We start from the raw sequence: 54,461 nt of genomic DNA on the forward strand, positions 1-54,461 counted from the left end.
ACGCCCTGGACGTGGCCCTCGTCGATCTCCACCTCTCCGACGGGCGCCCGGACGACCTGGCGATGGAACTGCTCGCCTCCCGCGAGGTCCCCTTCGCCGACGGCCTGCGCGCGGACATCCTGCGCCTGCTGGCACCGTCGGACGTGCCGCTGTCGCTGGTCAGCAGTGTCGATGCCCGGCTGGGCGAGATGTGCGCCGGGGCCGTCGAGGAGCTGTGCGCGAGCACCGGCCTGACCTGCGACCTCGTCGTCTCCCACGGCCAGACCGTCCGCCACGACGTCGCCGACGGTCGCGTCAGCGCGACGCTCCAGCTCGGCCAGTCCGCCTGGATCGCCGAGCGCATCGGCGCGCCGGTGCTCAGCGACGTGCGCTCCCGGGATGTCGCCGCGGGCGGGCAGGGCGCGCCGCTGGTGAGCATCCTCGACCATCTGCTGCTGGCCGGGACCGAGGAGCCGACGGCCCTGCTGAACCTGGGCGGGATCGCCAACCTCACCGTGGTGGCCGACCGTCGCGAGACGATCGCGTTCGACACCGGCCCCGCCAATGCCCTGATCGATCTCATGGCCTCGCGCCTGAGCGAGGGCCGCCTGGACTGCGACGCCGACGGTGCTCTCGCGGCCCAGGGCACCGTGGACCAGGACCTGCTGAGCCACTTCCTCGCCGACCCCTACTACTCCCGGCCCGCGCCGAAGTCGACCGGCAAGGAGCAGCTGAACGCCGACTACCTCGATGAGCGCCTGCGCGCCCATCCGCACGTGAGCGGGCTCGATGTGATGGCGACACTGACCGCCCTGACCGCCCGCACCGTGGCCGACACCTGCCGCAGCCACGGTGTCACCGCGGTGGTCGCCTCGGGTGGCGGGACCCGCAATCCCGTGCTGATGGACGCCCTGCGCACCGAACTGGGCGAGGGCGTCTCGCTGGCCACCACCGACGAGGCGTTCGGCCTGCCCGAGGGGGCGAAGGAAGCCTGCCTGATGGCGCTGCTGGGCTGGCTGACCTGGCACGGCCTGCCCGGCACCCTCCCCTCGGCCACGGGCGCCTCCCACGCCACCATCGCCGGCCGCCTCAGCCCCGGCGCGAGGCCCCTGCAGCTGCCCGACCCGCTGCCACGGTCGCCCCGGCGCCTGCGCGTCGTCGGCTCCGCTCCCGCACCTGGCACCGGCGCCGGCCGTGACCCCGCTTCCTCCCCCGGTGCCGCCCCGATCCCCTCCCCCACGTCCCCGACCCCTCAGCAGGAGACCTGACATGCAGATCCTCGACCTCCTGGTCATCGTCGCGTACCTGGTCGCGACGGCCTGGCTGGGACTGCGCCTCAGCGGGCGCCAGTCCGGCCTGAAGGACTACTTCCTGGGCGGGCGCAACCTGCCCTGGTGGGCCGTGTGCCTCTCCGTCGTCGCCACGGAGACCAGCGCCCTGACCGTCATCGGGATCCCCGTGATGAGCTACCTGGGGAACATCTCGTATCTCCAGCTCGGCATCGGCTACATCGTCGGCCGCATCGTCGTCGCGTTCGTGATGCTGCCGCGCTACTACGACGGCGAGATGGTCACCGCCTACGCCTACCTGGGCAAACGCTTCGGATCGAGTACCCAGACCACCGCCGGGGTGACGTTCCTGTTCACGCGCCTGCTGGCCGACGGGATCCGCGTGCTGGCCGCCGCGATCCCGCTGAAGGTCATCCTCGACGGGCTCGGCCTGCACACGAACTACTTCGTGATCACCGTCGTCCTCGCCGTCGTCACCATCGCCTACACGTTCATCGGCGGCATCAAGGCCGTGGTGTGGGTCGACGTGGTCCAGATGCTGCTGTACGTCGCCGGCGGCCTACTGACCATCGTGGTGGTCACCTCCACCCTGGGCCTGGGATGGCTCGGGGACGCCGCGGAGGCCGGCAAGACGCAGATGTTCGTGCTGGCCGGCAACCCGCTCAGCGACGACGCCTCCCTGATCCCCTCCCTGCTGGGCGGCGCGATCTTCGCGATGGCCTCCCACGGCTCCGATCAGCTCGTGGTCCAGCGCCTGCTGACCTGCCGCTCCAAGCTCGAGGCCCAGAAGGCCCTGATCTGGTCCGGGGTGATGGTCTTCGTGCAGTTCGCGATCTTCCTCGTCGTCGGCCTCGCCCTGTGGGGCTACTACGACCACGCCACCCCGCAGGAGATGGGCCTGACCCGCGACGACGAGGTGTTCCCGCTGTTCATCGTCGAGGGTCTGCCGACGGGCATCTCCGGGCTGCTGCTGGCCGGGATCCTCGCCGCGGCGATGTCGACCCTGTCCTCGTCGCTGTCGGCGCTGTCCTCCTCCACGGTCACCGACGTCGTGGGGCGGCTGCGTCGCACCCCGCTGACCGACCAGCAGGGGCTGCGGGTGGGCCGCTGGGCCACCATCGGCTGGGGCCTGGCCTTCATCGCCCCGGCGACCTTCTTCCGCTCCGACGAGGGCAACATCGTCGTGCTCGCCCTCGGCGTCGCCGGCATCACCTACGGCGGGCTGCTCGGCGCGTTCGTGTTCGGCATCGTCAACAAGCGGGCCGACAAGCGCGACGCCAATATCGCCTTCGTGCTCGCCGTGGCCGTCAACGCCTTCTTCTTCGTGATGGAGAAGTACGTGACCGGCGAGGTGTGGGTGGCCTGGCAGTGGTACCCGCTGCTCGGCGTCATCGTCACCTGCATCGTCGGCGGGCTGCTCTCGCTCACTCATCCCCCGCGGCCGGCACCGCTCGAGCCGGCGGGCCACGGCCCGACCGGGACCCCCGCGGCCGGTGGGCCACCGCCCGCCGATGCGCCCACCTCCGAGGACAGGACCCGCTGACCATGACCACTCCACGCCCGAGCGCCCCGGGACCCACGCCGCCAGGCGGCGGAGACTCCTCCGCCCTGCCGCCCACGGAGCAGAGGAATCCCCGCAGCAGCACCCTCGACGACCTGCCCACCCAGGAGGTGCTGCGGCTGCTGAACGACGAGAGCCGCCTGGCGGTGGACGCGGTCGACGCCGCCCTGCCGGACCTGGCACGACTGGTCGATGCCACGGCGGAGCGGATGCGTCGCGGCGGCACCGTGCATTACTTCGGCGCCGGCACCTCCGGGCGCCTGGGCGTGCTCGATGCCAGCGAGCTGCTGCCCACCTTCCAGCTCGAACCGGGTCGCATCGTCGGCCACATCGCCGGCGGGCCGGAGGCACTGGTCAGCGCCGTGGAGAACGCCGAGGACTCCCCCGAGGCCGGACGGCGCGACGCCGAAGGGCTGGGCGCCGACGACGTGGTGATCGGGATCGCCGCGAGCGGGTCCACGCCCTACGTGCGCGGCGCCCTCGAAGCGGGCGCGGAGGCCGGGGCACTGACCGCCCTGATCTCCAGCAACCCCCGCGCGCCGCTCGCCGAGCATGCCGAGCTGCATCTGCTGCTGGACACCGGTCCGGAGGTCGTCACCGGCTCGACCCGGCTGAAGGCGGGCACGGCGCAGAAGCTCGCGCTGAACGGCTTCTCGACGGCCACCATGATCGCCCTGGGCCGGACCTGGCAGAACCTCATGGTCTCCGTGGTGGCCACCAACGCGAAGCTGCGCGAGCGCACCGTGCGGATCCTGCGCGAGGCCGTCGGACTGGAGGACGCCGCGGCCCGGGCTCTGCTCGAGAACACCGGCGGGGATCTGAAGACCGCGATCGTCACCGCCCTGGCCGACGTCCCGGTCGATGAGGCCTCACAGCTGCTCGAGCAGCACGACGGCTCGGTGCGCGACGCGATCGCCTCCGCCCAGGCCGGCTGAGCCAGGCGGGCCGGGCCCAGCTGAGCCGGGCCCAGCTGAGCCCCCGGCTGCCCGGCTGGCTGGCTGAGCCGGGCCCGGCTGCCCGGTTGGCTGGCTGGTTGGCTGGCTGGCTGGCTGACTGGCAAAAAGGTGTAGCTGAGCCAGACGACCGGAAACAGGGCCGGGCCGGCCGGGGCCAACGGCCCGGAACCGGTGCTGGCCGGGTCAGGGGCGCGGGAGGCGGATCTCCTGGGCGAGGACGGCGGGTACCAGCGGATCGTCGGCGGCGACGTCGAGCAGGGCCAGCAGGGCGGTGACCCGCTCGGCGTCCTTGTCGAGCTGCGCAGCGGCCGCGATCTCGTCGGCCCGGGGGTCCTTGACCTCCTCGCCGGCGCGGATCCGCTCGGTGACCCAGGCGGTCCAGGCGGCCACGGCCGCGACCTCGCCGGGGGCCTGTTCCGGGCCCCCGCGCTCGGCGATCACGGGCAGGGCGCGCACCGTCAGCTTGGCCGACCCGTCGGCCGCGATACGGATCAGGTTGTCCGCCAGGCGCGGGTTGCGGAAGCGCTCCTCGAGGGCCGCGGTGTAGGCATCGAGGTCGGTCGGCGGCAGCGGCAGCGTGGAGCGGGCCTCGTCCCAGAGCCGCTCGACCAGGGCGCGCACCTCGCGGTGACCGATCGCCTCGTCCACCCGGTCGCAGCCGGCGAGCTGGCCGGCGTAGGCCATCAGGGTGTGGGCGCCGTTGAGCAGGCGCAGCTTGCGCAGCTCGTGCTGGCCGATGTCGTCGGTGAACTGGACGCCGGCCTTCTCCCATTCGGGGCGGCGGCCGCGGAAGCGGTCTTCGAGCACCCACTCGGTGAAGGGCTCGGTGACCACCGGAACCGTGTCCGGCAGGCCCGTGCGCTCCAGCACGAGGTCCCCGGCGGCGTCGTCGGCCGACGGGGTGATCCGGTCGACCATCGAGGAGATGACATCGACGTGGTCCTCGAACCAGGTGCGGGTCTCCTCGTCGGTCGCGGCGAGCACGGCCGCGCGCAGTACCTCGCCGTTGCCGCTGAGGTTGTCGCAGGAGACCAGCGCGATGGGCTCGGTGACGCCGGCCTCGCGGCGGGCCTTCAGGCCCAGGGCGATCCGGGCGGGGACGGACACTGCCGGGTCGGTGCCGGCGGCGTAGCCCTTCTCGGTGATGGTCAGGGTGACCACGGCGGTGAAGGGGTCGGCCAGCAGGCGCACCAGGGCGTCGACGTCGTCGGCGGGGTAGGTCTCGTCGATGACGTCGACGATGCTCACCTCGTCGCCCTCGGCGCCGCGGACGATCAGGCCGTAGCGGCCGCCCTGGGCGTTCAGGGCGTCGGCCATGGCGGCGGAGCGGCCGGTGAAGGCGCTGACCGACCAGTTGCCGGCGCGCTGGGTGGCGACCAGGGTGTGGGCGCGCGCGAAGTTGCCGATGCCGAGGTGGACCAGGCGGCCCTCGTCGGTCGCGGCGGCGGCACCGGTGGCGGGGATGGGCTGAGACATCAGGAGGGGTCCTCTCCAGCGGCCGGTCCGAGACGGAAGACGTCCCGGGGCTGCTGCTCGGGCAGGGTCACGGCGAGCTCGGCGGCGTCCTCGTGGCGCATCCGGTGCTCGGCGACCAGGCCGGCGAGGTGGGTGGCGTCCAGCCGGCGGGCCATGTCGTGCCGGGCCGGGATCGAGCAGAACGCGCGGGTGTCGTCGATGAAACCGCTGGTGCGAGAGTATCCGATGGTCTCGGAGACGGCGCGGCGGTAGCGCAGGATCGCGTCGGGGGCGTCGATGAACCACCACGGGGCGCCGGCGTAGACGGAGGGGTACACGCCGGCCAGCGGGGCGATCTCGCGGGAGAAGACGGTCTCGTCGATCGTGAACAGCACGGTGCGGAAGTTCGGGCTGAGGCCGACGTCGTTGAGCATCGGGGCCAGGGAGTGGACGTAGTCCACCGGCACCGGGATGTCGAAGCCGACGTCGGGCCCAAACCGCTCGAAGGTGGCCTGGTGGTGATTGCGGAGGACGGCGGGGTGGATCGTCAGCACCAGGCCGTCGTCGGCGGCCAGGCGCGCCTGGTCGGCCAGCAGGTGGCGGCGCAGGGCGACGGCGGAGTCCTCGTCGATGCGGCCCTCGCGGGCGGCGGTGTAGAGGCGGCGGGCCTCGTTCTCCTCCAGCCGCGCGGTGCCGGGGTCGATGTGGGCGTGGTCCGAGGAGACGGCGCCGTGGTCGCGGAAGTACTCGCGGCGGATGCGCATCGCCTCGTAGTGGCCGTCGTACGTGCTCGTGTCCACGCCGGCCGCGGCACCGAGGGCGTCGGTGAGCTGGACGAAGTCGGCCCGGGCCGGCTCGAGGTACTTGTCCGGCCGGAAGGTGGGGATCACGCGGCCGGTGAAGGCGTCGTCGGCGGCGAGCGCGTCGTGGGGGGCGAGGTCGTCGACCGGATCGTCGGTGGTGGCCATGACCGTGATCTGGAAGCGGTCGAACAGGGCGCGCGGGCGGAACTCCGGCCGGGTCAGCTTGTCGGCGATCTCGTCGTACATCGCATCGGCCGTGGCCGGGGAGAGCACGGTCTCCAGGCCGAAGACGTCGTGGAACTCGTGCTCCATCCAGTAGCGCGAGGGGGTGCCGGCGAAGGCATGCCAGTGCGTGGCCAGCAGGTGCCAGGCGGCGCGGGAGTCCTTCTCCTCCAGCGGGCCGCGGCCGACGCCGAGGTCCGCGAGGTCGACGCCGCGGGCGTGCAGCAGCCGGTTGACGTAGTGGTCCGGGGTGATGAACAGCGAGGTGGGATCGCGGAACGGCTCGTCCTCGAGCAGCAGGCGCGGATCGACGTGGCCGTGCGGCGAGACGATCGGCTGGTCCTTCATCTGCTCGTAGAGGCCGCGCGCGAGGTCCCGGACGGTGGGATCGGCGGGCAGCAGGCGGTCGGGGTGGGGCACGAAGGCGTCGTTGCTCATGGCGCCATGGTGGCGCGGGGCGGCCTCGGGCGGCCCACGGTTGTCATGGGTTGCCGCTGGTCAGGGCATCGGTCAGCGCGGTCCGGCCAGGCCGGACCGCAGGCGCTCCGGCCAGGCCAGTCCGCAGGAGCTCCGGCCAGGCCTGCCAGCAGTCGGCCCGCTCAGGCCTGCCCGCGCGGCCCGGTGGTGCCGCGCGGGACCAGCCGCACCGGCAGCGATCCTTCGACGGGGGTGCGGTGGGCCGACGGGTTCTCGATGCGTCGGATCAGCCGTTCGATGGCGGCGCCGCCCTGGGCGCGCTTGGGGGTGACGACGGTGGTCAGGCCGCCCCCGAGGTAGCGCGAGAGGGGGATGTCGTCGTGACCCATGATCGAGAGCTCGGCGGGGATCTTCACCCCGGCGCGCAGCGCGGCGACCAGGAAGCCGAAGGCCACCAGGTCGTTGTAGCAGACCACCGCGTGGGGCAGCTTCTCCCGCAGGTCCTCGAAGGCCTGCTCGCCGCCGGCGATGGTGGGGGCGAACGGGCCGTGGCGATGGACGAGCAGGTCATGCGAGCGGGCGGCGGTGCGGGCCGCGCGCCACCGCTCCCCGTCGGACCACGAGTTCACCGGGCCCGCGACGTAGGTGACGGTGCGGATGCCGTTCTCGGCCAGGTGCGCCATCGCCTGGCCCATGCCGTGCTCGTAGTCGGGGGTGACGGAGTCCAGGCCCGCGACCCGGCGGTTCAGCACCACCACGGGGAGGCGCTTGCTGAGGTGGTTGAGGGTGGCGTCGGAGAGCCGGGTGCCGGAGAGGATGATTCCGTCGACGACGTCGAGGGCGCTCTCGAGGCTGGCGCGCTCGCGATCCACGTCCTCGACGGTGTCGAGCAGGAGCAGCAGGAAGTCCTGCTCCTGGGCCGCTTCCTGCATCCCGGAGACCAGCTCGGCGAAGTACGGGTTGGTGAGGTCCGCGATCTCGATGCCCAGACGCTGGTGCCGCACCCCGCGCTCCTGGGTAGCCGGGGCGGTGGTGCGGTAGTCGAGCGCCTTGGCCGAGGCCATCACCTTGGCGTGGGTGGCGGCGCTGACGCGGCCGGGACGGGAGAAGGCCCGCGAGACGGTGGAGGGCGCGACCCCGGCGGCCTTGGCCACGTCGTAGATGGTCACGCGATCGTCCGCCACGTATCCGGCTCCGTTCCTGCCCGCTCGGCACTGCCCGTTCTGAAGAGATCCGCAGGAGACTCTACCGGGGCGGTCGGCAACCAGCGGCAACTGCCCGCGCCGTGGACGCCGACGGGGCCGCCGCCCTCAGTGCAGCTGGAGCCGGCGGTACCGGGCGCTGAGCGAGGAGGGGGCCACCACCGAGCTGGCGGTGCGCGGGGCGACGGAGGATTCGCGCACGTCCAGGCCGGGTTCGAGGATCAGGTCGCGGTCCTCGTTCCGGCCGTCGGCCCGCTCCTGGAGCAGCCGGATCGCCGAGACGCCCATCTGGTGGCGGGGCTGGCGCACCGAGGTCAGCCGCGGCCGGATCATCTCGGTCTGGCGGGTGCTGTCGTAGCCCACCACGCTGATGTCCTCGGGCACGCGCAGGCCGGCATCGACCGCGGCCCCGAGGAAATCGATGGCCACCCCGTCGGTCTCGGCGAACACGGCGGTCGGGGAGTTCTCCTCCTGCAGGATCGAGAACAGCAGGTAGCGGATCGCGGGCTTCAGGGTCTCCACACTGCCGCCCTCGATCTGGAGGTGCCGCTCCAGACCCGCGTCCCGCATCCCCTGGGTGTACCCCTCGGCGCGGAGGCTGCCCTTGGCCAGGTGGGCGATGCGCTCATGGCCCAGGCCCACCAGGTGCTCCACCGCCAGGCGCGCCCCGAGCACGTCGTCGTTGCTGACGACGTCCACCCCGGGAACCGCGCGCTCCGCCTTGCCGACCAGGACGACGGGCGTGCGCTGAGCGGCCTTCTGCAGCATCTCGGCGGGAATGGCAGTTCCGAAGGTGACGATGCCGCGCAGCTTCTCGGCCCTGAGCTCCTCGAACTCGGTGCGCAGGTGCTCGAGGTCGCCGCGCCCGTCGAAGAACATCAGCCGCAGCCCCGCGTCGCCGGCGGCCTCCTCCATCCCGGAGACGACGTCGTGGGAGAAGACGCTGACGATGTCGCGCAGCAGCACGGCGACGGTGCCCGGGGCCGTACGGTTCGGGCCACGGCGCACGGCGCGATATCCGATCTCCTCGGCCGCGGCCAGGATCCGGTCGCGGGTCCCCTCCGAGACGCCCGGGCGGTCCCGCAGGGCCAGGGAGACGGCCGTGCTGGAGACGCCTGCCCGCGCGGCGACGTCCTGGAGGGTGAGCTTGCCGGTCTGCTGGGCCATGACTTCGAAGGGTAGCGCCGGCCACCGGCCGCCTCGACGCCGCGAGACCTCGTGACCAGGGCTCTTCCTCGAGCGTTCACCCTCGCGTCACCCTGCGGGAGCGCTCCTCACTGAATTCAGTACTCGCCGGAGCTGAATAAAGCACATATCACACGCCTTCCTCGCGCCCGTTCACCGTGGCCGTGAATCGTGTTCACCGGCCGGACGAATTCGCACCGTACGGTCATCTTCCGAAGATGCCCCGGAGCTCGACGGGGAACGTCGCATGCCTACTCGGAGGAGAATCAGATGGCCATTCCCAGCCGCACCCGCACCCCCGTCGAAATCCGTCGCCGCACCGCTCTCGGGGCCCTGGGAGGAATGGGGCTGGTCGCATTCGCCGGCTGCGCGAACGACTCCGAGGGTTCTGCCTCCGGGGACGTCGAGGCCATCAACGAGGTCTACGAGATCACCTCGGCCGATTCGCTGACCGAGCCGCCCATGCTCGCCGAGCGCGTCGAGGCCGGCGAGCTCCCGCCCGTCGCCGAGCGCATGCCCGAGCTCGCCGACATCATGGTCGAGCCGGTCCACGAGCAGATCGGTGCCTACGGCGGCACCTGGAACTTCCCGACCAAGTCCGCCCAGGAGGGCCCCTGGGACATCGGCAAGCCCACCGAGGAGGCGCTGTTCCGCTTCACCCCCGAGGGTGACGGCGTCGAGCCCAACGTCGCCAAGGGCTTCGACGTCAACGACGACCTCACCGAGTACACGATCCACCTGCGCAAGGGCATGAAGTGGTCCGACGGCCACGCCTTCACCTCGGCGGACGTGATGATGTGGTGGGAGCACATCATGCGCCCGGAGATCTTCGGCCGCAGCGTCTACGACGCCTTCTGGTCCACCGACCCCGCCACCGGCGAGCGGGCGATGGCCGAGTTCTCCGCGGTCGACGACCACACCGTCCAGGTCGCCTTCCAGCATCCGCGCCCGATGTTCCTCGAGCGCGTCGCGATCGATGCGAAGTGGATGTTCGCCCCGGCGCACTGGATGGAGGAGGTCCTCGACGAGTTCATCGGCGAGGAGGCGGCGCTGGCCATCGCGAAGGAGCGCGGCTACGAGGACCTCGAGGGCTGGTACGAGTCGGCCTGCTACTACTACTGGTTCTGGTCGGATCGCCCGATGCTGCGCGCCTGGATCCCCACCGAGGACGCCGGCCCCGAGCAGGTCACCTGGGAGCGCAACCCCTACTACTGGAAGACCGATCCCGAGGGCAACCAGCTGCCCTACATCGACGAGCTGTCCCTGGAGACCTACCAGGACCCCAGCCACGTCGAGCTGCAGGTGCTCGAGGGCCACTTCGACATCGCCCAGTTCGAGTTCGGCTCCTTCACCCTGCTGCAGGAGAACGCCGAGAAGGGCGACTACACGGTCGCCCAGTGGGAGACGGCCGACTGGTTCTCCAACGGCATCCAGTTCAACATGGAGCCCGAGGACCAGACCCTGCGCGATCTCTTCCACGACGAGCGGTTCCGCGAGGCCCTCTCGGTCGCCGTGGACCGTGAGGCCCTTTCCGAGCAACTGACGCTGGGCCTGGGAGCCCCGCAGCAGTCCTCCATCGCCGAGGGCCGTCCCTTCTACCAGGACGGCTGGGCCGAGAAATGGGCGAGCTACGACGTCGACCGCGCAGGCGAGCTGCTGGACGAGCTGGGGCTGACCCGTGAGGGCGACTGGCGCGTCCGCCCCGACGGCGAGCCGCTCCGTCTGGTCATCACCCAGGAGTCGGAGGCACCGCAGGCCGGCCAGTTCGAGGAGCTGCTCAAGCATCACTTCGAGGAGATCGGCATCCAGATCGACGTGCAGCTGGTCGACCGCGGCCGCTACGGCGATCTGAACGACTCGGGCCAGCTGCAGCTGACCACGCGCGGAGCGATCGGCGGCATCCACCCGATCTTCCGTCCCGACACCGTGGTCCCGCTGCGCGCCGGCACGCCCTGGCACACCCAGTACGGCACCTGGTACGCCTCCGAGGGGGCCGAGGGCGTCGAGCCCACCGGCGACATCATGGAGCTGATCACCATCTATCGGGAGATGTCTGCGCAGACGGACACCGCCCAGATCGACACCTACGCCGAGCAGATCATCCAGCTGCACCAGAAGAACCTCTGGGCGCTCGGCTACACCGGGCCGGTCCCGCGCCTGTTCGCCGTCAGCAACAACATGGCCAACGTGCCCACCGAGACCACCTACGCCGATGAGTTCCGCGACCTCGGCCACGGCCGCCCCGCGCAGTTCACCTTCATCGATCCGGAGGTCGAGACGGCGTGAGGCACGGTGCGCCCGCGCGGGAGGAGCCCAGGTGCTGACGTACATCCTTCGGCGCACCCTGACGATGATTCCGGTGGTGCTGGTCATCTCGGTGATCGTCTTCTGGATCATCCAGCTGCCGCCCGGGGACTATGTCTCCAATCGGGTCCTGGAGCTGCAGCAGGAGGGCGAGCAGCTCAGCCGCGTCGAGCAGCAGGCGCTGCGGGACCGGTACGGCCTGGACGACCCCTGGTACGTGCAGTACCTGGCGTGGATCTGGGGCATCCTCACCCGCGGCGACCTCGGCTACAGCTTCGCCTACTCCCAGCCGGTGCTCGCGGTGATGGAGCGGTACATGGCCACGACCCTGATCGTGGCCGTCGCCTCCATGGCCTTCACCTACCTGGTGGCGATCCCGATCGGCGTGTACTCCGCCGTGAAGCAGTACTCGCTGGGCGACTACGTCTTCACCACGGTCGGGTTCCTGGGCATGGCGACACCGAACTTCCTGCTGGCCATCATCCTCATGTATCTGTCCTACATCTGGTTCGGGGACCCCATGCTGGGCCTGCAGTCCCCGGAGTTCTCGGGCCAGGGCTGGAGCCCGGCGAGGGTGGCGGACATGCTCAGCCACCTGGTGATCCCGGTGGTGGTGATCGGGACTGCCTCGACCTGCGAGCTGATCCGGGTGATGCGCGGGCAGATGCTCGATGAGATGACCAAGCAGCACGTGCTGACCGCTCGCGCCAAGGGCGTCAAGGAGTCCACCAACCTGCGCAAGTACTCGCTGCGGGCCGCGCTGAACCCCATCGTCTCCACCATCGGGTGGTCGCTGACGGCGATCTTCACCGGCTCGACGATCACCGCGATCGTGCTGAACCTGCCCACGCAGGGCCCGGTGATGCTCTCCGCGCTGATGGCCCAGGACATGTACCTCGCGGGCGCCTGGCTGGGGTTCATGGCGATCCTGACGGTGATCGGCACCCTGATCTCCGACATTCTCCTGGCCTGGCTGGACCCCCGCATCCGTGACGAGAGGAGGGCCCTGGCATGAGCGTCATCTCCCCCGCCCTGGGACGGCTCCAAGGCCGTCGTGCACCCTCGCTCGAGGCCGCCGCGGCACGCCGGGAGGACTACTACGCCGCCGGTCAGTGGCGGCTGATGTGGGCCAAGCTCTCCGCGCACCGTCTGGCGCAGATCTCGATGGTGCTGCTGGCGCTGCTGTACCTCGGGGCGATCTTCGCCGGGTTCCTCGCACCGTATTCGCTGGCCAGCTACGACTCCGACTACGTCGACGCCCCGCCGACGATGATCCACCTCGTCCACGAGGGCCGGTTCGTCGGCCCCTTCGTGTACGGCCTGAGCTTCGAGCGGGACCCCGAGACCCTGCGGCCGATCTTCGTGGCCGATCACGAGCAGATCCACCAGCTGCAGTTCTTCACGCAGGGCTCGGAGTGGTCCTTCTTCGGGCTGTTCAACTCGAGCCTGCACCTGTTCGGCGCCGAGGGCAGCGGCCGCGTGTTCCTGTTCGGCACCGACAGCCTGGGCCGGGACATCTTCTCCCGGATCCTGCTGGGCTCGCAGGTCTCGCTGACGATCCCGCTGGTCGGCGTGGCGATCAGCTTCGTGCCCGGCATCGTCATCGGCTCGATCGCCGGGTACTTCGGCGGCACCACCGACTTCCTCATCCAGCGTCTCATCGAGATCCTGCGCTCGTTCCCGACGCTGCCGCTGTGGATGGCGCTGGCCGCGGCGATCCCCTCGCGGGTCCCGGTGATCACGATGTTCCTGTACATCACGGTGATCATGGCGTTCATCGAGTGGACCAGCCTGGCTCGGGTGGTGCGCTCGAAGTTCATCTCGCTGAAGCAGGAGGACTACGTGATGGCCGCCCGGGTGGCGGGCGTGCGCCCGCTGCGGATCATCGGCACGCATCTGATCCCGGGCTTCCTCTCCTACCTGGTGGTGGCCGTGACCCTGGCGGTGCCGGGGATGATCATCGGCGAGACCGCGCTGAGCTTCCTGGGCCTGGGCATGCAGGCCCCGGCCACCTCCTGGGGCGTGCTGCTGCAGGAGGCGCAGGACATCACCAACGTGGCGATCTATCCGTGGAAGCTCATCCCGCTGGGCTTCGTCATCATCACGGTGCTCGCCTTCAACTTCCTGGGCGACGGCCTGCGCGATGCCGCCGACCCCCACAAGTGAGGCACCCGATGACGATCACCGCTGATGACACCGCCACCGGCACCCCGGTGCTGAGCGTCCAGGACCTGGCGGTCCACCTGCCCACCGAGCACGGCCTGCTGCGCGCCGTGGACGGCGTCTCCTTCGAGGTGCGCGCCGGGCAGACCCTCGGCATCGTCGGCGAATCCGGCTCCGGCAAGTCCGTGACCGCCAAGACGCTGCTGCGCCTGAATCCGGCCCGGTTCCATGAATCCGGGACCGTGCGGCTGCACGGGGCCGACGGGTCCGACGCGCTGGACCTCATGGAGCTGCGAGCCGACGGCCCGATGATCCGGGCCGTGCGCGGGCGACGGATCGCCATGATCTTCCAGGAGCCGATGACGGCATTCAGCCCGCTGCACACGATCGGCGACCAGATCATGGAGGCGATCCTGCTGCACCGCACCAGCGACCGGGCCGAGGCCCGCGACATCTGCCTGGAGTGGATGCTGCGGGTCGGCATCGGGGACGCCGAGCGCCGCATCGACCAGTACCCTCACCAGTTCTCCGGCGGCATGCGCCAGCGCGCCATGATCGCGATGGCGCTCTCGTGCGAGCCGGAGGTGCTGATCGCCGACGAGCCCACCACGGCCCTCGATGTGACCATCCAGGCGCAGGTCCTCGAGCTCATGCAGGAGCTGCAGGAGGAGACCGGGATGGCGATCGTGTTCATCACCCACGACCTCGCCGTCGTGGCGGGGATGTGCGACGAGGTGGCGGTGATGTACCTGGGCCGGATCGTCGAGCAGGCCCCGGTGCGCGAGCTGTTCTCCTCCCCCCAGCACCCCTACACCCGCGGCCTGCTGCGCTCGATCCCGCGGCTGGGCATGGGCCGGGACGAACGGCTCCACGCCATCGAGGGCACCGTCCCGCAGGCGATCGACCTGCCGCCGATGTGCTCGTTCCGCGACCGCTGCACCGCGCGGATCGAAGGGGTCTGCGAGACGGCCGAGCCGCGGCTGCTGGAGCTGACCGGCCGCCACCACGTGCGCTGCTTCCTGCACGACCCGGATGCGCCGGAGCCGGATCGGCTCGTCGGCTCCGCGGCGAGCGAGCCGGCCCGTGCCTCCGCCGTTGCCGCCGTCTCAGCTGTCCCCGGCACCCCCGCCCACCCCGAGGAGTCCCCCGCATGAGCGCGCTGCTGCAGATCGAGCACGTGACCAAGGAGTTCAGCGTCTCGCGCACGGAGTCCTTTCCCGCGGTCGACGACGTCTCCCTCACCCTCGAAGCGGGCGAGACGCTCTCCGTCGTCGGCGAATCCGGCTGCGGGAAGTCGACCCTGGGCCGGGTGATCGTGCGCGGCATCGAGGCGACCTCCGGGGCCGTACTCTACGATCCCGAGGGCACCGGCGACAGGGGCGGCCGCAACGCCGAGAGCACCGCCGACGAGGGACCGGCCGGCGAGCGCCCCGCCCGTGAGGGCTCGGCCGGTGAGCGCCCCGGCGGTGACGGCCGGGCCGGGAGCGGCCGCGAGATCGACTTCCTCGCTCTGAGGGGCCGCGCTCTGCGTAAGCACCGGCCGGATATCCAAATGATCTTCCAGGACCCGATGTCCTCCCTGGATCCGCGGATGACCGTCTTCGACATCATCGCCGAGCCGCTGCGGGCGACCCGTCGGCCCCGCAAGCAGGAGCTGCAGCGCCGCGTGCGTGAGATCGCCGAGAAGGTGGGGCTCGACCCGTCGCACCTGCGCCGCTATCCGCACAGCTTCTCCGGCGGCCAGCGTCAGCGGATCGGGATCGCCCGCGCGCTGATCACCGAGCCGAAGGTGATCGTGGCCGACGAGGCCGTCTCCGCGCTGGACGTGTCGATCCGGGCCCAGATCATCAACCTGCTGAAGGATCTGCAGGACGAGCTGGGGCTGTCCTACCTGTTCATCGCCCACGACCTCTCGATCGTCGAGTACATCTCGGACCGCGTGGCGGTGATGTACCTGGGTCGCATCGTCGAGCTCGCGGATACCGAGAGCCTGTTCTCCCGGCCCCGCCACCCCTACACCGAGGCGCTGCTCTCGGCGGTGCCGCAGCCGGACCCGGACGCTCCCCGCCGGCGGATCGTTCCCAAGGGTGAGGTGCCCAGCCCTACGGACCGCCCCGAGGGCTGCCTGTTCTCCTCCCGCTGCCACTACGCGACCGAGCTGTGCCGCACCACGACCCCTCCCCTGCGGGAAGCGGCCGACGGGCATTTCTCGGCGTGCCACTACGCCGAGGACCTGCCGCTGCGCGGCATCGCCGGACAGCCGGGAGTCGCGGCGGCGGAGCCGGCGACCATACCGTCACCGGCTCCGGCATCCTGACGGCCGGCTACTCGGCAGGTCGTTGAACGGCGAACACGTCCTCGGCCGACCAGAGATACTCACTGTCACACCGGTAGCCACGTAGCCACGGGCGCCCATCGACCACGCGCAGGTAGAACCCCTTCGGGTAGTCGTCGTCTTCATGCAACGGCCACGAGGCCACTGTGATCGCACCGGTCGGTGCGCGGCCGGCCAACATCACCGTGTCGGGTGCCGATTCCTGCTCCGTCAGCACCAAGCGGAGGTACGGTCCCGTGTCCGGTGGGCAGAGTGCCAGCCCGCGTTCCTGTGCAGCAGCGTGAATCTGATCGAGCCGCGCTCCGCCGCGGAACCCCAGATCGCTCACAGCAACGGACGTCACGTGCACGGACTGTGCGACAGGTTCGCGGAACACGCCGTGGGCAAGCAGCGTCTGCGCATGCTCATTGAGACCGACATTCCGATGGGCGAGAGCCTCCTTCAAGTCTGTTCGCGAGAGGGTGCCGACGTCCAAGGTCAGATCGAGGTGCGCCATGGACACAGCATGTCGCACCTCCGGCTCGTCGGCGCGTGCGACCGCCGGAGGAAGCTGGGTGCCGCAGATCGACCTTTGCCGAGTACTCAGCGCGTCAGCGTCTCAAGTGCACCGCGGATACGGTCTGCGATCTGCGGGCCATCAAGAAGCGGCCCCCGGGGGTCGACGAGACGTTGGGATCCGATGGGCACATCGGAGTAGCGCGGGATCAGCTGAATGTGGAGATGGTTGACCGGTCCGTCGCACATCGAGACCTGGTAGACGCGCTCGACTCCGGAGAGCGCGGCGCGAAGCGCCTTTGCCACGTCACGGCACACCGTGAAGAGCCTGGTGACGTCCGCGTCCTCCAGCGAGGTGAAGTCCTGCACGTGGGCCTTCCACACCACGATGGTGTGTCCGGGCGCGCGAGGGTCTGCGGCCAGGGCGACTCGCACGTCCGGCTCGTCGAGGACGAGGGACTGCGGGCCGAGCACGAGTCCCGTCGAGAGTTCTTCGCACTGGTAGCAGATGCCCTTCTCGGTCAGCTCCGCTACGCGCGCGCCGACGCGAGCTCGCTGTTCCCTCCATCGGGACAGCTCGTCGTCGGAGGCGTGAGTACGGGGGACGTACCGGCTGTTGGAAGGCGGGTGGTGTGCGGCCATTGCAGCGCGTTCCTCACTCATCACTGGAGTCGGCGATGGCCACGGCGACATTGGTCAGCACGCCGAAGCAGACGCCTTGGCTCAGACCCACGGCGAGTCTCGGATGCCGCACGCCCCGATTCGTGAAGAACCGTTCCGCCCGCCTGTCGACCGCCACCCCGATCGCCGTGACCCCGGCCGACACCGTCCCTGCCACGGCGGCTACGGCCGCTCGGCGGAAGAGCACCGCCCGGTCCTCACGGCCCCGGGGGCGGCCTCCGTCGTCGCCCGTCGCCGCCGGTGCGGCGTGAGGGGTCCACGGCATCCAGCCGTCGGGCGTGGTCGTCCGAGCTCTCGCGAGAGCTCGGAGGGCGAGGTACGTGCCCGCCGCGCTGGCAATTGCGGACGCCGAGACGAGGACCATGACCTGACGACCGTACAGTCGCCCGACGGGGATGGCACCGACCGCCGAGTACATCGCGACGTCGAGAGCCAGCTGGGCCAGGGGACCGAGCTTCACAGAGTTGGACGTCCGCACGATCGACACCGTAGCAATCGGACGGGTTGGCACCACGCGGCTCTGCCCGTCGCGGCGCCGCTCAGATCGCGACGACCTCCTCGGCCCGACCCGACTCGGCGCTCGCGTACGCGGCCAGGATGATGCCGAGGACGTCGATGCCCTCCTGCACGCCGTGCAACGGTCGGCGCCCGTCCTGGACGCAGTCGACGAAGGCGGCGATCTCCGCGGCGAAGGGGTCGCGCAGCTTGGTCGAGTAGACCTGCTCGGCCTCCTGGTCTCGGAGTGAGACGCGCAGTGTCAGGCCGTCGGAGCTCAGCGACCCCTTCTCCCCCATCACGGCGAAGCGCTCGGCGCCCGGCACCCGGGGATACGCCCACGACGTCTGGATCTGGCCCACGGCTCCGCCCTCGAACCGCACCAGCACCTGGGCGGAGTCCTCGCCGTCCATGAACGTCAGCCGGTGCGTGGACATCATCGAGAACACGGAGCTGGGCCGAGCTCCGGCCAGGTGCATCATCAGGTAGGTGGGGTGGTAGCCGGTATCGATGAACTCCCCGCCGCCCGAGGTGGCGGCGTTCGCGCGCCAGCCCATGGTGGAGGGGTCGAAGTCGTTGTAGAACGCATCGGTGGTGCGCACCTCGTACACGGTGCCCAGGGCCCCGGAGTCCACGAGCTCCTTGGCGCGGGCCACGGACGGCAGGAACAGCTTGTTGTGGGCGCACATGAAGGTCACGCCGGCCTCCTGCACGGCCTCGCGCACGGCGATGGCTTCCTCGGCGGTCAGGCACAGCGGCTTCTCGCACAGGATGTGCCGGCCGGCCCGTGCGGCGGCGACGATCGCACTGCGGTGGAGGTGGTGGGGAAGGCAGATGTCGACGGCATCGACGTCGGCCTCGGCGAGCAGGGCGTGGAAGTCCGCGTAGCCCTCGGCGCCGGTCTGGGTGATGCGGCGGGCGAGGGTCCCGGGGTCGGCGTCGGCGATCGCGGTGACCTGGACGCGGTCGGGGTGCGCGGCGTAACCGCGCAGATGGGAGTCGGCGATGTTGCCGCCGCCGATCAGGCCGACGCGCAGGGGAGCGGAGGTGGGGGTCATGTCAGGTCTCCTCGGGGAGCGGGGGTCAGCGGGCGGAGTCGTTCGCGGCGATGACCAGTGCGGTCAGGGCGCGGGCACGGGCGAGGTTGCCGGTGGTGGGTTGGCCCTGTCGGATCGCCTCGGCCCACTCCTGCAGGGGTGCGGGTCCGTTCTCGGGGATCTCGATCCCGGACCATCCGTCAGCGGTGCGCAGGTGCATACGGGGCACGGGGACGCCGCCCGTGGCATCGCCGTCGGGGCCGGCACTGCCGGGATCGCCGCCGCCGGGGTAGGTGCCGTAGAACAACGAGCCCTCGGTGCCATGGACTTCGAAGCTCAAGGGGCCCGACGGGGTGGCGAACCCGGTCTCGATGACGCCGATCGCGCCGCCGGCCGTGGCGACCGTGACGACGGCGCTGTCCTCCACGGCTCGGCCGGTGACGTGGGCGTAGGTGGCCTTCACGGTCTCGAACTCGTCGCCCAGGATCAGCTGGGTGATGCAGGCCGGGTGTGCTCCCAGGTCGGTGAGGGCGCCGCCGAGCGCCTCGTCGGGGTCGTAGAACCACTCGGGCAGCTGGCCGGTGAGGGCGCCGCCGTGGGCCAGGCGCACACGGGAGGTGACCACCGTGCCGAGCGCTCCCTCCTCCAGGACCTGCCGGAGGGCCGTCACGCAGCCCAGAGCCAGGCGCGGCAGGGAGACGGTCAGCACGCGTTCGTGCTGGTCGGCCAGCCGCATCAGCGTCTCGCAGCCCGCCACCGTGGGCGAGAGCAGCTTCTCGGTGAACACATGCTTGCCGGCGTCCAGCGCCGCGGCGATCACCTCGTCATGGTCGCGGGTGGCCGTGGTGACCACGACACCCTCGAGATCCGCTCGTCCCAGCAGCTCGTCCCGGGTGGCGGCGACCTCGATCCCCAGCTGCTCGGCGAGCTGCCCGGCGCGGTCGGCGTCCTCGTCCCAGAGCCCCACCACCTCCACGTCCGGGTGCGCGAGAAGGGCGCGAGCGTAGTCGCGGGCGTGGACGTGCCAGGCTCCCAGGACGGCGACCCGCAGAGAGTGGGACATGGGCAGTTCCTCCTGAAAGCTCGAATCGCTTACCGTGACAGCCGCTGAGATGCTAGAGGAGGAAAATGCGGATTCTGCGCCTTCACCGCACGCCTTCAGTGGTGTTCACGCAGCGTTCATTCCGGCCGGCCGGCGTGGCAGAAGCGGCCATAAATTCCGGGGCGGGATTCACTTGGCGTCACCGCTCGCGTTCAATCCGCGGCCATCGAGGCTCCTTATCGTCTCCGTGCGGGCCAGATACCGTGGTCCGTCACAGCCCTCAGAACAGGATTCCCGTGAGACCACGACGCCTCATCGCACTGCTCGACTGCGGAGACACCCTCATCGACGAGGGCACCGAGATCCGTGATGACGACGGCATCGTCGTCTCCGGCGACATGCTCCCCGGTGCGAAGCAGATGCTCCATGATCTCGATGCCGCCGGCTTCCGGCTCGCCCTGGTCGCCGACGGCAGGTACGTCTCCTTCGAGAACCTGCTCTCCCAGCACGGGGTGCTCGACGTCTTCGAATCGCTGACCTGTTCGGACGCGGTGCGTCATCAGAAGCCGAGCCCGCGCATGTTCAAAGCGGCGCTGGGATCGCTGGATCTGGCGGCGGAGGATGCTGGCCGCTGCGTGATGGTCGGCAACAATCTGGCCCGCGATATCGCCGGCGCGAACGCTCTGGGCATCACGAGCATCCACCTGGCGTGGACGTCGCGCTATCCGCGGGTCTCCGAGGCCGCCCTGGAGTGCCCCGACCATGTCATCGACACGCCCGCCGAGCTGCTCCCGCTGCTGGAGCGGCTCGATGCCCGTCTGCGCGAGAGCGAGGAGCGCACCGCATGAGCATCCCGACCCTTCCGTACGACCAGATCGTCGGTTTCGAGGAGGTCGACCCCCTCGAGCCGCGCCAGATCCTGGCGAAACGGTTCCAGCCCTACCTGGCGCCGCTGACCGGCTGCGTCCCCCACCCCGGGGTCGACGCCGACGGCAATATCAGCGCCGGCCTGCCCACGGAATCGGTGGACGAGGGCGGGCGCGACTCCCGCGGCCAGGCCTATTCGCGCTCGGCCGCGCTGCCCGGGTACCGCGCGATCGTCTACGCCTGGTACTTCCCCAAGGACTGCCCCTCCCCCGGCCGCGGCCACCGCCACGACTGGGAGGGCGCGGTCGTCTGGTTGCGCGAGCCGGAGTGCGCGGCGCAGGCCGACGGGGGCGTCGACGCGCAGGCCGAGATGATCTCCTTCAGCTACTCCCAGCACGGGAGGCTGTTCACGGTGGAGCCGTCGGCCGAGGTCACCCACGAAGGCCGGCCCATGCTCGGCTACAGCCGCTACGGCGAGAAGGTCACCCACTCGATGTGGCTCCACGACCAGCCCGGCGACCTCCACCCGCTGATCGACTGGGAGGACCTCCCCGAGGCGGCGCGCACCGCGCTGAACGAGGGCGACTACGGCGCCGGCACCCCGCTGATCCGCGAGGGCGCCTTCCAGCGCAACGTGTACCACTCCTGGCCCGGGGAGCCGGGGCAGATCATGGACCTGCTGGGGCGCACCCGGTAAGGGGTCGCTCGCACCCGCTGGGGAATGACTGTCTGCTCGGCGAGCGCCGCCGAGCTCACTCAGTGCGTGCCGCCGAGCTCGATGAGCAGCACACCGGCGGCGATCATCGCCATCCCGGCGAGCATCATCGGGGTCAGGGCCTCGCGGAAGATCACGCGGGAGGCCAGCGCGGTCAGCACGATGCCGATGGCGACCCAGACGCCGTAGGCGACCCCGAGCGGCATGCCCGTTCGCAGCGTCGCCGAGAGGAAGGCGAAGGCCCCGAGGTAGCCGAGCACCACCAGGGCGTACCAGGCGCGACGGCCCGTGGCCGCCGCCCGCAGGGACAGGGTGCCGGCGACCTCGGATCCGATCGCGCCGCTGAGCAGCAGCCAGCTCATGTCGTCTCCTCCGGTGAGTCATCGGGCCCGGGTGGGCGCCGGGCGTGATCGGAGCCGGGCTCCGCGGTCTGCGTGCCCGGCGACGAGGCGTCGGCCGCTTGCGCGCGCTGGGAGCCGAGCTCGACGACCACCACCCCGGCCGCGACGAGGGCGATGCCCGTCGCCTTCAGCGTGGTCAGCGGCTCGCCGAACAGGGCTGCCGAGAGCAGCGCGGTCAGCACCACGCCGCTGGCGCCCCAGATCCCGTAGGTGACGCCGAGGCCCATCCCCCGGCGCAGCACCAGGACCAGCAGTGCGAAGGAGAGGATGTAGCCGACGCCGACGAGCCCGTAGAGCGCGGGGACGTCCAGCGCGCCGCGCAGGGCCAGGGTGGCGGTGACCTCGCTGAGGATCGCGCCGGCCAGCAGCAGCCAGGCCGTCACGATTCACCTGCCAGCAGGTTCGCAGCGGTCTCTTCGAGGGAGGCGGCTTCGTCGGCCGGGATCTCGAGCAGCCCGCTGGCGCGGTCGAACCACACCCCGTCGGCCATCAGACGTACGGCCAGCAGGCGTCGGCGCAGGTCCGCGGGGGTCTCGGGCGGGACGACGAGCCAGCGGTCCAGCTGCTCCTGCCACCGTTCGGTGAGGGTCACGCGCAGGCGCGGGTCGGCGAAGATCACGAGGTCCGCGGGGGACAGCGAGCCCTGGCAGGCCCACTGGAGGTAGGCGAGGAAGCGCTGGCGGGCGGGGACGCCGGCGAGGTCCTCGGCGCTCTGCCCGCCGGGCTCGGTGATGCGGGCGAGCATCTCCTGCTCGTAGCGCTCGGCGATGCGGTCCAGCACTGCCGCGAGCAGGTCCTCCTTGGTGGCGAAGTGGTACATCAGGCCAGGTTTGGAGACCCCGGCGGCGCGGGCGGCGGCCTCTAGGCTCAACGTGCCGTCGGCGCCGAGGTGCGCCTCGGCGGCATCGAGCATGGCCTCGCGGGCCGACGGCCGGTGCGCGGGGCGGGTCTCGGTGGTGGTGGACGGCGAGGGGGAGGTCATGGGGATACTTTACCGACTGGATGGGCAAGTAAGGCAAGCAGGCCGGACGCCGACGTGCCCTGGGCCTCACCCGGGCGTCAGCTGTGGTCCTCGGGTGCCGGCGCCCAGCGGGCGATCTGGGCGGCGAGGTGGCCGGCGCCGTAGCCGTTGTCGATGTTGACCACGCCGATCCCCGGGGCGCAGGCGGAGAGCATGGTCAGCGCGGCGGTGTGGCCTCCGGCGGCCACGCCGTAGCCGACGGAGGTGGGCAGCGCGACGACGGGGGCGCTGATCTGCCCGGCGATCACGGTGGGCAGCGCGCCGTCCATCCCGGCGGCGACGACCACGCAGGCCGCCTGGCGCAGCTCGGGCAGGCGCGCCTGGAGACGGTGCAGGCCGGCGATGCCGATGTCGGCGATCAGTCGGGTGGGCCGGCCGAGGTAGCGGGCGGTCAGCTCCGCCTCGCGGGCGACGGGCAGGTCGCTGGTGCCGGCGCAGGCGACGATGACCTCTCCCCCGCTGGACGCGGGCGGCTCGGCGGGCCAGGCGAGGATCCGGGCCTCGGCCTCGTAGCGTGCCTGCGGCAGCGCGGCGAGCACGGCCTCGGCCCGCTGCCGGTCGGCGCGGGTGAACAGCACGGGGCCGAGATCCTCGCGGCCGTCGGCGTGGAGGCGGGCGTACTCCGCGGCGATGGCGCCGACCTGCTCGACGCTCTTGGCGTCGGCGAGCACGGCCTCCGGGGCGCCGCGGCGGCGGGCACGGTCGAGGTCGAGCTCGGCGAGCCCGTCGATCCACCCGTCGGCCCCGGGGCCCGGCTCACCCATGAGCGCCCGCGCCCTTGCCGACCACCTGCAGGGAGAACAGTCCCGAGCGGATGCCGTCGAGGTCGATCGTGACGTGGCGGAACCCGGCCTCCTTGCCGGCCTGGACCAGGGCGGCGCGGATACCGGGGTCCATGGCGCGGGGCAGTTCGTCCGTGGGCAGTTCGATGCGGCCGACGTCGCCGTGATGGCGCACCCGGCAGTCGCTGAAGCCCTGCTCGTAGACGGCGTCCTCGAGGTCGTCGATCTGGCGGAGCTTCTCGGGGGAGACCTCCTGCCCGAAGGGCACGCGGGAGGCGAGGCAGGGAGCGGCAGGCTTGTCCGCGACGGGGAGGGACAGGGCACGGGCGACGTCCCTGACCTGCTGTTTCGTCATGCCGGCGGTGGACAGGGGCCGCAGCACCCGGTGGCGGGTGGCGGCGCCCGCGCCGGGGCGGTCGTGGCGGGTGGCGTCGTCCGCGTTCTCGCCGTAGGCGACGGCATCGAGCCGGTGCTCGCCGACGATGTCGTCCCCGATGCGGGTGAACAGCTCGTCCTTGCAGTGGAAGCAGCGGGCGGCGTCGTTCTTCGCGTACTCGGGATTCTCGGCCTCGCGGGTGTGGACCTCGATCACGCGGGCACCGATGACCCGGGCCACCCGGTGGGCGAGGCGGCGCTCCCGGCGGGCGAGGGACGGGGAGACGCCGAGCAGGGCCACCACGTTCTCAGCGCCGAGGGCGCGCACGGCCAGGGCGAGCAGGGTCGCGGAGTCCACGCCCCCGGAGTAGGCCACACCGAGGCGGCCGATGCCGCTGAGCTGCGCGGAAATTTCGTCGGCGTGGGCGAGGGTCTCGCCGCTGAGGGCCTCGGGCGTCATGGACTGTTCGTCGATGTCGGTCCGGCCCGGGTGGAACAGCGAGGCCGGGGCCGGGATCACGCTCGGGGCCGGGATCGCGCTCGGGGTCGGGCTCGGGGTGCGGGTGGCGGTCACTGGGAATCGCGCTCCTCGGCGAGGCGGAAGAGGACCTCGCCGGCGTGGTCGATGACGAGGGTGTCGGGGTCCTGGCGCAGGGCTTCGATGTCCAGGCTGGCCGGGTCGACGTAGCCGACGTTGTACTCCGCGCACACCTCGGGCGAGATGGAGGTGGCGAAGGAGCGGTTCACCCGCTGCTTCTCCTCGCCGGTGACCGGGTCGTAGGTGCCCAGGCCGGTCACGTGCGTGGAGTGGGCGAGCTCGCCCCAGGGGTGGTCCTTGAACCGGTCCCACTGCTTCGTGAAGTACTCGATGTTGTGGTACCCGATGTCGCGCAGGCCGGGGTGCATGGCGGCGACCTCGGTGATGTGCGGGGCGTAGATGATGACCTCTCCCCCGTCGGCGCACACCGGCTCGGACTTGTAGAAGCCCTTCGCGCCGGTCCAGATGTCCTCGTACATCTCCGGGACCAGGGCGACGATGCGCTTGTAGGGCTTCTCGACATAGGTGATGTGGGTCTGTGCGGAGATCTTGGCCATCGCCGCCCAGGCGGCCTGCGGGTCCCCGTAGGCGATCGCGCCGAGGTCTGCCCCGCCCTCGGCGACGTCCATGGTGAAGCAGTGCTTCTCGGCGTCGATGAGGTCGCTGGCGGCATCGATCAGCTGTCGCACCGGGGTGATCCCCAGGGTGCCGATGATGCGGCTGGCGGTGATGAGCGCGCCCACCCAGTGGGAGATGTCGATGACGTCGTGCACCGAGCAGCCGGGGAAGAAGTACTTGTTGCCGCCGGAGAAGCCGACGACCTCGTGGGGGAAGACGGGGCCGACGACGAGGTTGACGTCGCTCTCGACGCACAGGCGGTTGATCTGCACGCGCATCGGGACGTCGGTGAGCAGCCCTCCGGTGAGCTCGGCGATGCGCTCGGCGGAGATCTCGCCCAGATCGGCGATCTGGTCCGGGTCGTGCCAGGCGTGGTTGACGACCTTCCACTCGGGATAGGTTGCCTGCGCGCCGCGCTCGGTGGCCCCGAGCAGCGCATCGATCGCGTCCTGGTTCATCGCGGCGTGGGTGCCGAGTGCGATCAGCACGGTCACGGAGGAGGCGCGGCCGGCGAGCGCGTCGTGGATCGCGGGCAGCACCTTCGGCAGCGGCACGTTGCGGGTGCCGTCGGGGATGATCAGGCAGACGCTCTTGCCGTCGTAGTCGGTGCCGTCGAGCTGCTCGGTGACGAACTGGCGGATCTGCTCGTCGGTGAGCGTGCCCTCCGCACCGCCCAGCAGGGCCGCGCGTTCGGCCAGGCCCTCCGGGATCGGCTCGATGGTCGGCATCGTCGTCGTCTGCTCGCTCATCGCTCCACTATGCGCTGGGCGGGCTGGGGGTGCCAAGGTGGGGCGGGGTGTTGCCATGCGGCGACACCTCATTCACTGGCAGCTACGCGTCCGGCCAGCTACTACGAAATCTCCACGGAGCTCGAAGATGAGGCGCGCGGTACTGAACCCCTGAGCCTCGAAGAACCTGTGTGCCTCCGTGTTGAAGGACCACGAGTCGAGGCGGATGGTGGCGGCTCCGGCCTGCTGAGCTCGACGGGCAGTCTCGGCGACGAGCAACTCGCCGACGCCTCGGCGCCGAGCCCGTTGGGCAACCGCGATGTGGTGGATGTACACGTCGGTGTGCTGGTACTTGAACGGCGACTGCGGGCGTTCGAGGACCTCGGCAAAGACGTAGCCGTCGAGGTCTGATCCGCCATGGTCTGCAACCAGGACGAGCGACCCTTCCGACAGCCGACTGCGGAAGAAGCCACGAAGTGCCTCCGGTTCGGCGGAGCGGAACAGGTCCGGCCGACCTTTGGAATGGAGTCTCTGCACTTCGACCCCGAGCACTGTCAGCCCGTCGACGTCACTTTCGGTCGCGTCTCGTACGTGAGTTGCCCGATCACACATGGCGCGAGCGTAGCGGTGCCCGTCAGGGACTTCTGTGCCCGTGCGAAACCTCATCGAACCCCGAAGCCCCACCTGCCGTGATCACAGCAGCGCACCACCGGATACCTCGATCCGCTCACCTGTTGCCCAGCGGAACCCGGGGGACACCAGGGCAGCGATCGCGTCGGCGATGTCCTCGGGCTCGCCCACGCGTCCGAGCGCGGTCTGCCCCGACAACGCCGTGCGCATGGTGTCGTCATCGCGCATGGCTCCGCCGTTGAAGTCGGTCGCGGTCGGCCCGGGGGCGATCGAGTTGATCCGGATGTCCCGTGGGCCCAGTTCGAGGGCAAAGCTCCGAGTGAGTGCCTCGAGCGCCTTCTTCGATGCCGCGTAGACGGAGGTCGCCGGACTGACGTGCCGGCTGAGCGAGCTCGAGACGTTCACGATGCTCGCTCCCTCCGACAGGTGGGGAAGCAGGGCCTGCGTGACGAAGAGAGGGCCCCGGACGTTGACGGCGAACGTGGCGTCGAATTCCTCGGCGGTGATGTCGCCGAGTGGCGCGAACAGTCCCACGCCGGCGTTGTTGACCAGCACGTCGAGTGTGCTCGCGTTCCACGTCTGCTCGATACCGGCGAGCACCGCGGCGCAGGCCGCCTCGATGGAGGGAAAGTCCGCGACATCCATCCGGCTCTCGATGGCTTCGCCGCCTGCTTCGACGATCTCGTCCACGACCTCGCTCGCACCGCCCCGCGAGGCGACGACGACGTTGAGCCCTTCCCGGGCCAGTGCGAGCGCGGTGGCCCGTCCAAGTCCGCGGTTGGCTCCGGTCACGAGTGCTGTGCGGGTCATGTCGCCTCCAGTAAGTAAATGAGTACTTACTTGTAAGCTAGTGGCCGAGGACGAGCTCGTCAATACCCACGGGAGGGGCAGACGGATGGCACGTGACGCCGAGGCCACGAGGGAACGGCTGCTTGCCGCGGCAACCGTGGAGTTCGCGGCCCACGGCTTTGCCGGCGGTCGAGTGGAGCGAATCGCCTCGCAGGCGGAGTGCAACGTTCGGATGATCTACGCGTACTTCGGCGGCAAGAGCGGCCTGTTCGACGCCACGCTTGCGCAGGCACTGCGTCGCATGGCCGAGAACGTCCCTCCGCGTCCGGAGGACCTCGCGGGCTGGGCCGGGGACGTTTTCGACCATCATCAGCGCTTCCCTGAAGTGCTCCGCCTGAGCATGTGGGCTCAGCTCGAGCGACCCGAGGCCGCCGCTGAGCCGAGCGATGTCTATCGGGACAAGACGCTCGCCGTCGCGACGGCTGCTGCCCGGCCGCTGACGGCCGTCGACGTCCTGGTCTTCATCTACGCCATCGCGCAGGCCTGGCAGTTCTCACCCGAGGGGCTCACCGGTCTCGAGAAGAACTCGGGCACGGAGGAGGCGCTCGCCGCTCGCCGACAAGCAGTCGTCATCGCTGTCGAGCGGATGCTGCAGGCCGGCACCTGAGACGAGGCAGCGTCCCAGCAGCCGAACAGGCACTGCCGCCTGTCGCAGTGTGTTGACGGCGACTTGATCCAGGGCGATGGCCATCGCGGCGACGAACCTCGTGGCCAGCGCGAGTGAAGACGTCTCAGCTCCCGTGACCGTCGGCCGTGGCAGGCAGGATCGTGTCCGCGAGCGAATGCGCCGTCGCCGCCAGCGTTCCGACGTCCATCCCGGTGCGTCCCATGAAAGTCACGCCCTGCTGCGCGGCCAGGAGCGCCCGGGCTGTGGCGACCGGGTCGGCGGATGCGCTCAGGTCGCCCTGGGCCTGCGCACGGCGCACGCCGTCGGCCAGCACCGCCGTCACTCCCTCGTAGGCCTGCCGCGCTTCGGCGGCGACGGCGGGATCGGCGGTGGCCAGCTCGGTAGTGCTGTTGGCGAGCAGGCAGCCGCGTCGCGCGGCCACGCCGTCAGGGTCACCGACCGGCATCGTCACGAAGGATCGCAGCGCCTCGACCGCCTGCGGCGCGGAGTCGAACGACCGGCGCAACGCGCGATCGAGTGAGGCGATGTATCGGCGCAGCACCCGCAGGAACAGCTCACGCTTTCCCCCAAAAGCGGCGTAGAGGCTGCCCTTGCCCATATTGCTGGCCCGCATGAGGTCCTGCAGCGAGGTCGCCGTGTAGCCGGCGTCCCAGAATTGATCGCACACCGCACGGAGCACCTCGTCCTCGTCGAACTGTCGCGGCCTCGCCATGCCCCCAGGATATGGGTTTTTGACCGGTCGGTCCACCATGCATATATGGTGGACCGACCGGTCAAGAACCAGCGCGAGGCCCCGTGACCGGATGGGTACCCGCCTCGCCTCGACGCAGGACACGGGATAGGACCAACGCTCATGGGACAGCTGGCAGACAAGACGGCCCTGGTGACCGGCGCGAGCACGGGCATCGGGCTCGCCGCCGCCGAACGCTTCGTCGCCGAGGGCGCGAACGTCTACATCACCGGGCGGCGCACACAGGAGCTCGAATCCGCCGCCCAGACGTTGGGCGATCGAGCGATCCCGATTCAGAACGACGTCTCCGATCTCGATGACCTCGACAGACTGTTCGGACGGATAGCCGACGACGGGAACCGGCTCGACATCCTCTTCGCGAATGCCGGAGGGGGCGAGGCGGGCCAGCCCCTGGACGCGCTCACCGCGGAGGCCTTCGACCACACCTTCGGCATCAACGTCAGAGGCACCGTGTTCACGGTTCAGAAGGCGCTCCCCCTGCTCAAGAGCGGCGGGAGCATCGTGCTCACCGGCTCCAGCTCGGCACGTCGCGGCGTCGCCGGCTTCGGCGTCTACTCCGCCACGAAGGCGGCATTGCGGCAGTTCAGTCGGGTCTGGGCCGCTGAACTCGCGCCTCGCGGCCTGCGCGTCAACATCGTCGTGCCCGGCTCGACCGATACCCCTGGGCTCCGCGGCCTGGCCGAGAACCCGCGTCACGCCGAGGCGATGCTCGAGGGCATGGCCAGCGGCATACCGCTGGGCCGTACCGGTGAACCCGCCGAGATCGCCAACGCTGTCCTTTTCCTGGCCTCGGACCAGTCCAGCTTCATCACCGGCAGCGAGCTGTTCGTGGACGGCGGCGAGGTGCAGGTCTACCCATGATCGAGACGGTCCTTCGGCTCTCCTGGGCGCGCGAGGGGCCGCAGGGAGTGCTGATCGCCTCTGCGTCCATCCTGTCGTGGCAGGCAGGTTCACGGACGAACCGCCTCGTCCTGCATCTCTGCGTCCCGCAGCGGGTGGTGACGTGCGGCGCCAGGACCGCGGTGGCGACGGTCAGCCCCACGGCGGCACAGACGAAGACGGCCGGCACGTCGAGCCAGCGGCCGACCAGGCCTCCAGCCAGCGCTCCGATGGGCACCACGCCCAGCACGATGAGGCGGTATGCCGGGTTGACGCGTCCCAGCAGCCGATCGGGCACTGCCGCCTGTCGCAGTGTGCTGACGACGACTCGGTTCACGGCGGTGGCCATCGCGGCGACGAACATCGCGATCAGCGCGAGCGAAGATGTCGTGCTCAGGCCCAGGACGGCGTAGCTCAGCGCGGGCAGGAGGCCCCGACCAGGTGACGACCCCTCCCCGAGCGGGCCGCAGTCGTGGTCTGCTTGAGCGATGAGTGATCTGACCACACCCACGGTCGAGATGCTGTGGGAGCGAGCGTCCCCTCATGACGTGCTGCGTGATCGGTTCGGGTTCAGCGATGCCCAGGCGGCATCGGAGTGGATCACGGAGACCGTTCGGGCCGTCTGGGGGATTGATGCTTCGGACTGCACGCGCATCGTGATGTCCGACAAGAACGCGCTGGCATGGCTGAGTTCGTCGTCGGGGTCTCTGGTCGCCAAGTGGTCGATCGCGCGCGAGAAGTTCGAGCGTCTGGATGCGCTTTCGCGCATCGTCTCTGCCTTGGCTGACGACGACATCCCTGTCTCGGCACCGGTCGTTGCTCTAGATGGCCGGTTGCAGGTGGAGGTGGACGGCGTCTCCCTGGCCCTGCAGCGCAAGGTGCCGGGACAGATCCTTGACGTGGACGACCCGGCTCAGGTGTATGCCTCCGGCGCCGTTCTGGGTCGCTTGCACCACGCACTCGCCCAGGCTCCCGATGCGGGTGGCGTGCTGGCCTCGCCCGAGGGCGTGCCGAGCCTGTCCGAGAGAATCGAGGCATGGCTGCACGGTGACCGTGCGCATCTTCCGCCACAGGCGATCCGGACGTTGAGAGATGCACTGCCTGACCGAGGCGACGACCGGCCGGCGCAACTCCTGCACGGAGACTTCCGATCCACGAACGTCCTGTGGTCCGACGGACGGATATCTGCGGTGTTGGACTTCGACGAAGCCCGGGTCGACGACCGGCTCGATGAGCTGGCGCGTTCCGCGGTTCTCCTCGGCACGAAGTTCACGGAATGGGAGCCGGTCACCCCGGACGTGCGTGGCGAGTTCTTGCGGGGGTACGAATCGACCAACTCTCTGACCGACTCGGAGCTTCGATGGTGGCGTGCGCTGGTTCTCTGGTACACGCTCGCGATGGTGCCGATTTCGGACACGTCCTCGAGCTGGTCGCACGCTGCGGTCGAGGAACTCTCGGCCCCGCATTGGACTGGTCGACGACCTTGACCGCCATCGAGGGCGCTCGTGACAGATCCGCGCGGGGAGATGTACTCCGACCGGCCGGGTGGCGGAGCAACTTCCGATGGCAGCTCAAGGCATCTGCGACCCTCGGTTGAGGCCGTTGCTCCTCGCTTCCTCCTCCAGGCTGACGAACCCACACCGAGCCCGCTGTTGACTGTTCGCCATACCTTCCTCCACTCCCCCTTCCCCCCGGCGATTGATCCTCGGCATCGCCTCAGTCGGGCTTCTGAGCGTCATCGTTCTCCTTCTCGTCCGTGGCATGACGTACCGAGGAACCGTCGCCTGGTCCGCGGGTCTGCCTGCGCCCGTGCAGACCCTGGCCGAGGCGATCTCGGAGTACGGCATCCTCGGGCTCATCGCTCTGTTCAGCGTGGCCGCGTGGCGAGCGCGTCGGTACGGAGTGAACCGGCTCGCTCGCGGCATCGCGGCCGGCTTCGGTGTCATTGGCGCGTACATCGCCAGCGAGTCCATGAAGATGCTGGTCACTGAGATGCGCCCGTGCCACAACTTCTCCGTGCGCACGATCACGAGCTGCCCGGAGGCTTCGAATTGGTCCTGGCCGAGCAACCACGCCACGATCGCCGTCGCGATCACTGTGGGCGTGCTGGCCATGGCACCTCGGCTCGGACTGCTAGCGCTTCCGATGGCGGGCCTCATCGCAACGTGTCGTGTCGTGGTGGGCGTTCACTACTTCCATGACGTCCTGGCCGGGGCGCTGCTCGGGACCGTGCTCGTCATCCTCGCCGCCCGTTGGGGGACGCCTCCCGTCCGACGGCTCCTTCACTGGTCCACGCGCTTCTCGATCGTCAATCGGATTCTCTCGACGGAATCGCCCCGCCATCACCCAGGGGGCGCTCATCGCGCGGATCGACGCCTATCTCGGATGTCGCTGCGCGCCGCTCACTGACGCTTGGTCCGATGTTGGCCGTGCCCGAAGCGCGGCGTGTTATGCCGGTCGAACCCGGGGGATCAGGTGCAACGCAACGCCCTGCATCGACGCTGCCGGGGAAACTTGTTTGCCCTGGACGGATCGGCCTCGAAGACTGGCCCCATGCCCGACGAATCCACCGACCGAACCATCCACCAGCACCCGCTGGCCTATCTGCTGGGCCTCGAAGGCGTGGCCCTCATGCGTGCTTTCGCCGGCGAGTACGACCGGGCGTTCACCGAGGCTCGGATCGCCGAGGTGCGTCACCTCCTGGACCGCGCGGACGAGCTCGGGCCGGGGATCGATGTTCCTCCCCTGCCGGTGGCCGATGGCTATGACGGCTGGGCGGAGAGTTACGACGGCGAGGACAACGGCTGCTTCCCGATGCGTGACGATGTGCTCGCTCCGATGCTCGATGCCCTCCCTCCAGGGCGCGCTCTCGATGCCGCCTGCGGGACCGGTGCGGTCACCCGGCAGCTGGTCGACCGCGGCCACGACGTCGTCGGCGTCGACTTCTCCGAGGCAATGCTGGCGCGCGCCCGCACGGCCGTCCCCGAGGCTCGATTCCTTCCGGGCGAGCTTACCGCTCTTCCTCTGCCGGATGGCGATGTCGACCACGTGGTGTGCAGCCTGGCGTTGACCCACCTCGGTGACCTGGCTCCGTTCTTCGCCGAGGCGGCGCGGGTCATGCGACCCGGCGGCCATCTGATCGTGCTCGACACCCGCGGCCACTTCATCGGATCGCCGCGCTATCCCCTGGTCAAGCAGTCTCCCGACGGCCGCACCGGGCACATCACCGGATTCAGCCACGGCCTCGGGGACTATCTGCGCGCCGCCCTACCGCACGGTTTCGGGGTGCGGGCCTGCGAGGAGACCTTCCGCGGCGACGTCACCGTCGGCCCCGAGGACAAGGCAGCGCCGCTGACCCCCGGTCCGCCGAGCATCTGGGAGCTGCATCCCTGGGCGGCCGACGCCACCAACGCCGCCAAGGCGGGGCAGTCGTCCCTGGTGGCCTGGACATTCGAGCTGGTACCCGGGTTCTGAACCCGATTCGCTCGCGCCCGACTGCGGCGCCCGCTGCTGGAGGCTGACCCCACCTGCGGTCACGGCTGGAAGCGCCCGAAACCGGCGCTCCCCGGCGGGCGCCGGGGTGTCCGGCTCCGTCGGGCGTGACGTACGGTCGAAGCACGCTGCTCGCCCCGCATGGGCGACCTCATGCCACAGCACGAGAGGAAGGCATCCCATGGATCACATCCGTCTTGGTCACTCCGGTCTGTACGTCTCCCGTCTGGCGCTGGGGACGATCCCCTTCGGCTCCGGAGGCGGCTTCGAGAAGATCGCCGGGCTCTCGGTGGACGATGCCCGTCGGCAGCTCGACGAGGCCATCTCCCGCGGCGTGAACTTCATCGACACGGCCAACATCTACTCGGCCGGGGACTCCGAACGGGTGCTCGGCGAAGCCCTGGGGAATCGCCGCGAGGACATCATCCTCACCTCCAAGGCCCGCACCTCCATCGGCGAGGGCCCCAACGACACCGGCGCCAGCCGGCAGCACGTCACCCGCGCGGTCGAGGACAGCCTGCAGCGCCTGGGCACCGACCACCTCGACCTGCTGTACATGCACCAGTGGGACGGCCAGACGCCGATCCTCGAGACCATCCAGACCGTCACCGACCTGATCCGTGCCGGCAAGGTCCGCTACTGGGGCGTGTCGAACTACAGCGCGTGGCAGCTGACCAAGACGGTGTACGAGGCGCGGCAGGCCGGGCTCGAGGCCCCGATCGCGCAGCAGGTCTACTACACGCCCGAGGCTCGCGAAATCGAGTACGAGATCATCCCGGCCGCCCGCGACCTGGGGGTCGCAACGTTCGGGTGGAGCCCGCTGGGCGAGGGCCTGCTCAATGGCAAGGTGCGCCGTGGCCAGGAGACGCCGTCGGATACGAGGCAGGGCACGGGCTGGCCGGAGCCGCACGTGACGGACCGCGAGCGCGCCTACGACCTCATCGAGCTGTTCGACGAGATCGCCGAGGACCTGGGCTGGACGATCCCCCAGGTGGTGATCTCCTGGATCCTCAATCGGCCGGGCGTGGACGGCACGGTGATCGCCGCCCGGTCGTTCGAGCATCTCCAGGAGGACCTCGACGCCGCCGACCTCACCCTCCCCCAGGAGGCCCGTGACCGCATCACCTTGGCCTCCCAGCAGCCGGCCTACTACCCGCTGTGGCACCGCCTGCTCAACGGACAGGACCGACCGGAGCCGGCCGAGGCCGAGTTCTACCAGGAGCACCAGCGGGCGCTGGACGCTGCAAAGGAGGAGTGACCCCGGTGCGCGGCGCGCTAGGGAAGCTGGTCTGGTCACTGCCGGAGTATGTCGCCTGATGGAACGGGGCCACCGGGCACCGGCGTGATCCCCAGGCGCGCCCGGAATCCACCCTGGGGTTGATCCTCACCATCCCGTAGGCGGATCCGCGCCGCGCCGGCCCGTTCGTAGTCTGCGGTTACTCGCCGGGAACGGCTCGGCGGGAACGCAGAGACGAAGGACGACCCCGTGAGCACCTACAGCACGATCACCCACCACGGCACCGGCAAGGGCACCGCCAGCTTCGTCCTCGGTGTCTGCTCCCTGCTCGCCGGTTGGATCCTGATCGCCCCGCTCGTCGGTCTGCTGCTCGGCATCTCCTCGCTCGGGAACGAGCCGGCCGCCCGCGGCCGCGCCGGATGGGGCATCGTGCTGAACCTCCTGTCGATGCTCGGGTGGATCATCGCCTTCGTCCTGCTCGCCGTGGCCGGCGTCGGCCTGACGTTCCTCAACGGCAATCTGGACGTGGGCTCACTCCTGGGCGCATGACTCCGGCCCGGTGCGCGCTCGGACGCCGTGGTCGCGCCCTGATCGGGGCCCTCAGACAGTGTGAAGAGACCACCGCTGGCCCCGCTGCTCTACGGGCCTCAGGCATCGCTCTCAGGCCGACGGCCGCTTCGTCCGCATCACCTTGTGGGTGCCGTCGCACCACGGCTTGATGGCCGATCCCCCGCACATGCACACGGCACTGACCGGTCGCCAGGTGCGGTGCTCCTCGCCGTCCTCGTCCTGGATGACGTGCTCCCCGCGCAGCAGCATCGGGCCGCCCGGGCACAGGACGACGTCGGGGTGAGCGTCTGCCGCCTCGGCGCTCATGCTGCCCACTCCGCGAGCATCCGCTCGGCGTAGCGATCGTCGACGTGCATCGAGGCCCAGGCGCCGAAGTAGATGTTCTCGTACTGGTCGGGGTTCTCCTCCAGCAAGGTGCCGCAGACGTTCCGGATCGCGAGCTGCTCGTGGACCGCGTCGGCCTCCACGTGCTCGGTGTAGTACTCGATGATCTCCGCAGGGAATCCCAGGCGCTCCAGGCCTCGGGCGACCTTGCGGGATGGCGCGGAGCTGGTGGCTTCGAAAGCGCCGAGGAAGCCGAGGGACGCCGCCCGCAGCCGGCGGTTCAGGCCGAACATGCTCATGACGTTGTCCTGCTCGAGGATCTCCAGCGGGGCCTCGTCGATGTAGGCGCCGAACTCGGAGGACAGGCCGCTGGCCTCGAGGCCACGCGCGAAGAGCTGGGCGTGCAGGCGGTTGGGGTCGCCGCCTCCGTACTCGTCGTACTGCAGTTCGACCACGGCCGCTTTGACCCGGTTGGTCAGCCGCGGGATCGTCCACGTGGTGTGGTCGGATTCCTTCAGCGTGTAGATCGACTTGTGGCGCAGGAACTGGCGCATCTGGTCCGCCGTGGCCGCGCTCTGCAGGTGGCCCACGACCGACGGGCCGTCATGGCCGGCGACGAAGGCGAAGAAGTTCTCGGCGAAGTCGCCGGGCTCGGGGAATTCAGGGGCGCGGTCGCGGAGCTCCTGTTCGAAGCTCTGTTCCAGCTGTCGTCGCAGGCCGATCAGATGCGGGTCCCATTCCAGCTCATCTGCAACATCGTCGAAGCCGCGGTGGTGCAGCTCGAACAGGGACCACAGGGCGATCTGGACGTCGTCAGGGCCGTCGGCCTCGGGAACCGACCCCACCCGTGCGGTCTCCCCCGAACGCATCGCGTCCAGGACCGCGTCGCTGAGGGATCCTCGCGCCGTGGGGGTCAGCATTGCTCGCTCCCGGTTCCGACGAATATCCGTGGCGCTGCAGCGGGTCGCGCAACGGTGGGCGGGCACGTCAGCGGGCGCATGGAAGTCCTCATCTCGCGGTCATCGACGCGCGGCCGGGAACAGATCGCCCGGAGTCTATGGCCCTGTGCGACTGCGGCTCACGCACCTGCCCGGGACGCGTGAGCCGCGGTCGGGGCGGTCCAGCTAGGCGGCGGCACGGAAGGCCTGGTCACGAGGGTGCACGACGACCCGTACGGTCAGCTGACTGACCCGCGGCAATCATGAACCTAGTGGTCGGTACGCTCACGACGGCGGGCTCCGGTCGCATGTCGGTGTGGCGAACGGAGTGCTGGACGGCCTGGCGAACGGAGTGGCGGCAAATACTGATCACCTCGAGGCAGCTTCAGCGGACGGGTGTACCCACTACACTCCTTCTCACGTTGTAATCTACGGAGGGCGACGATGGTGTCACGCCATGAGCGACGCGCGCAGGTGCGCGGCTGGCAGCGCGCCGTCCTGGTGGCGTTCGCCCTGGGAGGGTTCTCGCTCTCGAGCTGGGCGACGCGACTGCCTGCCATCCGCGAGACGCTCTCGCTGGACAACGCGCAGCTCGGCCTTGCTCTGCTCGCCCCCACCATCGGCTCGGCGCTCGGCCTCGTGGCGGCACCGATCATGCTGCGCACCTCCGGGGCACGACGTGCTCTACTGGTCATGCTCGGTGCCGCGGCTACCGGGATCGCGGTTGCGGGTGGGGCGGTCTGGGCGAGCAGCGTGGCGGGATTCCTCGTCGGCCTGGGAATCGCCGGGCTCGGGATCGGGGCGACCGACCTGCTGATCAACATCGACGGCGCCTCGGTCGAACGTCTCGCCCGGCGCACACTGATGCCGTTCCTGCATGCAGCCTGGCCGGCGGGTGCGGTCCTCGGCGCCGGGATCGGCGCCGTGTGCGCACGGCTGGGGATCGCACCCGCGGCGCAGCTGCTCGGGCAGGCGGTCCTCGTCGTCCTCGCCGCGGTAGTCCTGGTGCGGTTCGTCCCCAGTGGGTCGCGGGGCCTGCGCCGGCGGAAGGATCCCGGGACGACGTCGCGGCGCCGGCTCAGCGGCGTGGTGGATCTGCGCCTGCTGGCGATCGGTGTCGTCATGTTCGCCGCGGAGTTCGGCGAGGGCGCCGCAAACAGCTGGCTGAGCATCGCCATGCGGGATGCCCTGCGGCAGTCCGAGGCTTTCGCCGCCGGAGTCGTCGGCGTCTATGCGGCCGCGCAGGTGCTGATCCGGGTGGCCGGCGGCCCGCTGGTGGACCGCTTCGGACGGGTGACGATGATCCGCGCCTGCACCGCGCTCGGCGCTCTCGGCGTGGCTGCCATGGCCCTGGATCTCGGCGTTCCCCTCGCGGTTCTCGGCGTGCTGCTGTGGTCCGTGGGGGTCTCCATGGGTTTCCCGTTGGGGATGTCCGCCGCGGCCGAGGGGCCCGACGGCGCCCGTCGGGCCTCGACCGTCGCCAGCGTCGGATACGTCGCGAACCTCGTCAGCCCGCCGCTCATCGGCTTCCTGGCCAGTGGCTACGACGTGCTGACGGCGTTCTGGCCGATTGCGGGGCTGTTCCTCCTCAGCGCCGCACTCGCTCCGGCCTTCCGCTCCTCCCGGCGGCGGACCTGATCCTGCAGCGGCCGTCCCTGAACAAAGGCGTGGGGGCACGACGACGTCTGTACCGTGGGCCGTATGAGCGATATCCGGGTGTTCGCGGGCCGTGCCAGTGAGTCGTTCGCGGCCCTGATGTGCGAGCGGCTCGGCGTGCCGCTCAGCGACACCCGGTTGCAGCGGTTCGCCAATGACTGCCTGGAAGTGCAGCTGATGGACAACTGCCGGGAGCGGGACGTCTACCTCGTCCAGTCCATCGCCGCCCCGGTCCAGGAGCACCTCGTCGAGCTGCTGCTGATGATCGACGCGGCGCGCGGGGCCAGCGCCTCACGGATCACCGTGGTGATGCCGCACTTCGCCTACGCCCGCTCCGACAAGAAGGACGCCCCGCGCATCTCCGTCGGCGGCCCCCTGGTCGCGGACCTGCTGGCCACCGCGGGAGCGGATCGGGTGCTGACGATGACGCTGCACGCCCCGCAGGTCCAGTCCTTCTTCCGGATGCCGACCGATCAGCTTCACGCGCTGCGGGAACTGGCCGATCACTTCTCCGGCGAGGACCACTCGAACACGACCGTCGTCTCCCCCGACCTCGGCAACGCCAAGAGCGCCACCGCGTTCGCGCGCCGGATCGGTGCCCGCGTCGCCGCGGGCGCCAAGGAGCGCTTCGAGGACGACCGGGTCGTGATCACCTCCCTGATCGGCGACGTCGCCGGCCGCGACATCATCGTCCTGGACGACGAGATCGCCAACGGCAGCACGGTCATCGCCATCCTCGAGCACCTGCGCAATGCCGGTGCCGGGCGCGTCCGCGTCGTGTGCACCCACGGGATCTTCTCCAACGGCGCCCTCGACCGCATCGGTGCCGCCGAGGAGGTCGACGAGATCGTCACCACGGACACGGTCCCGCGCCAGGGCAAGGACCACCCCAAGCTCAGCGTGCTCAACGTGGCCCCGGCCTTCGCGGAGGCCGTGCGCAGGATCCACAGCGGCGACTCGGTCAGCGCGCTGTTCGGCCCCACGGCGCTGTAGGCGGCGACCCCGCGGCACCTCCCGTCTCTATTCGATGACCCGTCATCTATTCGACGACGTGTGCAGTGTCCGCCTGATGCACCGTGCACTCATCCACGCTCGCCCGTTCCTCCGCCGTCGGAGGCTCGAAGAGCGTCAGGATCCGTGCCAGGTCTCTGCGGGAGACGGGAGCAGCCCCCTGCTCGCCGCGCGCCGAGCGCTGTTCGAGGCGCCGCCACAGCTCGGGTTCCGGGACCTCGAAGACGTGCCAGTGGATCCGTGCGCCTCGCGCGCGGGCGTCGGCGAAGACCATGGTCCGCTCCTCCTGCATCCAGAGACCGTCCTCGAGGATGACGTCCACGTCGTGCTCGAGGAGGGCGAGGGCGTGGCGATACAGCCGTTGCTGGAGGCGTTCGTGGACGGCGGCGTCGGCCATGTCGAGGCCGAGGTCGTCCTGCCAGTCGTCGGTGGAGATCCGCAGGCCGTGACCGTCTGCCTCGAGCCGGCGGGCAAGAGTGGTCTTCCCGGAGCCGGGCGGGCCGCAGAACAGGTTCAGGACAGCCATGGGCACAGTTTCGCATGGTTGCCCCGTCGGCCTGCGCGCCACCGTTCGGTAGGTCCCGCCCCAGAACCTTCCACCGCTGACCTGTTGCTGGCTACGGTCCAGGCAGCGGGCCGTCGAGCGCCCGTTCGGAAGGACGACACGACAAGGAGCGAGATCATGACCCACCACGTCAGTTCCATGCTGGAGACCTACCCGAAGGACCTCGGCAGCATCGATCAGCAGAAGCTGGCCGAGTGCATCGAGGCCTGCTTCGAATGCGCCCAGACCTGCACCGCGTGCGCCGACGCCTGCCTGGCCGAGGACATGGTCGCGGACCTGCGTCAGTGCATCCGTCTGAACTCGGACTGCGCCGACGTCTGCGAGACCACCGGCCGGGTGCTCTCACGTCAGACCGGGAAGAACGTCGAGCTGAACCGCTCGCTGCTCGAGGCCTGCCGAACCGCCTGTGCCGCCTGCGCCGAGGAGTGCGAGAAGCACGCGGAGATGCATCAGCACTGCAAGGTCTGCGCCGAGGCCTGCCGCCGCTGCGAGCAGGCGTGCGCCGACCTGCTCTCTGCGATGGGCTGAGAGGGAGCCCGCCGACCGACCCCCGCCGCACTGCGGCCTGAAGCACGTACCGCAGCGCACGTGAGTCACACGCACAGAGGGAGCCCGGCCGACGATGGCCGGGCTCCCTCCGTGCGCGAGAGATCACCGCTCGGTGACCCTCGGTGCGTGGACATGCGGGACGTGCGAAAGGGGACGACCGGATGGCCGTCCCCTTTCGGGGTCAAGGGCCGCTGCGGCCCTCGGGAGTGATCAGTTGTTGCCGCTCTGCTGACCGCCCTGACGGCCGGCCTGGCTGGGATCGGCGGAGTTCTCTTCGCCGAAGCTGCCCGAGCTGGCCTGGCCACCCTGGCGGCCCGCTTCGCTCGGATCGGCCGAGTTCGACTCACCGAAGCTGCCCGAGCTCTGCTGGCCGCCTTCGCGACCGGCCTGGCTCGGATCGGCGGAGTTGGAGTCGCCGAAGCTGCCGGAGCTGGCGTAGCCGCCCTGCTGACCGGCCTGGCTGGGATCGGCCGAGTTCTGCTCGCCGAAGCTGCCCGAGCTCTCCTGGCCGCCCTGCTGGCCGGCCTGGCTCGGATCGGCCGAGTTCTGCTGGCCGAAGCTGCCCGAGCTCTGCTGACCGCCCTGGCTGGCCTGCTGTTCCGTGTCGTCCCGATTGCCGAACTGCCCGGGGTTGTTCTGATCAGCCATGATGAACTCCCTTCATGTCCGCCGGCCGGCGGCCGGCCGAGCTATCTGCTCGTGACCAAAACGTTATGCACAGTGAGAGCCGCTTCTCAACCCCCACGACCGACCGTTAAGCCCCCGGCCATCTCGGCGGAACCCGCACGTCGACCGCCGGCCGACGGCACCACGGCCACGAGCCGCAGCGCACTTCTCGCCGCTGGCCTCGACGCTCATCGAGCTGACATACCCCGCCCGGCGCGCCCCGGCCAGTCTCCTGCCGATATCCGGTCCGACCGGTCGGGAACCCTTGGCGGCCCCTCGCGGCGTGGCTACGTTGGCGAATGGGACCAGCCCCCGACGCAGACCCGTCGGAGCCGGCCCCTCTCCCGAGACGTCGACGCCGCACCGCGGCACCCACGATGACTCGATTCCGCAGAGGACCGATCATGACCACAGCCCGACCCGACCCCGCGTCATCCGCCGGCCGCACCCCCGGCACCGGCCGCTCCCCCATCCAGATCGCATCCCTGGTGTACGGCGTGATCTTCCTTCTCGTCGGCATCGCGGGATTCATCCCCGGCCTGACCGCCGACGTCGGCTCCATGCAGTTGGCCGGGCACCATTCCGAGGCGATGCTGATGGGCATCTTCCAGGTCTCGATCCTGCACAACGTCGTGCACCTGCTCTACGGGATCGCCGGCCTCGCGCTGGCGAGCCGCCCCTCCCTGGCTCGCCTCTACTTCCTCGTCGGCGGCGCCGTATACCTGGTGCTGTGGATCTACGGGCTCGTCATCGGCGACCACTCGATGGCCAATTTCGTGCCGCTGAACACGGCCGATGACTGGCTCCACTTCGTCCTCGGTGTCTCCATGATCGGCCTGTCGTTCCTGCCCCGCCTCGGGCCCGGCCGCACCGCCACCGCGACCCAGTACGGAGGCGCTGAGCACGGGCGGCACTGACTTCTTCGTCGGTGCCCCGCTCTCGCGGGCGCACCACTGACCGCTTCGCCGACGACGCCTGGCGCGGATCGCCGGCGAAGCGACTGGATCGACAGAATCGCCCCTGAAGGAGAAGATCCGTGTTCTTCCACAAGCAGGAACTGCAGTTCAAGGCCACTCCCGACAAGCCCGACGCCGTCTACGCCCGCAAGCTCCAGGAAGTGCTCGGCGGCCAGTACGGCGAGATCACCGTCGCCATGCAGTACGGCTTCCAGGCCTGGAACACCCACATCCCCGGCAAGTACCGCGACCTGCTCTACGGGATCGGCGCCGAGGAGTTCGGGCACGTCGAGATGCTCGCGACCATGATCGCCCAGCTGCTGGAGAAGGCTCCGATGGGCGTGACCGAGGACGCGGTGCAGTCCGATCCCACGATCGCCGCCGTCGTGGGCGGGATGGACGTCCAGCACGCCATCGTCGCCGGCGCCGGGGCACGCCCCGTGGACAGCAACGGGAACCCGTGGAGCGGCAGCTACATCACCGCCAGCGGCAACCTGCTGGCCGATTTCACCTCCAACGCCAACGCTGAGATGCAGGGCCGCACCCAGGTCGCTCGGCTGTACCACATGACCGACGACTCGGGCGTGCGCGACCTGCTCTCGTTCCTGCTGGCCAGGGACACGATGCACCAGAACCAGTGGACCGCGGCGGCCCGTGAGCTGCAGGAGGAGGGCCTCGAGCAGATGCCTGTTCCGAGCAACTTCCCGATCAATGACGAGTACCGCGAGGCGTCCTACCAGTACCAGAACTTCTCCGACGGTCAGGCGGCCTCCGAGGGCTCCTGGGCCAGTGGCCCCACGCCCGACGGGAAGGGCGAGTTCAGCTACCACGACGGGCCGACGACCTCCGCGCCGATGCCGGAGCCCACCCGCCCGGACCCGCGGCTGTACGGCACCACCGACAAGCCCAACCCGATCGAGAAGGCCACCGGGGCCGTCAAGGACACGTTCAACAAGCAGTGAATCACCACGCACTGACCGCACACCGCTGCCCGCGCGGCGGGCAGCAGTGGGAAGGAGAACCATGACGGAGAACCAGTACGGCCATACCGATCCGGAGCCCACGCGGCCGTCCCAGGCCGAAGGGGAACCGGACGAGGACCTGATGCCGGCGGGAGACGCGAGCGACGAGCCGGAGCCCACCGAGCAGGACGACGGCGAGCGCTTCGATCCGGACCCTCTGCGGCCTTCGCAGGCCGAAGGTGACTCGCAGGGTTGAGCAGACAGCCCTCGGGGCCGCCCCGGTGCCTTCGGGCCCCGGGGCGGCCTTGTCAGCTCCCGGCCCGCTCGGACGCTCCGGCACGTCTCCCGTCTCGCGCGCGGGCCTGGGTCTGAGTCAGAATCTCTGATCATCACGGTGCCCCGGCCCGCGCTCGGCGGCCCGCAGACGAACGACACCTGGAGGTCACATGTCCACCGAGATGCGGCGCATCGGGTCGCTCGACGAGCTCGAGGCAGAGCTGCGCGAGAATCCCGAGCTCTTCCTGCGCTACTCAGAGGGTCCCGATGCGGACCGGGAGGGCGGGAGCATGGACAGTGAGAGTGGGCTGGAGATGCCGGGGCTGTCCGTGAACCCCATGCATCCCGAGTCGTGGTGGACCCGGCCCGTCACCGACTGGCTGGCCCGGCAGCTGTGCCAGTATAAGGATCTGGCGGAGAAGAACCCGGAACGCTTTGCGTGGGTGCTGCGCGGCGAGCGCGTCGGCAACGGGCCGGACTGCGAACCGCTGATGACGAACGTCGAGCCCATCGCGCGGCTGGAGCCCTCCGTGCTCGAGGAGGCCGAGCGCGTGTACGAGGAGAACTTCGACGCCGGCCAGGGCCCGGAGGACTGAGCGCCCGGAAGAGCGAGCGCTCCCCACAGCTCAGCGCGCCCCGCGGCCCAGCGCCCCCGCCGCCAGCACGACACGCGGCCCAACGCGCCCGCCACCAGCACGACACGCGGCCCAACGCCCCCGCCACCAGCACGACACGCGACCCAGCGCGCCCATTCCACCGAAACATGCCGCGAGCGGCACGGATCAGTGGAACGGAACGGCGCGTCGCCTACCGTTCCGGCTCGTGCTGCCCGAAAACTCCTCCACCCGTCGGCCCCCGCGCTTACGCTTCCGGTGAGCGCACGACGCCGCGTCGGCGCCCTCGTGGAGGAGGACATCATGCCCGCAGCCCTGCACCCCTACCTGAACTTCCCCGGCAACGCCCGAGAGGCTTTCGAGTTCTACGGCTCGGCCCTCGGGGCCACGCCCCAGTTCGCCACCTTCGGAGAATTCGGAGCCGTCCCGGACGGCGACCCCAGCGCCGACAAGATCATGCACGGCAGCCTCGAGGTCACCGACCTCATCAAGCTCTACGTCTCGGACGTCATCGAGGGCATGTCCCCCGAGGGCTTCGTCCAGGGCAACAACGTCACGCTGTCCCTCATGGGCGATGACGACGCCGTGCTGCGCAGCGCCTACGAGAAACTCTCCGAGGGCGGCACCATCACCATGCCGCTGGAGAAGCAGATGTGGGGCGACGTCTACGGCAGCTTCACCGACCGCTTCGGCATCGTCTGGCAGGTCAACATCTCCGGCTCCGACGAGGGCTGACGCTCCACTCGCGAGCAGCTGTCGGGACTGTTGCGCCTCGTGCGATGAAGGGGCTCGCCCTCTGGCATGGCTGTCCATGAGCGGGACCACTGTCCATCAGCGGGACGTCAGTCGCAGATGCCGTGCTGAGAGCACGGCGAGCCCGACTGACGTCCCGTCGACGGACAGCACCTGCTCGTCGAACGGGTCACGAACGGGCACGCGGGCAAGATTCGTCGCCTCGCAGGCTCGACAGGACCGGTCACGCACGGACAGACAGGATTCGCCGACTGACGGGCCGGCTGGCTCGCTGCCCGACCGGCTCGCTGGCCGGCTGGCCAGCTGGCCAGCTGGCCAGTCTTACCGCGCGAAGTCGAGGACCAGCCGACCGCGCACGCCGCCCGCCTCCAACCGGCGGTGGGCCTCGGCCGCCTCGCCGGCGGGCAACACGTCGGCGACGCGAAGCGTGAGCACGCCCTGTTCCGCCTGGTCACGCAGGGTCTCGAGCTTCTCGCGCTCCTCGGCGACCTCGGCCACCATCACGGGATGAACCCGCAGGTCGCGCTCACCGTTGCCTCGATATCCGCGGAAGGTGGCCACGGAGCCGCCGTCCTTGACGGCGGGCAGCACCTGCTCGTTCTGGATCGCCCCGTCGGCGAGACCGTCGACGCCTTCGGGGTAGAGCTCGCGGATCCGCTCGACAACCTCGTCGCCCCGGGGCACGATGGCGTCGGGCCCGAGGGAGCGCACCAGTTCCTCGTCCTTCTCGGCGGCGTCGGCGATGACGGCCAGTCCGTCGGCCTTGGCGAGCTGGATCAGGTAGCCGCCCAGCGCTCCGGCAGCGCCGGTCACGGCCAGCACCCCGCCGGGCGGGAGACCCAGCAGGTCCAGCGCGTGGCGCGCCGTCATGCCGTTCATGGGCAGGGTGGCGGCTTCGGCGTCGTTCGCCTCGCGCGGCGCGCGGACGACCGAGCCGACGGGCAGGACGATCTCTTCGCGGTAGGCGCCGTGCTCGCCGTGGGGCACGACGATGCCGATGACGCGGTCGCCCTCGGCCAGATCGGTCTCGGTGTCCGGGCCGACCTCGACCACGGAACCAGCGATGTCCATGCCGGGGACGATGCCGGCGATGCCCTGGTCGCTGCCGTCGCGGGGCGGCATGCTGCGCTTGCCGGTGTCGGTGGGGTTGACGGTCGCGGCGGTGACGCGGACCCGCACCTGGCCGGGGCCGAGGTCCTCGGCCGGGACGTCGATCTCGTGGAGGACCTCGGGCCCTCCGTGCTCGGTTACTCCGATGGCTCTCATAAGTCCTGGGTATCACGGGTGCGCGAGGTCGCGCACGGGGCGTGAGGGAAGAGATATCCCGCGGCGACGAGACGGCGCAGGCAACGGGCGGGCGTCACGAGTCAGCGGGCCACGGACCGTCCGGTCCTCGAGCCTGCCCCGGTGCACGAACGGCGTGCCTCAGCTTTCGCCGCGGCGCCCGCTCTGGTGCCGCACCGGCCGGGCGACGCGCGCCGGTCCCGCGGCTCGGCTGGACGTGCCGGTCTCGCGCAGCCGCAGCAGTGCCTCGCGCAGATACGGCATCGCATACTCCACCGCCCCGCGCCCGGCGGGCTGGATCAGCTCTTCCCTGATCAGGCGACTGCGATGGACGTTCTGGTTGTTCACGTTCAAGCCCATCCGCGCCGCGATCTCCGAGACCTGGGACGGCCCCTCGTCCTCGATCATGGCGTAGAGGTACTCGAGTTTGCGGCCGGTGATGTCGCGCAGCGCCGGGCCGTGGACGTTGTAGATCATCGCGTCGATCGTCGGCTCCCGCGCACCCTCGACGTCCTCGATCTCGATCACGTCGGCCTCGCCGCTGCGCTGCCACGCGTGCGATCCCACCACCTGCATCAGATAGGGGTAGCCCCGTGAGATCTGGCCGGCCCGCACGGCGGCCTCGGGGGTGATGGACTTCGCGGTGTCCGAGACGGTCAGGCGGATGACCTCGGCCGCGGTTCCCTCGTCCACGCTCCCCACTTCGACCTTGTGGGCACGGCGCAGGAACGTGGTGCGCGGGTGGGCCAGCAGCTCGTCGACCCCGGCGCGGATCCCCGCGGCGACGAAGCCGACGGCGTAGCCGCGTCCGATGAGGTCCTGCATGTGCTGGGCGATCTCGTGGAGCTGGTCGCGATCAGCGGACTGGACCTCATCGATGCTGACCACGAGCCCGCCGCCCTCCTCGGTCAGCAGCTCGGCGAGCCGCTCCAGCAGCCGCCCCAGGGGGACGGCCTCGCCGTCATAGCGGTCGATGAGCTCGCCACCGGCACCGGCGCGCGCCCCGAAGGCGCCGACGGTCGCGGACGTCGGCCGGATCGACTCGGCTTCGGGATCGGTCTCCCGCAGCAGGTCCACGGTGGCACCTCGCAGCTCCTCGACCATGGACGTCGAGGAGGTGTGCAGGATGATGGTGCGCCAGCCGGCGAGGTCGGCGACGTCGTGCATCTGCGTCAGCAGCACCGTCTTGCCGACGCCCCGGGCGCCCGAGATCAGCACGGAGCGCTCGCCCACCGAGCGGCGGCCGGCGAGCGCCTCACCGAAGTCCTCCAGCGGCGAGCCCTGCATCGCCAGTACGCGCGGGGTGAGCCCGAATCCCGGTGTGAACGGATTGCTGTCCATGCGCGACCTCCCGAATCGTCGAGCGCCACGCTAGCCCATGCGGTTTATGTCCGGTTACACAGTCACGACTGTTATAGACTGTTATACACCAACGGCCAGCAGCGATCCGCCCGCCAGAGCCGCAGTCCGTCACCCTCCCCGTCCGTCGTCGCCCCTGCCGCGGCGCTCATCGAGGTCGTGGGAGCGACCGCCCCGTCCCCGCCCACGCCCGCCTCCAGCAGAGCCTGACAGGCGCGCCAGCATACGATCGCCCCATGGAGCCGACACCTTCCCCCACGCCGTCCTCCGCACCGAGAGCGAGCGCTGCCCCCGCCTCGCCCGGGAGCGAGGGACGCCTCGCCTACATCGACGCAACCGCCGGCATCGCCGGGGACATGCTGCTGGGCGCCCTGGTCGATGCGGGTGCGGATCTCGAGGCCGTGCAGCGGGTGCTCGACGCCCTGATCCCGGGTTCGGTGCGTCTGGCGAGCCGCTCCGTGGACCGGGGTGGCCAGCGTGCGGTGAAGGTCGACGTCGACGTGCTGGTCGAGAATCCTCCGCACCGCACGTGGGCGTCGATCCGCGCCCTGCTGGAGGGCGCTCGAGCCCGCGAGGACGTCCCGGGGCGCACGATCGACCTGGCCCTGAACGTGTTCGGGCGCCTGGCCGAGGCCGAGGGGAACACCCACGGGGTCCCGGCCGACGACGTCCACTTCCACGAGGTCGGCGCCCTGGATTCTCTGGCCGACGTGATCGGCGCCTGTGAGGCGTGGCGGCAGCTGGGCATCACCGAGGGCGCAGGCAGCACGATCGCCGTCGGCAGCGGACGCATCCGTGCAGCGCACGGCGATATCCCGGTGCCGGTACCGGCCGTGGTGCAGCTCGCGGTGGGGTGGCCGACGGTAGCAGGCGAGATGCTGCCGGCGCGGGGGCACTCCCATGGGAACGGCCACGATCACGGGCACGACCACGAGCCAGGCCACGGGCACCACAGCGACCACGGGCACCTTCACGCCCACGCCCACGCCGACGCCGACGCCGACGACAATGACGGCGACCACGCCGATCACCAGGCGCATTCCGGGGATTCGTCTGCCGCTCCCCCGGTCCCCGAGCACGTCGCCGGCGGCCCCCACGAGCACGGCGGTCGCCGCGTCCCGCCGGGCGTCGCGCCCGGCATCGGCGAGCTCGCCACCCCCACCGGCGTGGCCCTCCTGCGCGGCCTGGCCCCGACCTCCGGTCCCCAGCCGACCCTGATCAGCGAAGCGGTCGGTATCGGGGCGGGCACGAAGGACACTCCCGGACGTCCCAACGTCGTCCGGGTGCTCGTCGGCAGGCCGGTCTCCGAGCTCCCCGCCCCGGAGACCATAGGCCTCGGAGACGCTCACGACACCCCGACGTCGGCCCTCCAGCTCGAGGCCAACGTCGATGACCTCGATCCGCGGCTGTGGCCCGGCGTGATCGACGACCTGCTCGAGCACGGCGCGCTCGACGCCTGGCTGACCCCCGTCGTCATGAAGCGCGGCCGCCCCGGGGTCACCGTCCATGCCCTGGTCAGGGAGGAAAGCGCCGGGAAGACGGCTGAGCTGATGATGGACCGCACCGGCACGCTCGGGGTGCGCAGACACCGGGTCGAGCGCGTGATCCGCACCCGGGAGTTCACCGAGGTGGAGGTGCGCGGGCAGCGCATCGCGGTGAAGGTCGCCCGCGATGCGGACGGCACCGTAGCCCGCCGCGAACCCGAGTTCCGGGACGTCGCCGCGGCCGCTCGGGTGCTGGGGATGAGCGAGCGCGCGATGCTCGATCTGGCACGGGAATCCGCGGCCGGCCTGACGGACGGCGATTCGTGACGGATACTGAGGTGGGACCACCGACGCCCCAGGAGGACACCATGGTTGCCCTGACCGACGTGACCACGAAGGCCATCGACGAAGCGAGGGCGGCCGAGAACGGTCGCCACGCCGAGATTCTCATCAATGACGGTCTGCTCCGCCAGACGGTCATCGCCCTGACCAAGGGCACCGTGCTGCCCGAGCACAACTCCCCGCCGGCCGCGTCCATCCAGGTGCTCGGCGGTGCGCTGCGCGTGACCGGGGACGAGCCGGTGGTTCTGGAGAACGGGATCATCGGGGCGCTCGCGCACCAGCGGCACTCGGTCGAAGCGCTCGAGGACTCGGTGTTCCTGCTGACCGCAGTGGTCAGCGTGCCCGGCACCGACAGCTACGGCGGCCCCGGCTCACGCACCGGCGAGGTGCCCAAGGTCGAGGCCGAACCGCCCAGCGACGCGGAGCAGGCCGCGCAGCTGCGTGAGACGGACCAGCAGACCGGCGGCGGCCGCATCGACGGCTGATCCTGCCCGCCCGCACGATCGATCCCGCCGACTACTGGCGCGTCAGCGGGTGCCGTTGCCATATAGCGATCGGCACCCGCTATGTCGCCAGTACCCGGCCACGGTCGCCGGCGCCGGCCGTGTCAGGCGGCCACGCGGGAGTCGTCGCGGATCTGGCCGACCAGCTCCTCGAGCATGTCCTCCAGCGTGACGATGCCGATGACCTCGCCGTTCTCGTCGGTCGCCGCCCCCAGGTGCGCCCCGGAATCCTGCATCACGGTCAGAGCCTGGCGCAGCGGCTCGTCGGCTCCGACGAAGGGCAGGGCGCGGATGCGCTCGGCCGGGATCGGGTCCTCGCGGTGCTCGGCCATCGAGTCGAGCAGGTCCTTGATGTGGACGTAGCCGGTCAGGCGCCCGTCGGCGGACTGCACCGGGAACCGGGAGAAGCCCTCCACAGCGGCGGCCTCGGCGGCCGCCGCGGTGACGCCCTCGGGGAGAGTGGAGACCTTCTCCAGGGGGATGACGAGGTTGACGACGCTGCGGGCTTCGAAGGTCAGCGCGCCCAGCAGCAGGGCCTCGTCGTTGTCCTCCAGCAGCCCGCCCTGGCGGGATTCGCTGACCATCGCCGCCACCTCGTTGCGCGTGAACACGCTGGTCACCTCCTCCTTCGGGGTGACGCCGAGGATGCGCAGCACCACGTTGCCGATGCCGTTGAGCAGCCACAGCAGAGGCCGCAGCACGGTGACGATGCCCATCAGCAGCGGAGCGAGGACCAGCGCCATCCGCTCCGGGCCGGCCAGGGCGATGTTCTTGGGCACCATCTCGCCGAAGACGACGTGGAGGTAGGTGACCAGGGACAGCGCGATCACGAAGGCGATCGGGTGGGTCAGTGCGCCGGGCACGCCGACCGCCTCGAAGGGCACCTCGAGCAGGTGGGCAATGGCCGGTTCGCTGATGGCGCCGAGAGCCAGGGAGCACACGGTGATGCCCATCTGGGCCCCGGCCATCATCAGCGAGACCTGCTCCATCGCGGAGATGGTGATCCTCGCAGCCCGATTGCCGTCGAGGGCCTTGGGTTCGATCACGGAGCGCCGGGCCGAGATCAGGGCGAACTCGGCGCCGACGAAGAACGCATTCAGCGCCAGCAGCACGAGGGTGAGGGAGATGCCGAGCCAGGTGCTCATCGGGTCACCTCCTGTGTGCGGTGCCGGGCGACCTTCTCGGGCTCATCGTGCTCCGCGGCTCGGTGTTCCAGGGCGCGGGAATCGACAGCCGGGCCATCCTCGCCCGCGCCGTCGTTCGCCTCGTCGTCCTCGTCCTCGTCCTCGGCAGCCGGTTCGACCTTCACGTGGACTGTCTCGATCCTCAGACCGTCGACCTCGGTGACCTGAATCCGCAGTCGGGCCGGGTCCTCGCCGGGGGCGGGGTCGGTGTCCACGACGATCTCGTCGCCGACCTCCGCGAGCCTGCCCAGCTCCAGGGTGACCAGGCCGCCGAGGGTGTCGTAGTCCTCGTGCTCGGGCACCGTGACCCCGAGGCGCTCGGTGGCCTCGTCGGGCCGCATGCGCGCATCGAGGTCCCAGGAGCCGTCGGGCTCGGGGGTGTCGTCCATCTCCTCGTCGTGCTCGTCGCGCACCTCGCCGACGATCTCCTCGACCAGGTCCTCGAGCGTGATCAGCCCGGCGTAGTCGCCGAACTCATCGACGACCACGGCCATCTGCAGCCCGCCGGAGCGCAGGGTGTCCATGAGGTCGTCCAGCGGGACCGTGTCCGGCACGAACGTCACGTGGCCCATCACCGCGTCGACGCGGGTGGTGGGGCGCTCGTCGAAGGGGACGGCCAGGCCGTGACGGATGTGCGCCACCCCGACCACCTCGTTCTCATCGGTCAGGACCGGGAAGCGGGAGTGGCCCGTGGTGCGCGCCAGCTCCAGCAGGTCCACGACGGTGTCGTCGATGTCCAGGGCGTCCATGCGCCCGCGCGGGACCATCGCGTCGTGGGCGCGGCGGTCGCCGAAGGCGAGCGTGCGCTGGACCAGGCTGGCGGTCTCCTCGGCGAGGGCGCCCTCGTCGGCCGATCGCTTGACCAGCACCGAGAGCTCCTCGGCGCTGCGGGCAGAGCCGAGCTCCTCCTGGGGTTCGACGCCGAGCGCCCGGACCACGGCGTTCGCGTTGCCGTTGAACAGCCGGATGGGCAGCGAGAAGATCGTGGTGAACAGGCGCTGGAAGCCGACCACCAGCTTCGCCGTGCGCAGCGGCTCGGCGATCGCGAGGTTCTTGGGCACCAGCTCGCCGAAGATCATGGTCATGCCCGTGGCCAGGACCAGGGCCAGCGCGACCGAGACCGAGCGGGCCCCGACCTCGCTGAGCCCGGCGCCCACCAGGGGCGGGCCGACCAGCTGGGCGATCGCGGGTTCGGCGAGGAAGCCGATCCCGAGGTTGGTGACGGTGATGCCGAGCTGGGCGCCGGAGAGCTGCGTGGAGAGGGTCTTCATCCCCCGCAGAACGCCGACGGCGCGCTTGTCGCCGGCTTCGGCGGCTGCTTCGACGTCGTTGCGGTTGGCGGTGATCAGGGAGAACTCGGCGGCGACGAAACCGCCGCAGGCGATGACGAGCAGCAGCCCGGCGCCGAGCGAGAGGAGAGGACCGATCAGGTCCATCGGCGGATCCCCCCGCGGAAAGTCTGTGTGCTCAGGCCCGAAGGCCTTCGACTGTCACTAGGGGCGTCGCTGGCGGCGCTCATGATCTCCTGGTGCTCCTCGGTTCCGCCCCGGCTCTCGGAGTGGAATGAGGGAATGCTACAACCCGCACGGGCGCGGCGGGAGGGATGTGGAGAGCGAGGTTCGACGCGGAGGGGCGGACGTCGCGCTCACCGGTCGTCGGCCGCGGACCGCGTGCGCTCGTCGGCCCGCTGCCGGACGAAGCTCGCGATCGCTCGCAATTCCACCTCATCGACCGCGTGACCGAGCTGAGGGCGATGCACCTCGTCGAGCCGGGTGTGGGCGCTCATGAACTCCCGTACCTGGTCCACGCGCTGCGGATCGAACAAGGGGTCCAGGCCGCCGTGGCCCCACAGCGCGGGCGGGCGCACCTCGGCGAGCGCGGCATCCCCCGGCATGGGCGCGGGGAACGGCGCTCCGGAGAGCTGAACGATCCAGTCCAGCGCCCGGGGATCGCGGCGCAGCAGCTGCAGGGCGAGCATTGCGCCCTGGGAGAAACCGATGGCACCGACGACGGGGGCGCTCTGCGCGGAGATCCAGGTCTCGACGGCGGCGGCCGACGTCTGCAGCGATTCCGGGCGCTGAAAGTCGATGCTCGCATCCAGCCAGGCGTAGCCCTGGACGTAGCGGTGGATGCCGCGCAGGGAGGCGTAGGTGAACTGGGGCGCCAGCGACGGGGCGAGACCGGCGAGGTCGTGCTCGTGGCTGCCCAGGCCGTGCAGCAGCAGCACGATCGGGAGGTTCTGCTCGGGCCGCGAGGTGCGCGCCGGCTCAGGAGCGGATGACCACACCACGGCGGAGTCGTCGATGGACTCCGAGATCAGCTCGACCGGAGGGTTCTGCGGCGGGGTGCTCATGCATGCAGGCTAATCACTCGCGCGCTGCGGTCGCGCATGAGGACCGGCTGGAGAGTGGCGTCGGACGGAGAAGGTCCGGAACGGGCGGTACCGGAGCGAGGAGTGCCGAGAGGACGGCACAGGTCTCCGGGCAGGGGCAGACCCGCAGGTTGCGCCTGAGCGCTGGTCGGATGGACGAGGTCCGACCCCTGCGGGTCCGGGCAGCTCGGTGGAATTCGCTGCGGGTCCGTCGATCTGATGTCCCGCCGTGGCGGGTCAGGTCGATGGTCGCCTCAGCGGCGAGCCACCTCACATGTCCGATAAGACTTCATTCTTCGGACCACCTCCTTTCCTGTGTCCACTCAACGTACGACCGCCTCCCTCAGGCACGCAACGGATTATTCGCAGCGCGAAGTCCCTGCGCCGCGGACCGTCCGAGCCGCGAGTTCTCGGAGGCCGAGGCCCGCGCAGTCCGCCACGATCTGCGCAGCTTCGGCACCTCCGTGAGCCCGGGATCCGCGACCTTGTGGGAATGCCGGATGGTTACCAACAGGTTCACGGATGTCGCGCAGGCCCTCGAGGTCTCGCGCCGCGTCGCCTCGCGTCTGCTACGGCATGTCGGTGGTGTGACCGCTGTGCGACCGGGCGCTCGGGGGCGGGAACGATACGCGATCGTCGTGCTCGGGGCCGGGAACGGCGGGCGGGCACGGTACGCCATCGTCGCGCTCGGGGGCGGTCGGTGGCATCGGCGGCTGGAGCGGGTCCTGGGCAGCAGAGACGGGGCGCACCCGGATGGATGCGCCCCGTCTCCGTTCAGGTGTGCTCGCCGATCACGCGAGCGGTGGTGGCCTCAGACCTGCGGGCCGGGCTGCGGCGGAACGCTGGTCCCTGCCGGGCCCGTCCCTGCCGGACCACCCTGGCTGGGTCCACCCTGGCCGGGTCCACCCTGGCCCGGTCCGCCCTGGCCCGGCGCGGAGGAGCCGGCACCGGCGGTGGGCGGGTTCTGCTCGAGCTTCTCGAGCTGACGAGCGGCGGCGTCGCGGCCGCCGAGGCCGAAGGCGAGCACCGCGGCAGCGGCGGCGCCGATCACCAGGGCACCGAAGGCCATCTCGATGATCGAGTCGGCCACGCCCATGGACTGCAGGCCCATGGCGGTGAACAGGATGATGATCGCCCACTTCACGATGGTCGCGGCCGTGCCCGAGAGCAGCTTCGCCACGATCGTGGCGATGAAGAAGCCGGCGGCGATGATCGCGGCCCCGAACAGGACGCTGCCGCCGAGCTCGAGGATCTCGCTGAGCAGGGCGGTGATCTGCGGGAAGCCCAGCACCTGGGCACCCATCACGGCGAAGAACAGCACCACGGCGATCTCGATGATGCGCAGCACCGTCGGGGTCGCGGAGGTTCCGGGCGAGAGGACCTCGTGCTTCTGCAGCCAGCCGTCGATGCCCGATCCTTCGAGGATCGGACGGAACAGGCCGGTCGCGAAGCGGGCGATGAGCACGCCGATTCCCACCAGCGCAGCCGCGGCGATGATGTTCGGGATCGCCGTGAAGACGTCGCTGAGCATCTGCGAGGCCGGATCGGAGATCGAGGCGATCCCGAGGATCTGCAGCGCGGCGATCGACACCACGATCATGATCAGGGCGAACACCACCGAGGCGATGATCTCGGGAACGTTGGCGCCCGAGCTGGCCTGCTGTCCCGGCCGGCCCTGCTGCGGCGGCTGTCCCTGCTGCGGCGGCTGTCCCGGCTGGCCTGCCTGCGCAGCGGCGCCCTGGGGCGCGCCCTGCGCCCGGGCCGCGGAGCCGTCGGCGGAGGTGATGCCACCGGTCGCCTTCTGGAAGCCCGCCTGGGCGGTGCCCAGCAGCTTGCCGAAATCCACGGTGCTCAGTGCCGTCACGATGAGCGCGCGCACGATCTTGGCGATCGTCAGGCCGATGATGAAGACGAAGACCGCGCCGATGATGTTGGGGATGAAGCTGAGGCCCTGCTCCAGCA

Annotated in this window: 55 protein-coding genes (2 of these 55 cut by a window edge); 27 read left to right on the forward strand and 28 right to left on the reverse strand. The window is 70.3% G+C overall.

All coding sequences use genetic code 11. The features are described 5' to 3' along the window. The 3 genes in view from ACFQRJ_RS05080 to murQ are tightly spaced (at most 2 nt apart) and all read left to right on the forward strand, a layout consistent with a single transcriptional unit that may run on beyond the window. Positions 1 to 1,247: the 3' portion of an anhydro-N-acetylmuramic acid kinase gene (locus ACFQRJ_RS05080; RefSeq protein WP_377017729.1), read on the forward strand. 55 nt of this gene lie to the left of the window's left edge; 1,247 of the gene's 1,302 nt are visible here — the last part of the coding sequence; its start codon lies off the left edge, out of view; it ends in the stop codon at positions 1,245 to 1,247. 1 nt (position 1,248) lies between these two features. Next, positions 1,249 to 2,811 carry a sodium:solute symporter gene (locus tag ACFQRJ_RS05085; protein WP_377017731.1) on the forward strand — a complete coding sequence of 521 codons (1,563 nt, stop codon included), beginning with the start codon at positions 1,249 to 1,251 and terminating at the stop codon, positions 2,809 to 2,811. A gap of 2 nt (positions 2,812 to 2,813) precedes the next feature. Beyond that, a complete protein-coding gene (gene murQ, locus ACFQRJ_RS05090; protein WP_377017733.1) occupies positions 2,814 to 3,764 on the forward strand; it encodes an N-acetylmuramic acid 6-phosphate etherase in 951 nt (316 codons plus the stop codon). A 204-nt stretch (positions 3,765 to 3,968) separates the two neighbouring features. Here the strand turns inward: murQ and ACFQRJ_RS05095 are convergent, their stop codons facing one another. From ACFQRJ_RS05095 to ACFQRJ_RS05110, 4 genes are all read right to left on the reverse strand, one after another. Continuing rightward, positions 3,969 to 5,261 carry a mannitol dehydrogenase family protein gene (locus ACFQRJ_RS05095; RefSeq protein ID WP_377017735.1) on the reverse strand — a complete coding sequence of 431 codons (1,293 nt, stop codon included), beginning with the start codon at positions 5,259 to 5,261 and terminating at the stop codon, positions 3,969 to 3,971. Beyond that, positions 5,261 to 6,703: a glucuronate isomerase gene (gene uxaC / locus ACFQRJ_RS05100; protein WP_377017737.1), complete on the reverse strand. Its 1,443-nt coding sequence runs from the start codon at positions 6,701 to 6,703 to the stop codon at positions 5,261 to 5,263. The genes ACFQRJ_RS05095 and uxaC overlap by 1 nt, the downstream gene beginning before the upstream one ends. 161 nt (positions 6,704 to 6,864) lie before the next feature. Next, entirely contained in the window at positions 6,865 to 7,866 is a 1,002-nt protein-coding gene (locus tag ACFQRJ_RS05105) for a LacI family DNA-binding transcriptional regulator (protein WP_377017739.1), read from the reverse strand. A 126-nt stretch (positions 7,867 to 7,992) separates the two neighbouring features. Then, positions 7,993 to 9,051, reverse strand: a complete 1,059-nt coding sequence (locus ACFQRJ_RS05110; protein WP_377017741.1) for a LacI family DNA-binding transcriptional regulator — start codon at positions 9,049 to 9,051, stop codon at positions 7,993 to 7,995. 288 nt (positions 9,052 to 9,339) lie between these two features. On the opposite strand from ACFQRJ_RS05110, the gene ACFQRJ_RS05115 reads away from it, so the two are divergent. The 5 genes from ACFQRJ_RS05115 to ACFQRJ_RS05135 are packed head-to-tail and all read left to right on the forward strand — an operon-like array spanning position 9,340 to position 15,853. Further along, positions 9,340 to 11,355 (forward strand): ABC transporter substrate-binding protein, encoded by a 2,016-nt coding sequence (locus ACFQRJ_RS05115; protein WP_377017743.1) that lies wholly within the window; start codon positions 9,340 to 9,342, stop codon positions 11,353 to 11,355. 31 nt (positions 11,356 to 11,386) lie between these two features. Further along, positions 11,387 to 12,388 carry an ABC transporter permease gene (locus ACFQRJ_RS05120; protein ID WP_377017745.1) on the forward strand — a complete coding sequence of 334 codons (1,002 nt, stop codon included), beginning with the start codon at positions 11,387 to 11,389 and terminating at the stop codon, positions 12,386 to 12,388. After that, a complete protein-coding gene (locus ACFQRJ_RS05125; protein WP_377017747.1) occupies positions 12,385 to 13,539 on the forward strand; it encodes an ABC transporter permease in 1,155 nt (384 codons plus the stop codon). Before ACFQRJ_RS05120 ends, ACFQRJ_RS05125 begins: the two co-directional genes overlap by 4 nt. An 8-nt stretch (positions 13,540 to 13,547) precedes the next feature. Then, positions 13,548 to 14,690 carry an ABC transporter ATP-binding protein gene (locus ACFQRJ_RS05130; RefSeq protein ID WP_377017749.1) on the forward strand — a complete coding sequence of 381 codons (1,143 nt, stop codon included), beginning with the start codon at positions 13,548 to 13,550 and terminating at the stop codon, positions 14,688 to 14,690. Further along, positions 14,687 to 15,853: an ABC transporter ATP-binding protein gene (locus tag ACFQRJ_RS05135; RefSeq protein ID WP_377017751.1), complete on the forward strand. Its 1,167-nt coding sequence runs from the start codon at positions 14,687 to 14,689 to the stop codon at positions 15,851 to 15,853. Before ACFQRJ_RS05130 ends, ACFQRJ_RS05135 begins: the two co-directional genes overlap by 4 nt. Positions 15,854 to 15,860: 7 nt before the next feature. On the opposite strand, the gene ACFQRJ_RS05140 is transcribed toward ACFQRJ_RS05135, so the two are convergent. The 5 genes from ACFQRJ_RS05140 to ACFQRJ_RS05160 all read right to left on the reverse strand — a co-directional run bounded on the left by ACFQRJ_RS05140 (position 15,861) and on the right by ACFQRJ_RS05160 (position 19,642). Further along, positions 15,861 to 16,367: a hypothetical protein gene (locus ACFQRJ_RS05140; protein WP_377017753.1), complete on the reverse strand. Its 507-nt coding sequence runs from the start codon at positions 16,365 to 16,367 to the stop codon at positions 15,861 to 15,863. Between the two features lie 86 nt (positions 16,368 to 16,453). Then, complete coding sequence (locus ACFQRJ_RS05145) at positions 16,454 to 17,008, reverse strand: HIT family protein (RefSeq protein ID WP_377017755.1); 555 nt, start codon at positions 17,006 to 17,008, stop codon at positions 16,454 to 16,456. Positions 17,009 to 17,021: 13 nt separating this feature from the next. Continuing rightward, complete coding sequence (locus ACFQRJ_RS05150; RefSeq protein WP_377017758.1) at positions 17,022 to 17,525, reverse strand: hypothetical protein; 504 nt, start codon at positions 17,523 to 17,525, stop codon at positions 17,022 to 17,024. A gap of 61 nt (positions 17,526 to 17,586) precedes the next feature. Then, complete coding sequence (locus ACFQRJ_RS05155) at positions 17,587 to 18,600, reverse strand: Gfo/Idh/MocA family protein (RefSeq protein WP_377017760.1); 1,014 nt, start codon at positions 18,598 to 18,600, stop codon at positions 17,587 to 17,589. A 25-nt stretch (positions 18,601 to 18,625) separates the two neighbouring features. Then, positions 18,626 to 19,642, reverse strand: a complete 1,017-nt coding sequence (locus ACFQRJ_RS05160; protein WP_377017762.1) for a Gfo/Idh/MocA family protein — start codon at positions 19,640 to 19,642, stop codon at positions 18,626 to 18,628. A 275-nt stretch (positions 19,643 to 19,917) separates the two neighbouring features. On the opposite strand from ACFQRJ_RS05160, the gene ACFQRJ_RS05165 reads away from it, so the two are divergent. Together ACFQRJ_RS05165 and ACFQRJ_RS05170 are read left to right on the forward strand one after the other, a co-directional pair. After that, positions 19,918 to 20,469 carry an HAD family hydrolase gene (locus ACFQRJ_RS05165; protein WP_377017764.1) on the forward strand — a complete coding sequence of 184 codons (552 nt, stop codon included), beginning with the start codon at positions 19,918 to 19,920 and terminating at the stop codon, positions 20,467 to 20,469. Beyond that, positions 20,466 to 21,185 (forward strand): NPP1 family protein, encoded by a 720-nt coding sequence (locus ACFQRJ_RS05170; RefSeq protein ID WP_377017766.1) that lies wholly within the window; start codon positions 20,466 to 20,468, stop codon positions 21,183 to 21,185. The genes ACFQRJ_RS05165 and ACFQRJ_RS05170 overlap by 4 nt, the downstream gene beginning before the upstream one ends. Before the next feature lie 59 nt (positions 21,186 to 21,244). Here ACFQRJ_RS05170 and ACFQRJ_RS05175 read toward each other — a convergent pair whose 3' ends face one another. From ACFQRJ_RS05175 to ACFQRJ_RS05210, 8 genes are all read right to left on the reverse strand, one after another. Next, positions 21,245 to 21,565, reverse strand: coding sequence for a DMT family transporter (locus ACFQRJ_RS05175; protein ID WP_377017769.1), 321 nt, complete (start codon positions 21,563 to 21,565; stop codon positions 21,245 to 21,247). Continuing rightward, a complete protein-coding gene (locus ACFQRJ_RS05180) occupies positions 21,562 to 21,987 on the reverse strand; it encodes a DMT family transporter (protein ID WP_377017771.1) in 426 nt (141 codons plus the stop codon). The genes ACFQRJ_RS05175 and ACFQRJ_RS05180 overlap by 4 nt, the downstream gene beginning before the upstream one ends. Beyond that, the gene (locus tag ACFQRJ_RS05185) at positions 21,984 to 22,586 is read right to left on the reverse strand and encodes a TetR/AcrR family transcriptional regulator (protein ID WP_377017773.1); all 603 of its coding nucleotides are present in this window, start codon (positions 22,584 to 22,586) and stop codon (positions 21,984 to 21,986) included. The genes ACFQRJ_RS05180 and ACFQRJ_RS05185 overlap by 4 nt, the downstream gene beginning before the upstream one ends. Positions 22,587 to 22,663: 77 nt before the next feature. Then, positions 22,664 to 23,389, reverse strand: a complete 726-nt coding sequence (larB, locus tag ACFQRJ_RS05190; protein WP_377017775.1) for a nickel pincer cofactor biosynthesis protein LarB — start codon at positions 23,387 to 23,389, stop codon at positions 22,664 to 22,666. Beyond that, positions 23,382 to 24,356 (reverse strand): ATP-dependent sacrificial sulfur transferase LarE, encoded by a 975-nt coding sequence (larE, locus tag ACFQRJ_RS05195; RefSeq protein WP_377017777.1) that lies wholly within the window; start codon positions 24,354 to 24,356, stop codon positions 23,382 to 23,384. The genes larB and larE overlap by 8 nt, the downstream gene beginning before the upstream one ends. Then, complete coding sequence (locus ACFQRJ_RS05200) at positions 24,353 to 25,687, reverse strand: lactate racemase domain-containing protein (protein ID WP_377017779.1); 1,335 nt, start codon at positions 25,685 to 25,687, stop codon at positions 24,353 to 24,355. Before ACFQRJ_RS05200 ends, larE begins: the two co-directional genes overlap by 4 nt. A 72-nt stretch (positions 25,688 to 25,759) precedes the next feature. Beyond that, complete coding sequence (locus ACFQRJ_RS05205; RefSeq protein WP_377017781.1) at positions 25,760 to 26,278, reverse strand: GNAT family N-acetyltransferase; 519 nt, start codon at positions 26,276 to 26,278, stop codon at positions 25,760 to 25,762. 81 nt (positions 26,279 to 26,359) lie between these two features. Continuing rightward, entirely contained in the window at positions 26,360 to 27,106 is a 747-nt protein-coding gene (locus ACFQRJ_RS05210; protein WP_377017783.1) for an SDR family NAD(P)-dependent oxidoreductase, read from the reverse strand. A 40-nt stretch (positions 27,107 to 27,146) separates the two neighbouring features. On the opposite strand from ACFQRJ_RS05210, the gene ACFQRJ_RS05215 reads away from it, so the two are divergent. Then, positions 27,147 to 27,752: a TetR family transcriptional regulator gene (locus tag ACFQRJ_RS05215; RefSeq protein ID WP_377017785.1), complete on the forward strand. Its 606-nt coding sequence runs from the start codon at positions 27,147 to 27,149 to the stop codon at positions 27,750 to 27,752. 124 nt (positions 27,753 to 27,876) lie between these two features. Here the strand turns inward: ACFQRJ_RS05215 and ACFQRJ_RS05220 are convergent, their stop codons facing one another. Continuing rightward, the gene (locus tag ACFQRJ_RS05220; protein WP_377017787.1) at positions 27,877 to 28,485 is read right to left on the reverse strand and encodes a TetR/AcrR family transcriptional regulator; all 609 of its coding nucleotides are present in this window, start codon (positions 28,483 to 28,485) and stop codon (positions 27,877 to 27,879) included. 141 nt (positions 28,486 to 28,626) lie between these two features. Between ACFQRJ_RS05220 and ACFQRJ_RS05225 the strand changes: the two genes are divergently transcribed. The 6 genes from ACFQRJ_RS05225 to ACFQRJ_RS05250 all read left to right on the forward strand — a co-directional run bounded on the left by ACFQRJ_RS05225 (position 28,627) and on the right by ACFQRJ_RS05250 (position 34,681). Beyond that, the gene (locus tag ACFQRJ_RS05225; RefSeq protein WP_377017789.1) at positions 28,627 to 29,385 is read left to right on the forward strand and encodes an SDR family NAD(P)-dependent oxidoreductase; all 759 of its coding nucleotides are present in this window, start codon (positions 28,627 to 28,629) and stop codon (positions 29,383 to 29,385) included. A 506-nt stretch (positions 29,386 to 29,891) separates the two neighbouring features. Further along, entirely contained in the window at positions 29,892 to 30,890 is a 999-nt protein-coding gene (locus ACFQRJ_RS05230) for a phosphotransferase enzyme family protein (RefSeq protein WP_377017791.1), read from the forward strand. Positions 30,891 to 31,212: 322 nt separating this feature from the next. Continuing rightward, positions 31,213 to 31,812, forward strand: coding sequence for a phosphatase PAP2 family protein (locus ACFQRJ_RS05235; RefSeq protein WP_377017793.1), 600 nt, complete (start codon positions 31,213 to 31,215; stop codon positions 31,810 to 31,812). Between the two features lie 144 nt (positions 31,813 to 31,956). Next, positions 31,957 to 32,877 carry a class I SAM-dependent methyltransferase gene (locus ACFQRJ_RS05240; protein ID WP_377017795.1) on the forward strand — a complete coding sequence of 307 codons (921 nt, stop codon included), beginning with the start codon at positions 31,957 to 31,959 and terminating at the stop codon, positions 32,875 to 32,877. A gap of 199 nt (positions 32,878 to 33,076) precedes the next feature. Then, on the forward strand, positions 33,077 to 34,153 hold the full coding sequence (locus ACFQRJ_RS05245) for an aldo/keto reductase (protein ID WP_377017797.1): 1,077 nt from the start codon (positions 33,077 to 33,079) through the stop codon (positions 34,151 to 34,153). A 228-nt stretch (positions 34,154 to 34,381) separates the two neighbouring features. Continuing rightward, entirely contained in the window at positions 34,382 to 34,681 is a 300-nt protein-coding gene (locus tag ACFQRJ_RS05250) for a hypothetical protein (protein ID WP_377017799.1), read from the forward strand. A 111-nt stretch (positions 34,682 to 34,792) separates the two neighbouring features. On the opposite strand, the gene ACFQRJ_RS05255 is transcribed toward ACFQRJ_RS05250, so the two are convergent. Next, entirely contained in the window at positions 34,793 to 35,008 is a 216-nt protein-coding gene (locus tag ACFQRJ_RS05255) for a CDGSH iron-sulfur domain-containing protein (RefSeq protein WP_377017801.1), read from the reverse strand. Then, positions 35,005 to 35,946 (reverse strand): iron-containing redox enzyme family protein, encoded by a 942-nt coding sequence (locus ACFQRJ_RS05260; RefSeq protein WP_377017804.1) that lies wholly within the window; start codon positions 35,944 to 35,946, stop codon positions 35,005 to 35,007. Before ACFQRJ_RS05260 ends, ACFQRJ_RS05255 begins: the two co-directional genes overlap by 4 nt. A gap of 462 nt (positions 35,947 to 36,408) precedes the next feature. On the opposite strand from ACFQRJ_RS05260, the gene ACFQRJ_RS05265 reads away from it, so the two are divergent. Together ACFQRJ_RS05265 and ACFQRJ_RS05270 are read left to right on the forward strand one after the other, a co-directional pair. Further along, positions 36,409 to 37,602 (forward strand): MFS transporter, encoded by a 1,194-nt coding sequence (locus ACFQRJ_RS05265; RefSeq protein WP_377017806.1) that lies wholly within the window; start codon positions 36,409 to 36,411, stop codon positions 37,600 to 37,602. Between the two features lie 63 nt (positions 37,603 to 37,665). Further along, positions 37,666 to 38,613, forward strand: coding sequence for a ribose-phosphate diphosphokinase (locus ACFQRJ_RS05270; protein WP_377017808.1), 948 nt, complete (start codon positions 37,666 to 37,668; stop codon positions 38,611 to 38,613). A gap of 46 nt (positions 38,614 to 38,659) precedes the next feature. On the opposite strand, the gene ACFQRJ_RS05275 is transcribed toward ACFQRJ_RS05270, so the two are convergent. Beyond that, positions 38,660 to 39,157 carry an AAA family ATPase gene (locus tag ACFQRJ_RS05275; RefSeq protein WP_377017810.1) on the reverse strand — a complete coding sequence of 166 codons (498 nt, stop codon included), beginning with the start codon at positions 39,155 to 39,157 and terminating at the stop codon, positions 38,660 to 38,662. Positions 39,158 to 39,313: 156 nt separating this feature from the next. On the opposite strand from ACFQRJ_RS05275, the gene ACFQRJ_RS05280 reads away from it, so the two are divergent. Continuing rightward, the gene (locus ACFQRJ_RS05280) at positions 39,314 to 39,724 is read left to right on the forward strand and encodes a four-helix bundle copper-binding protein (RefSeq protein WP_377017812.1); all 411 of its coding nucleotides are present in this window, start codon (positions 39,314 to 39,316) and stop codon (positions 39,722 to 39,724) included. 231 nt (positions 39,725 to 39,955) lie between these two features. Here ACFQRJ_RS05280 and ACFQRJ_RS05285 read toward each other — a convergent pair whose 3' ends face one another. After that, the gene (locus ACFQRJ_RS05285) at positions 39,956 to 40,393 is read right to left on the reverse strand and encodes a stress protein (RefSeq protein WP_377017814.1); all 438 of its coding nucleotides are present in this window, start codon (positions 40,391 to 40,393) and stop codon (positions 39,956 to 39,958) included. A 422-nt stretch (positions 40,394 to 40,815) separates the two neighbouring features. Between ACFQRJ_RS05285 and ACFQRJ_RS05290 the strand changes: the two genes are divergently transcribed. The 5 genes from ACFQRJ_RS05290 to ACFQRJ_RS05310 all read left to right on the forward strand — a co-directional run bounded on the left by ACFQRJ_RS05290 (position 40,816) and on the right by ACFQRJ_RS05310 (position 43,954). Next, complete coding sequence (locus ACFQRJ_RS05290) at positions 40,816 to 41,328, forward strand: DUF4383 domain-containing protein (protein WP_377017816.1); 513 nt, start codon at positions 40,816 to 40,818, stop codon at positions 41,326 to 41,328. Between the two features lie 119 nt (positions 41,329 to 41,447). Further along, positions 41,448 to 42,329 carry a manganese catalase family protein gene (locus tag ACFQRJ_RS05295; RefSeq protein WP_377017818.1) on the forward strand — a complete coding sequence of 294 codons (882 nt, stop codon included), beginning with the start codon at positions 41,448 to 41,450 and terminating at the stop codon, positions 42,327 to 42,329. 61 nt (positions 42,330 to 42,390) lie between these two features. Further along, complete coding sequence (locus ACFQRJ_RS05300) at positions 42,391 to 42,585, forward strand: hypothetical protein (RefSeq protein ID WP_377017820.1); 195 nt, start codon at positions 42,391 to 42,393, stop codon at positions 42,583 to 42,585. Positions 42,586 to 42,775: 190 nt separating this feature from the next. Continuing rightward, positions 42,776 to 43,201 carry a DUF6098 family protein gene (locus tag ACFQRJ_RS05305; RefSeq protein ID WP_377017822.1) on the forward strand — a complete coding sequence of 142 codons (426 nt, stop codon included), beginning with the start codon at positions 42,776 to 42,778 and terminating at the stop codon, positions 43,199 to 43,201. A 276-nt stretch (positions 43,202 to 43,477) separates the two neighbouring features. Then, positions 43,478 to 43,954, forward strand: coding sequence for a VOC family protein (locus ACFQRJ_RS05310; RefSeq protein WP_377017824.1), 477 nt, complete (start codon positions 43,478 to 43,480; stop codon positions 43,952 to 43,954). 339 nt (positions 43,955 to 44,293) lie between these two features. On the opposite strand, the gene ACFQRJ_RS05315 is transcribed toward ACFQRJ_RS05310, so the two are convergent. After that, positions 44,294 to 45,238 (reverse strand): NADP-dependent oxidoreductase, encoded by a 945-nt coding sequence (locus tag ACFQRJ_RS05315; protein WP_377017826.1) that lies wholly within the window; start codon positions 45,236 to 45,238, stop codon positions 44,294 to 44,296. Between the two features lie 159 nt (positions 45,239 to 45,397). Then, on the reverse strand, positions 45,398 to 46,597 hold the full coding sequence (locus ACFQRJ_RS05320) for an AAA family ATPase (RefSeq protein WP_377017828.1): 1,200 nt from the start codon (positions 46,595 to 46,597) through the stop codon (positions 45,398 to 45,400). Positions 46,598 to 46,851: 254 nt separating this feature from the next. On the opposite strand from ACFQRJ_RS05320, the gene ACFQRJ_RS05325 reads away from it, so the two are divergent. Both ACFQRJ_RS05325 and ACFQRJ_RS05330 read left to right on the forward strand, forming a co-directional pair. Next, the gene (locus tag ACFQRJ_RS05325; RefSeq protein WP_377017830.1) at positions 46,852 to 48,426 is read left to right on the forward strand and encodes a LarC family nickel insertion protein; all 1,575 of its coding nucleotides are present in this window, start codon (positions 46,852 to 46,854) and stop codon (positions 48,424 to 48,426) included. A 41-nt stretch (positions 48,427 to 48,467) separates the two neighbouring features. Continuing rightward, complete coding sequence (locus tag ACFQRJ_RS05330) at positions 48,468 to 48,926, forward strand: hypothetical protein (protein ID WP_377017832.1); 459 nt, start codon at positions 48,468 to 48,470, stop codon at positions 48,924 to 48,926. A gap of 122 nt (positions 48,927 to 49,048) precedes the next feature. Here the strand turns inward: ACFQRJ_RS05330 and ACFQRJ_RS05335 are convergent, their stop codons facing one another. From ACFQRJ_RS05335 to ACFQRJ_RS05350, 4 genes are all read right to left on the reverse strand, one after another. Further along, entirely contained in the window at positions 49,049 to 50,089 is a 1,041-nt protein-coding gene (locus ACFQRJ_RS05335; protein WP_377017834.1) for a hemolysin family protein, read from the reverse strand. Then, a complete protein-coding gene (locus tag ACFQRJ_RS05340; RefSeq protein ID WP_377017836.1) occupies positions 50,086 to 51,564 on the reverse strand; it encodes a hemolysin family protein in 1,479 nt (492 codons plus the stop codon). Before ACFQRJ_RS05340 ends, ACFQRJ_RS05335 begins: the two co-directional genes overlap by 4 nt. A gap of 209 nt (positions 51,565 to 51,773) precedes the next feature. Then, positions 51,774 to 52,481: an alpha/beta hydrolase gene (locus ACFQRJ_RS05345; protein WP_377017838.1), complete on the reverse strand. Its 708-nt coding sequence runs from the start codon at positions 52,479 to 52,481 to the stop codon at positions 51,774 to 51,776. A gap of 829 nt (positions 52,482 to 53,310) precedes the next feature. After that, a protein-coding gene (locus tag ACFQRJ_RS05350; protein WP_377018129.1) for a mechanosensitive ion channel crosses the window boundary here: on the reverse strand, positions 53,311 to 54,461 show its 3' portion. Its footprint extends 244 nt past the window's final position; only the last 1,151 of its 1,395 coding nucleotides appear in the window; its start codon lies off the right edge, out of view; its stop codon occupies positions 53,311 to 53,313.

Origin of the sequence: Brachybacterium sp. GCM10030252 (genome assembly GCF_042666535.1) — a bacterium.
GTDB lineage: Bacteria > Actinomycetota > Actinomycetes > Actinomycetales > Dermabacteraceae > Brachybacterium.

Excerpts from the sequence above, each read along its gene's own strand:
- ACFQRJ_RS05335 (WP_377017834.1), bottom strand. The coding sequence starts at position 50,089 with ATGAGCACCTGGCTCGGCATCTCCCTCACCCTCGTGCTGCTGGCGCTG.
- ACFQRJ_RS05125 (WP_377017747.1), top strand. The coding sequence starts at position 12,385 with ATGAGCGTCATCTCCCCCGCCCTGGGACGGCTCCAAGGCCGTCGTGCA.
- ACFQRJ_RS05325 (WP_377017830.1), top strand. The coding sequence starts at position 46,852 with ATGGAGCCGACACCTTCCCCCACGCCGTCCTCCGCACCGAGAGCGAGC.
- ACFQRJ_RS05220 (WP_377017787.1), bottom strand. The coding sequence starts at position 28,485 with ATGGCGAGGCCGCGACAGTTCGACGAGGACGAGGTGCTCCGTGCGGTG.
- ACFQRJ_RS05205 (WP_377017781.1), bottom strand. The coding sequence starts at position 26,278 with ATGTGTGATCGGGCAACTCACGTACGAGACGCGACCGAAAGTGACGTC.
- ACFQRJ_RS05270 (WP_377017808.1), top strand. The coding sequence starts at position 37,666 with ATGAGCGATATCCGGGTGTTCGCGGGCCGTGCCAGTGAGTCGTTCGCG.
- ACFQRJ_RS05145 (WP_377017755.1), bottom strand. The coding sequence starts at position 17,008 with ATGGCCGCACACCACCCGCCTTCCAACAGCCGGTACGTCCCCCGTACT.
- ACFQRJ_RS05135 (WP_377017751.1), top strand. The coding sequence starts at position 14,687 with ATGAGCGCGCTGCTGCAGATCGAGCACGTGACCAAGGAGTTCAGCGTC.
- ACFQRJ_RS05275 (WP_377017810.1), bottom strand. The coding sequence starts at position 39,157 with ATGGCTGTCCTGAACCTGTTCTGCGGCCCGCCCGGCTCCGGGAAGACC.
- ACFQRJ_RS05225 (WP_377017789.1), top strand. The coding sequence starts at position 28,627 with ATGGGACAGCTGGCAGACAAGACGGCCCTGGTGACCGGCGCGAGCACG.
- ACFQRJ_RS05315 (WP_377017826.1), bottom strand. The coding sequence starts at position 45,238 with ATGAGAGCCATCGGAGTAACCGAGCACGGAGGGCCCGAGGTCCTCCAC.
- uxaC (WP_377017737.1), bottom strand. The coding sequence starts at position 6,703 with ATGAGCAACGACGCCTTCGTGCCCCACCCCGACCGCCTGCTGCCCGCC.
- ACFQRJ_RS05185 (WP_377017773.1), bottom strand. The coding sequence starts at position 22,586 with ATGACCTCCCCCTCGCCGTCCACCACCACCGAGACCCGCCCCGCGCAC.
- ACFQRJ_RS05300 (WP_377017820.1), top strand. The coding sequence starts at position 42,391 with ATGACGGAGAACCAGTACGGCCATACCGATCCGGAGCCCACGCGGCCG.
- ACFQRJ_RS05085 (WP_377017731.1), top strand. The coding sequence starts at position 1,249 with ATGCAGATCCTCGACCTCCTGGTCATCGTCGCGTACCTGGTCGCGACG.
- ACFQRJ_RS05115 (WP_377017743.1), top strand. The coding sequence starts at position 9,340 with ATGGCCATTCCCAGCCGCACCCGCACCCCCGTCGAAATCCGTCGCCGC.
- ACFQRJ_RS05095 (WP_377017735.1), bottom strand. The coding sequence starts at position 5,261 with ATGTCTCAGCCCATCCCCGCCACCGGTGCCGCCGCCGCGACCGACGAG.
- ACFQRJ_RS05130 (WP_377017749.1), top strand. The coding sequence starts at position 13,548 with ATGACGATCACCGCTGATGACACCGCCACCGGCACCCCGGTGCTGAGC.
- ACFQRJ_RS05255 (WP_377017801.1), bottom strand. The coding sequence starts at position 35,008 with ATGAGCGCCGAGGCGGCAGACGCTCACCCCGACGTCGTCCTGTGCCCG.
- ACFQRJ_RS05285 (WP_377017814.1), bottom strand. The coding sequence starts at position 40,393 with ATGGCTGATCAGAACAACCCCGGGCAGTTCGGCAATCGGGACGACACG.
- ACFQRJ_RS05230 (WP_377017791.1), top strand. The coding sequence starts at position 29,892 with ATGAGTGATCTGACCACACCCACGGTCGAGATGCTGTGGGAGCGAGCG.
- ACFQRJ_RS05200 (WP_377017779.1), bottom strand. The coding sequence starts at position 25,687 with ATGAGCGAGCAGACGACGACGATGCCGACCATCGAGCCGATCCCGGAG.
- ACFQRJ_RS05260 (WP_377017804.1), bottom strand. The coding sequence starts at position 35,946 with ATGCTGACCCCCACGGCGCGAGGATCCCTCAGCGACGCGGTCCTGGAC.
- ACFQRJ_RS05240 (WP_377017795.1), top strand. The coding sequence starts at position 31,957 with ATGCCCGACGAATCCACCGACCGAACCATCCACCAGCACCCGCTGGCC.
- ACFQRJ_RS05170 (WP_377017766.1), top strand. The coding sequence starts at position 20,466 with ATGAGCATCCCGACCCTTCCGTACGACCAGATCGTCGGTTTCGAGGAG.
- ACFQRJ_RS05155 (WP_377017760.1), bottom strand. The coding sequence starts at position 18,600 with ATGACCCCCACCTCCGCTCCCCTGCGCGTCGGCCTGATCGGCGGCGGC.
- ACFQRJ_RS05160 (WP_377017762.1), bottom strand. The coding sequence starts at position 19,642 with ATGTCCCACTCTCTGCGGGTCGCCGTCCTGGGAGCCTGGCACGTCCAC.
- larB (WP_377017775.1), bottom strand. The coding sequence starts at position 23,389 with ATGGGTGAGCCGGGCCCCGGGGCCGACGGGTGGATCGACGGGCTCGCC.
- ACFQRJ_RS05305 (WP_377017822.1), top strand. The coding sequence starts at position 42,776 with ATGTCCACCGAGATGCGGCGCATCGGGTCGCTCGACGAGCTCGAGGCA.
- ACFQRJ_RS05245 (WP_377017797.1), top strand. The coding sequence starts at position 33,077 with ATGGATCACATCCGTCTTGGTCACTCCGGTCTGTACGTCTCCCGTCTG.
- ACFQRJ_RS05280 (WP_377017812.1), top strand. The coding sequence starts at position 39,314 with ATGACCCACCACGTCAGTTCCATGCTGGAGACCTACCCGAAGGACCTC.
- ACFQRJ_RS05320 (WP_377017828.1), bottom strand. The coding sequence starts at position 46,597 with ATGGACAGCAATCCGTTCACACCGGGATTCGGGCTCACCCCGCGCGTA.
- ACFQRJ_RS05210 (WP_377017783.1), bottom strand. The coding sequence starts at position 27,106 with ATGACCCGCACAGCACTCGTGACCGGAGCCAACCGCGGACTTGGACGG.
- ACFQRJ_RS05110 (WP_377017741.1), bottom strand. The coding sequence starts at position 9,051 with ATGGCCCAGCAGACCGGCAAGCTCACCCTCCAGGACGTCGCCGCGCGG.
- ACFQRJ_RS05175 (WP_377017769.1), bottom strand. The coding sequence starts at position 21,565 with ATGAGCTGGCTGCTGCTCAGCGGCGCGATCGGATCCGAGGTCGCCGGC.
- ACFQRJ_RS05330 (WP_377017832.1), top strand. The coding sequence starts at position 48,468 with ATGGTTGCCCTGACCGACGTGACCACGAAGGCCATCGACGAAGCGAGG.
- murQ (WP_377017733.1), top strand. The coding sequence starts at position 2,814 with ATGACCACTCCACGCCCGAGCGCCCCGGGACCCACGCCGCCAGGCGGC.
- ACFQRJ_RS05265 (WP_377017806.1), top strand. The coding sequence starts at position 36,409 with ATGGTGTCACGCCATGAGCGACGCGCGCAGGTGCGCGGCTGGCAGCGC.
- ACFQRJ_RS05345 (WP_377017838.1), bottom strand. The coding sequence starts at position 52,481 with ATGAGCACCCCGCCGCAGAACCCTCCGGTCGAGCTGATCTCGGAGTCC.
- ACFQRJ_RS05140 (WP_377017753.1), bottom strand. The coding sequence starts at position 16,367 with ATGGCGCACCTCGATCTGACCTTGGACGTCGGCACCCTCTCGCGAACA.
- ACFQRJ_RS05290 (WP_377017816.1), top strand. The coding sequence starts at position 40,816 with ATGACCACAGCCCGACCCGACCCCGCGTCATCCGCCGGCCGCACCCCC.
- ACFQRJ_RS05340 (WP_377017836.1), bottom strand. The coding sequence starts at position 51,564 with ATGGACCTGATCGGTCCTCTCCTCTCGCTCGGCGCCGGGCTGCTGCTC.